At 54.9% G+C, this 57,671-nt stretch carries 32 protein-coding genes; 11 read left to right on the top strand and 21 right to left on the bottom strand.

What is annotated here, in order from left to right:
* Window positions 1-50: 50 nt before the first annotated feature.
* Window positions 51-842: an alpha/beta fold hydrolase gene (locus CJP46_RS19200; protein WP_094597235.1), complete on the top strand. Its 792-nt coding sequence runs from the start codon at window positions 51-53 to the stop codon at window positions 840-842.
* 133 nt (window positions 843-975) lie between these two features.
* Here CJP46_RS19200 and CJP46_RS19195 read toward each other — a convergent pair whose 3' ends face one another.
* Window positions 976-1,350 carry a hypothetical protein gene (locus CJP46_RS19195; RefSeq protein WP_179281232.1) on the bottom strand — a complete coding sequence of 125 codons (375 nt, stop codon included), beginning with the start codon at window positions 1,348-1,350 and terminating at the stop codon, window positions 976-978.
* 466 nt (window positions 1,351-1,816) lie between these two features.
* Here CJP46_RS19195 and CJP46_RS19190 point away from each other — a divergent pair, with 466 nt between their 5' ends.
* Complete coding sequence (locus CJP46_RS19190; protein ID WP_179281231.1) at window positions 1,817-2,263, top strand: DUF6843 domain-containing protein; 447 nt, start codon at window positions 1,817-1,819, stop codon at window positions 2,261-2,263.
* Window positions 2,264-2,372: 109 nt separating this feature from the next.
* Here CJP46_RS19190 and CJP46_RS19185 read toward each other — a convergent pair whose 3' ends face one another.
* The 4 genes from CJP46_RS19185 to CJP46_RS19170 form a co-directional block, all read right to left on the bottom strand.
* The gene (locus CJP46_RS19185; RefSeq protein ID WP_094597232.1) at window positions 2,373-3,893 is read right to left on the bottom strand and encodes a DEAD/DEAH box helicase; all 1,521 of its coding nucleotides are present in this window, start codon (window positions 3,891-3,893) and stop codon (window positions 2,373-2,375) included.
* Between the two features lie 180 nt (window positions 3,894-4,073).
* A complete protein-coding gene (locus CJP46_RS19180; protein WP_094597231.1) occupies window positions 4,074-8,936 on the bottom strand; it encodes a glycoside hydrolase domain-containing protein in 4,863 nt (1,620 codons plus the stop codon).
* A gap of 31 nt (window positions 8,937-8,967) precedes the next feature.
* Window positions 8,968-10,623, bottom strand: a complete 1,656-nt coding sequence (locus CJP46_RS19175; RefSeq protein WP_179281230.1) for an S-layer homology domain-containing protein — start codon at window positions 10,621-10,623, stop codon at window positions 8,968-8,970.
* A gap of 23 nt (window positions 10,624-10,646) precedes the next feature.
* Window positions 10,647-14,963 (bottom strand): PA14 domain-containing protein, encoded by a 4,317-nt coding sequence (locus CJP46_RS19170; protein ID WP_256992421.1) that lies wholly within the window; start codon window positions 14,961-14,963, stop codon window positions 10,647-10,649.
* Window positions 14,964-15,568: 605 nt separating this feature from the next.
* On the opposite strand from CJP46_RS19170, the gene CJP46_RS19165 reads away from it, so the two are divergent.
* The gene (locus CJP46_RS19165) at window positions 15,569-16,396 is read left to right on the top strand and encodes an alpha/beta fold hydrolase (protein WP_094597228.1); all 828 of its coding nucleotides are present in this window, start codon (window positions 15,569-15,571) and stop codon (window positions 16,394-16,396) included.
* Window positions 16,397-16,482: 86 nt separating this feature from the next.
* On the opposite strand, the gene CJP46_RS19160 is transcribed toward CJP46_RS19165, so the two are convergent.
* Window positions 16,483-22,713 (bottom strand): phosphodiester glycosidase family protein, encoded by a 6,231-nt coding sequence (locus CJP46_RS19160; RefSeq protein ID WP_094597227.1) that lies wholly within the window; start codon window positions 22,711-22,713, stop codon window positions 16,483-16,485.
* 968 nt (window positions 22,714-23,681) lie between these two features.
* On the opposite strand from CJP46_RS19160, the gene CJP46_RS19155 reads away from it, so the two are divergent.
* The 5 genes from CJP46_RS19155 to CJP46_RS19135 all read left to right on the top strand — a co-directional run bounded on the left by CJP46_RS19155 (window position 23,682) and on the right by CJP46_RS19135 (window position 31,912).
* On the top strand, window positions 23,682-24,581 hold the full coding sequence (locus tag CJP46_RS19155; protein WP_094597226.1) for a carbohydrate ABC transporter permease: 900 nt from the start codon (window positions 23,682-23,684) through the stop codon (window positions 24,579-24,581).
* A 15-nt stretch (window positions 24,582-24,596) separates the two neighbouring features.
* Window positions 24,597-25,469: a carbohydrate ABC transporter permease gene (locus tag CJP46_RS19150; RefSeq protein ID WP_094597225.1), complete on the top strand. Its 873-nt coding sequence runs from the start codon at window positions 24,597-24,599 to the stop codon at window positions 25,467-25,469.
* Window positions 25,470-25,584: 115 nt separating this feature from the next.
* On the top strand, window positions 25,585-26,937 hold the full coding sequence (locus CJP46_RS19145; protein WP_094597224.1) for an ABC transporter substrate-binding protein: 1,353 nt from the start codon (window positions 25,585-25,587) through the stop codon (window positions 26,935-26,937).
* A 154-nt stretch (window positions 26,938-27,091) separates the two neighbouring features.
* Window positions 27,092-30,349: a carbohydrate-binding protein gene (locus CJP46_RS19140; RefSeq protein ID WP_094597223.1), complete on the top strand. Its 3,258-nt coding sequence runs from the start codon at window positions 27,092-27,094 to the stop codon at window positions 30,347-30,349.
* Between the two features lie 405 nt (window positions 30,350-30,754).
* Complete coding sequence (locus CJP46_RS19135) at window positions 30,755-31,912, top strand: epoxide hydrolase family protein (protein ID WP_094597222.1); 1,158 nt, start codon at window positions 30,755-30,757, stop codon at window positions 31,910-31,912.
* 96 nt (window positions 31,913-32,008) lie between these two features.
* Here the strand turns inward: CJP46_RS19135 and msrA are convergent, their stop codons facing one another.
* Window positions 32,009-32,992: a peptide-methionine (S)-S-oxide reductase MsrA gene (msrA, locus tag CJP46_RS19130; RefSeq protein ID WP_094597221.1), complete on the bottom strand. Its 984-nt coding sequence runs from the start codon at window positions 32,990-32,992 to the stop codon at window positions 32,009-32,011.
* Between the two features lie 315 nt (window positions 32,993-33,307).
* On the opposite strand from msrA, the gene CJP46_RS19125 reads away from it, so the two are divergent.
* Entirely contained in the window at window positions 33,308-33,970 is a 663-nt protein-coding gene (locus CJP46_RS19125; protein WP_256992420.1) for a YitT family protein, read from the top strand.
* A 64-nt stretch (window positions 33,971-34,034) separates the two neighbouring features.
* On the opposite strand, the gene CJP46_RS19120 is transcribed toward CJP46_RS19125, so the two are convergent.
* A complete protein-coding gene (locus CJP46_RS19120) occupies window positions 34,035-35,333 on the bottom strand; it encodes an MFS transporter (protein WP_094597220.1) in 1,299 nt (432 codons plus the stop codon).
* A 196-nt stretch (window positions 35,334-35,529) separates the two neighbouring features.
* On the opposite strand from CJP46_RS19120, the gene CJP46_RS19115 reads away from it, so the two are divergent.
* Entirely contained in the window at window positions 35,530-35,781 is a 252-nt protein-coding gene (locus tag CJP46_RS19115; protein WP_094597219.1) for a hypothetical protein, read from the top strand.
* Window positions 35,782-35,871: 90 nt separating this feature from the next.
* Window positions 35,872-36,297, top strand: a complete 426-nt coding sequence (locus CJP46_RS19110; protein WP_094597218.1) for a LytR/AlgR family response regulator transcription factor — start codon at window positions 35,872-35,874, stop codon at window positions 36,295-36,297.
* A gap of 79 nt (window positions 36,298-36,376) precedes the next feature.
* On the opposite strand, the gene CJP46_RS19105 is transcribed toward CJP46_RS19110, so the two are convergent.
* The 13 genes from CJP46_RS19105 to CJP46_RS19045 all read right to left on the bottom strand — a co-directional run bounded on the left by CJP46_RS19105 (window position 36,377) and on the right by CJP46_RS19045 (window position 57,349).
* Window positions 36,377-39,541, bottom strand: a complete 3,165-nt coding sequence (locus tag CJP46_RS19105; RefSeq protein WP_306431057.1) for a hybrid sensor histidine kinase/response regulator — start codon at window positions 39,539-39,541, stop codon at window positions 36,377-36,379.
* 210 nt (window positions 39,542-39,751) lie between these two features.
* Window positions 39,752-40,939 (bottom strand): ABC transporter substrate-binding protein, encoded by a 1,188-nt coding sequence (locus tag CJP46_RS19100; protein WP_179281229.1) that lies wholly within the window; start codon window positions 40,937-40,939, stop codon window positions 39,752-39,754.
* Between the two features lie 195 nt (window positions 40,940-41,134).
* Window positions 41,135-42,760, bottom strand: a complete 1,626-nt coding sequence (locus CJP46_RS19095; RefSeq protein WP_094597215.1) for a response regulator transcription factor — start codon at window positions 42,758-42,760, stop codon at window positions 41,135-41,137.
* A gap of 33 nt (window positions 42,761-42,793) precedes the next feature.
* Window positions 42,794-44,596, bottom strand: a complete 1,803-nt coding sequence (locus tag CJP46_RS19090; protein WP_094597214.1) for a cache domain-containing sensor histidine kinase — start codon at window positions 44,594-44,596, stop codon at window positions 42,794-42,796.
* A gap of 34 nt (window positions 44,597-44,630) precedes the next feature.
* Window positions 44,631-45,632, bottom strand: coding sequence for a carbohydrate ABC transporter permease (locus CJP46_RS19085; RefSeq protein WP_094597213.1), 1,002 nt, complete (start codon window positions 45,630-45,632; stop codon window positions 44,631-44,633).
* Between the two features lie 2 nt (window positions 45,633-45,634).
* Window positions 45,635-46,513, bottom strand: coding sequence for a carbohydrate ABC transporter permease (locus CJP46_RS19080; protein ID WP_094597212.1), 879 nt, complete (start codon window positions 46,511-46,513; stop codon window positions 45,635-45,637).
* Entirely contained in the window at window positions 46,510-48,858 is a 2,349-nt protein-coding gene (locus CJP46_RS19075; protein WP_094597211.1) for a DUF5696 domain-containing protein, read from the bottom strand. Before CJP46_RS19075 ends, CJP46_RS19080 begins: the two co-directional genes overlap by 4 nt.
* An 11-nt stretch (window positions 48,859-48,869) precedes the next feature.
* On the bottom strand, window positions 48,870-49,484 hold the full coding sequence (locus tag CJP46_RS19070; RefSeq protein WP_094597210.1) for a YIP1 family protein: 615 nt from the start codon (window positions 49,482-49,484) through the stop codon (window positions 48,870-48,872).
* Window positions 49,481-50,980 (bottom strand): SMP-30/gluconolactonase/LRE family protein, encoded by a 1,500-nt coding sequence (locus CJP46_RS19065; RefSeq protein ID WP_094597209.1) that lies wholly within the window; start codon window positions 50,978-50,980, stop codon window positions 49,481-49,483. Before CJP46_RS19065 ends, CJP46_RS19070 begins: the two co-directional genes overlap by 4 nt.
* A 12-nt stretch (window positions 50,981-50,992) precedes the next feature.
* Window positions 50,993-51,856 (bottom strand): carbohydrate ABC transporter permease, encoded by an 864-nt coding sequence (locus tag CJP46_RS19060; protein ID WP_094597208.1) that lies wholly within the window; start codon window positions 51,854-51,856, stop codon window positions 50,993-50,995.
* 3 nt (window positions 51,857-51,859) lie between these two features.
* Complete coding sequence (locus CJP46_RS19055) at window positions 51,860-52,819, bottom strand: carbohydrate ABC transporter permease (protein WP_094597207.1); 960 nt, start codon at window positions 52,817-52,819, stop codon at window positions 51,860-51,862.
* A complete protein-coding gene (locus CJP46_RS19050; RefSeq protein WP_094597206.1) occupies window positions 52,816-55,806 on the bottom strand; it encodes an extracellular solute-binding protein in 2,991 nt (996 codons plus the stop codon). The genes CJP46_RS19055 and CJP46_RS19050 overlap by 4 nt, the downstream gene beginning before the upstream one ends.
* 103 nt (window positions 55,807-55,909) lie before the next feature.
* Window positions 55,910-57,349: an ABC transporter substrate-binding protein gene (locus CJP46_RS19045; RefSeq protein WP_179281228.1), complete on the bottom strand. Its 1,440-nt coding sequence runs from the start codon at window positions 57,347-57,349 to the stop codon at window positions 55,910-55,912.
* Window positions 57,350-57,671: the final 322 nt, after the last annotated feature.

Here is a 57,671-nt window from a genome sequence, read left to right as displayed (position 1 = left end):
AATATATGTAACAGTAACTGTTACTGATACTATTAATTGGAGTGGATGATATGAACTATCATGTAAACGGCGTCGAACTTCATGTTGAAGAGCAGGGACAAGGAGACATGGCTCTTGTGTTTTTGCACTTTTACGGCGGGTCGGCACGTACCTGGGATAAAATAATTGACGTTCTAAAAAAAGACTACCATTGCATAGCTTATGACCACCGCGGATGGGGAGATTCAGATAAGTCGGCTGCATCTTATACAATTCAGGATCTTGCCGATGATGCACATGCGCTCATTCAAGAGCTTGGTTTGAAGAGATATATGCTGGTCGGTCATTCCATGGGCGCTAAAGCAGCGCAGTTACTGGCTTCCCGTAATCCGGCTGGTCTGGAAGCCTTGATCTTGGTTGCACCATCTCCCCCGACACCTCAAGATATGCCACAAGAAATAAGAAACGCAATGGTTCATTTTTATGATTCTCGTGAGGGAGCAGAAATGGCTTTGAGCAATATCGCCCTGCTTCCTCTTGAGGAAAACATTCGCGAAAAGGTGCTTGAGGATATGCAAAAAAGTGCACCTTTAGCTCGCGTGGCATGGCCTGAAACCGCAATGCTTGAGGATATATCCGCAGAAGTGAAAAACATCCATGTTCCCACCCTTGTGCTAGCCGGAGAATCTGACCCGGTAGATCGGTTGGACACACTGAAAAGTGAGCTGCTGCCACGCATACCTCATGCAGAGCTGCTCGTCATTCCCCAAACCGGCCACCTTTCTCCCTTAGAAGCACCCAGTGAAATCACTAAGGGAATCTCAAATTTCTTGTCCAAGCAGAGATTGGAGAATGGCGAATGATGAGAAAAACGGCAGGTCAGCTGTAAGCTGATCCATGCCGTTTTTTGTGCTGCCGCTCCTTATTGACGGAAAAGGAAGCAGCGCATTCATCATGCTGTTGTATGGTATGAGGTGCCTCTGCCGAGGCCTGCGTTTACTTTTTCTCGAACAGACCCAGACGGTTGATGGGCCCTTTGTAGCGGATCCCGTTGCCATTCTTGCTGTTCTTGCTCTCGAAGCCGTTCAGGTGGTCTGTCAATTCGTTAAACCAGGCCTCGTCGAAGGTGGCCAGTGCGATGTCGATCAAGCTTTCAACGTTGTTCTTATCTGCAAGCGGGTTGACCGGCAACGATCTCAGCCAGGATTCGCGCACGCCGATCACGCGGCCGACCGCTTCCTCGTTGTCGGATTGAACGACGCGTACTCTCGCGATGCCCTTCTGAGCGTCCACCGTCTCAATGTATCCGTGAATAAATTCTCCGTCTACCGTCTTCCCTTGGACCCAATCGCTAACTTCGATTCTCATCATTCCACCGCCTATCTTTAAGTATATACAAACTGTAATCGTAAAAATCACAAAATGAATATACTGTAATGATACTAAACACAGTTGGGAATGTCAAATCTGCAAACGACGATTTCGCAGACGACTGATTTCATGTATAGAGAGGCTACCTGCCGCCATCTTCCCCTTCTATAGTGTATGCAGTAAGCGGTCGATGGGTGTCTTTCCAATAACCGCCTTCATCATTCTATATGCATACAACCTGCCCTGCGGGAAGATTGAAGGGTTTGCTAATGGCTCACACATCTGGGCTTATTCTTAAGTGTAGCCTTCCATTTTCTGTAGTATACTTGATGTAAGCTTTCAATCAGATGAAAAACCACCGGATAGCTAGGCTCAAAACCTATTCCCGGTGGTTTTCTTGTTTGGCCGCGATTGCTTCAAGGCGTTAACCAAAGTGTTCAAAATACCGACCAAAGGCGGTGAAAATTTGAAAGGTTTGATTAGAGCATATAAGGTGTTCATTGCGGTGTTTGCCGTCATTGTTGTCGCTGCCGTCGTGATAGGGACAAAGGGGCTAAATGAGCAGGAGAACCACATCTACGTGCTGCCAGTCGGCTATACAGGGTGGGTTACTGTTATATACAATCAAAAGGATTACCCCGAACTCCCGAAAGAGGGAGATGCCATTGTAAACAACATCCCGAAAGATGGAGTGCTGAAGACGTCAAGTGCTCCAACGGGCGGCGGGATGACATTTTATTATGCAGATGATCAAGGTAACCGCACTGAAGTGGGGATCGGTATGGTTCAAGGCCAGCACATGGGCACAGATACGATCCAGCGTCCGGACGGTACGAATGAGGAAAAATCGATCAATGCGTTTTACGTCGGCACGGAGCAGCAGTATAACGATCATTTAAAGGATCAGCCTTAAGCGACTTGGCGAAAACACAAATGACCCACTGGAGGGTCACAAGTAAAGTGTCCTTCCTGCGGGTCACAGATCATCTGCGGTAAACGCGTAAAGCGCCTAAAATTCTATTTTAATGAGACGAACTCACCTTGTTTCTATTGTCCGATCCGCTCTGCTTTGTTCTGCGGTTCGTGCGGCCATTGGGATTTCCGTTCACATTCCCCTGATACTTGCCGTTCGCATTTCCCTTAGGATTGCCGTTCGCATTTCCCTTAGAATTGCCGCCCACACTACGCTTCGTGCTGCCGTTCGCATTTTGTACGGGTTTGCGGGCAGCACTCGCCGCAGCCTTAGGGGCACGGTCTGTCTTCGGTTTGCTCCGTTTATGCCCTCCATCCGTCTGCCGCTTACCGGCATCTCCAGCCTGCGGTTTACGCGAATGTCCTGCTTGAGCCTTCGCCGGCCGATTTGCGGGAGAATTCTCCACACGACGATTTGCCATTGCCGCCTGCGGCTCCATCGGATAGTCATGACCCTTCACTTCGGGAATGGCCTTGCCGATCAGCTTCTCGATGTCCTTCAGGTACGGCAGCTCGTCCGCTTCGCAGAAGGATATCGCGGTCCCGCTCATCCCCGCCCGGCCCGTGCGGCCGATCCGGTGAACGTACGTCTCCGGAATATTCGGCAGATTAAAGTTAATGACATAGGGAAGCTCATCGATATCGATACCTCTGGCGGCAATGTCGGTCGCCACCAGGATGCGCGTCACCCCGCTTTTGAAATGGCTCAGGGCGTTCTGCCGGCTGTTTTGCGATTTGTCGCCATGGATCGCCTCCGCCGTAATATTCACCTTCTTCAGCGCGCGCGCCACCCGGTCAGCTCCCCGTTTGGTGCGGGTAAACACCAGGGCCGACTCAATCGACGGGTCCTGCAGCAGCTGATCGAGCATCTTCTGTTTGCTCCCCTGTGCCAGCAAATAAACCGACTGCTCAATCCGCTCGGCCGTTGAGGAGACCGGCGTAACTTCTACTTTTACCGGATTGACGAGCAGCGTTTGGATCAAGCCGTTGACTTCCGGAGGCATCGTCGCCGAAAAGAACAGCGTCTGCTTCCGCTTCGGCATGGTGGCGATAATCCGCTTCACATCATGAATGAAGCCCATATCCAGCATCCGGTCGGCTTCATCCAGCACTAACATTTGCACATGCTGCAAATCGATATGCTTCTGATGGATCAGGTCGATGAGCCGGCCCGGCGTGGCGATCACGATATCCGCGCCTTGCTGCAGCGCCCGCTCCTGAGGTTTTTGCGAGACGCCGCCGACAATGACCGCCGTGCGCAAATCGGTGTACTGGCTGTACGCCTTCACGTTATCCATAATCTGTATGGCCAGCTCTCTCGTCGGCGTCAAAATGAGCGCACGGACCCTGCGGCCCGCCCCCGGTTTGCGGGGCTCCCGGCTCAACAGCTGAATCATAGGCAGGGAAAATGCGGCGGTCTTGCCGGTTCCCGTCTGGGCGCAGCCCAGCAAATCCCGGCCGGCCAGTACAGCGGGGATGGACTGTGCCTGAATCGGCGTCGGCTCGGTATAGTTCTGCTTCGCCAACGCTTTTAAAATCATCGGGTCAAGATTCAAATCTTTAAATGTCATATATGCTCCTTCTACTAAAAACCTGTATTCTTCAATCACGGAACTTGTGTATTTTGTCCAAGTCTTCACAAGCCGTTCTTTGATGTCGTAAAACATAAAGATACCACACTTGGATACAAAAAAAGAAGCGGAATCTTTCTCCGCTTCCTTAAAAATGATCCATAAGGACTAAATCGGCAATTATTCGAAGCTGGCATGATCAAAGTTGCCGATATATTTATACGTTGCATTGGTGGAACCGGTCAAGACAAGGTAAACGTCCTGAACGCCGGTGATCTTCTGACTCAGCGTACCCGTGACCGTGCGGTAGGTTCCCCATCCGCTTCCGGTTGGGGGTACGGCGATTTTGCCGACCAGTGTGCCGTTGACGCCGCCTAGGCGAACCTCCACAGCCGAGTCGGGCGGGCAGCTGTCGCTATTGCCGGAATACTCGATGGACAGCCGGCTGACGCCGGTGCTGCCGAAATTCATCCGCTTGTAGGCGAGCCATGCTCCACTATACGTATTGGCGACCTGCTGGCCGCTTTTTCCCTTTTCCGTTTTGAGCGGCCCTTTATTCACCGGATTCAGGTCGGTCGACCACTCATCGTAGCTTTCGAGCTCAAGCTGTGCATAATCATTCCGGATCTGCTGACGGTCCCAGGTCAGCCGGTCGAAATTGCCGATATACGGATGGCCGCTGTCCGTGCTTCCTTTCATGACGATATACAGGTTTTGCTTACCTGTGACGTTTCGATCCAAAATGGCTTCGGCGGTACCGAACGTCCCCCAGCCGCTGCCTGTATGCGGCAGCTGAACCGTGCCCACAAGCTCACCGTCCACGCTGCCGAGCCGGAGCTCCAGCGCCGCACCGGACGGTACCTTTTGGGACGGCGCATCGTATTCAACCGTGAAGTGGTTCGCACCCTCCGTTCCAAAATCGATATTGGAATAAGCAAGCCACGCCCCGTTAAAGGTGTTGGCGACCACCGTTCGGCCGTTGCTCGTTTCCGTTTTGAGCGGTCCGTTGTTGAACGTGTTCACCGCGGAAGACCACTCGCTGCGGTTTTCCAGCTCAATCATGTGCACTTCTTCGCCTGGCTGCCCGTCTCCCGGAATGCCCGGATCCGTCGGCTCGACCGGAGGCTCGGGCTCAGGCTGAGGCTCTGGTTTCGGTACGGGCAGCGGATCCGGTTCGGGTTCCGCCGGCGTCTCCGGTTCCGGCTCTGGCACGGGCTCAGGCTGCGTCACAACCGGCTCGGCCAGCCACAGCGAATCGTAAATGTTCCCATTAAATTGGTCAACAAGGTATACATTCACCTGGTATTGTCTGGAGCTCACATTAAAGGTCTGTGAGAGCTGGAAGCTGCCGGACTGCACCGGTACGGCACTGGACACCAGCGCTCCGCTGTCGCCCTTCATTAACTGAATGACGGCGACGGCAGAGTCGGCATAGTTACCTTTTAACGTGCCGGTAACCTGGACCGTCATATGACGCTCCCGTTTCACATCGGCCTTCAAATCATATACATCCCATTGAATGTCGGAGGTGTAGGCCCTATCTGAAGACAGCGCCAGCCCGGCCGCATGGTCCGCATCCGCCTTGACCCGGACCTGAACCTGGCCGATCTTATATGCCAACGGACCGACCACCTGCGGGTTCGCTGTGACAGGTTTCCAGGTCTTGCCCCCATCCGTGCTGAATTGGTAGTCGGCAGGCTGATCGAATCCCGGCACATTCGTCCATCCGAACGTGTTGGCTGTGTCGTCCACCTTCGGCTGCGTTGGAGCTGCCGGTTTCGCCATCTGTTTCACCGCATCCAGGCTGAATTCGAAAGCGATATCCGAGCTGGTTGCATTCACCTGATGCACCTCGGCGGCGATGACGTTCGTGCCCTTCACCAAATAGGACGGGTCGATCCGGTAAGCGTTCCGGTCCCGCTCATCGTTAACGGTTGCATTCGCGTAAGTGTTATAAGTCACCTCACCCGCAGGCATATTTGTCCGGATCACTTCATGTCCGTTCAAATAGACAACCGCGCCGTCGTCACGGATCAGGCTCGCATCCAGTTCAAGGATGCCGGACGGATCCGTCACCTCAAAGGTTTTCCGGAAATACGTCGTCGGGTACTTGTTATTCGCGTCCGGACCATAGCCGACTTTGGTCTTGACAAGGTTTTTGCTGTCGTAGCCCAGCATCGCCTTACCCGAAGCCCATGCACTGTCGTCTAATCCGGTATCGTTCCATGCGCTGCCAGGATTCTGACCTTGATCGTAGTATTTCCAGTCGGATCCTTCCGCAATGAGCTTCTGACGAGACAGCGATTGATCAATGTCTGCCGAGTAGTCCGTCATTGGCGGTGCCGCATCCGCGGACGCGCCCCACTTCGTATTCGGCTCCGGACCCATTTCGAATTCCAGCGTACCGCCCTTCATTACATCCTCGTAGCTGATCCAGGCTTGGTCGAACGAGCTCCCGTTCAGCTTCGCGGACTGAATAAAGCGATTCGTGCTGGAAACGCCGTTAGCCTTGATGGTAAACGTCTTCCCTCCGTCCAGATGCAGGGTCAGCTCAGAGAAGATTGGCGAGCCGATCAGGAAGTTCGCGTCCCCCGGGTTCCCCGGGAAAAGCCCCATGGCGCTGTAGACAAACCAGGAAGACATGCCGCCGGCGTCATCGTCCATGGATGGAAGATAACCTTCCGGGTCATCCCGGTATACCCGCGATTGGATCGGATAGGCATACAGCCCGTGGTTATGGTATTTCTGCGTTACCACTTCCGTGGTGTACTGCCGGACGTAGTATTGGGTCAAATACGGCATGCCCAAATAGTTAAACAGGTACGGGGCATCCAAATCCGGCTCGTTGATCGCCATATATTCGTTGATGCTGAAGAAATGCTGCAATTGCTCGGCCATGGCTCTTTTTCCGCCCATCAGCTCAGCCAGGCCGTTCATATCCTGGGAAGCGGACCAGCGGTACGTCCACAAATTCCCTTGATACGCATACTTGTCCACCGCCGTCACATCGTTCTTGCTCACCGTGCTTCCGTTCGGCGTGAAGAAGCCCGTCTTGCTGCCGTTTTCGTCCACCTGATCCTTGTTCCACAATTTTTTGTAGGAAAGCGCGATCGTCTTGTATTTCTCATACGTATCGCCGTCGCCGAGCATTTCGGCCAGTTTCATCGGGAAGTAGGCGCTCTTCGCCTTCTCCAGCTTGCCGGAAATTTCACCGTCGCTGATCGAGAAGTTGTCCGCATCCACCGCCATGCCCTTGAGTGCAGTATACGCATCAAAATCGTCAAATCCTTTGGCATATGCATCTAAAATGACCGCACCGTTGAATTCATTCCTTACGGTCGGACTCGGCCAATACCCGTCACCCCACTGGGTGTAGGAGCCCCGGGTTTTATACACATCCACCAGGGATTTGACCATGTTGTTGTACTCCTTGGGCACAAGCACGGAGAACAGGGAATATTTCCGGAAATCGTCCCATGTTGTCCAGCCGTTATAGTACGCAAAGTCATCCCCAAGCTCAGAGGCCTTCCGCACCGTGGTTTCATCCCGCGCCGCCTTGAAGGTGCCGCTGGAGCTGGTCACATTTTTCGGGCTGAGGAAGGAATGGTACAGCTGTGTGTAAAAAACTTTCTTGTTCTCCTCATCCGCGTCCTTGATCTCCACCTTGTTCAGCAGTTCACTCCAGGTGTTTCTCGTCTTCGTGCGCTGGGCGTCAAAATCCCACCCGGCGATATCATGATCCCTTTCATACTTAGCTTGGTCGACGCTGATCGTCGACAAGCCTACCTTAGCCTGGACCACCTTGTTGTCCGCCGTGTTGAAATTGACCCATACCCCGCTGTTCGAGCCGGTGCGAACCGCTTCGCTTCCCGTAGCATCGCCCTGCCAGGACGTATAAGAGTCAAAATCATGGTCGAATTGGATCGAATAATAAATCGTGTAATAACCGTGTCCGCACACGTTTTGCGACTTGATCATGCCGCTGATTTCATGGTTGTTCTCCACGTTCAGATAGGCATCGACCATGCCGGCATAAGAATTGGACAGGTCGACCAGCACGGAGCCGGCATTCGCCGCGGCTGGAAACGTGTAGCGGTGAAAACCGACGTTATCCGAAGCCGTCAACTCGACGCCGATGCCGGATGCAAGCTTCACCGCGTAATATCCCGCAGAAGCCTGCTCGCTGCTTTTATCGTACTTCTGCTTGTAATCGCTGCTGTTCTTCGTAAACGTCCGCGTCTCCGGCATCATCAGAACGTTGCCGCCCGCCCCGCTGCAGCCGACGCCGCTGAAGCGCAGATGCGAAAAACCTTTCAAATTCTGGTCCTGATAGTAGTATCCGCTGAACGCGCCGCCGTCACTGTCGGGTCCCAGCGAGACCAGACCGAACGGGGACGACGGCCCGGGATTCGTCTGACCGTTGTCTCCCATCGTATTGATGAACGGATCGACGTAATCGACCGCGTCCATGTTGATGGCCGGGTAGGCCGGGGTTTGTCCGGCGTCCACCCCATACAGCTCAAGCTCATACAAGCGCACCGTATTGCTGTCATAAGCCCCCTTGCTTACATAGAAGCGGACGTACTGCGCAGTAAAGGCCGGAACATACCGGTCCACGATCGACTGGGCATTGTTCGTCACCACGTCAACATCTTCCCACTTCACTCCGTCAGCGCTCTTCTGCAGCCGAAAATCCTTCGTATTCCAGAACGGGCTGTTGCTGTTCTCCCCCATGGCGGCGTTCTTCACGACCCATTCGTTGATGGTATAAGCCTTCCCAAGATCCAGCTTAAGCCATTTCACCGCAGCGCTTCCGTTGTCGCACCACTTCGTGTCGTTTTTACCGTCAACGGCTTTGCTTCCACTCTCGTTATTGTTGCATTGTCCAGACACCGTTACTTTCGCATTCAGAGCCACGTTTCTGGTCTGTTCTCCTCCCGCGGAGGAGACGGCGGCCGCCGAAACGGTCACCGTCTGCGCGGGGAAGAGCATGGCACACATCAGCAGCACCAGCATGGCGATGGATATAATCCGTTTTCCCATTGGGGATGGTTCCCTCCCTATTTCGGTCTACTCACTGCCGGTCCTCCAGCATCCGCTGGATCATAACCGCCACTTCGGCACGGCTCACCGGTTTTGCTGGGTTAAACTGCTTGCCGTCCCCTTGAATCAGTCCCAGCGACCAAGCTTGGTTCACTGCGCTGGCCGCCCAGGCCGAAATGCGGTCATTGTCGGCAAAATCCGGCTGCCCGCTGCCCGTTTCGTTCAGGCCGAAATAGGCTGCGGCATGAACCAGTGCCACCACCGCCTCTTCCCGGGTAATCCGGTCTTTAGGCCGGAATGCTCCGTCATATCCGGAAACGATGCCTAGCGCTGCCGCGTCAGTAACCGGCTGGGCGTAATACGCACCTGCGGCGATATCCGAGAAGGCCGGCCCGTTAGCCGGAGCCTTCGCCGGCATGTTCCCTGTATAGTCGATGGCCCGCATGACGAGCGTGACGAATTCTCCGCGGGTCATGCTGCGGTTCGGCTCGAAATGCGCTGCGTCCACGCCGGTCACGAGATGCTTCGCGGCAAGGAAATTCACGGCACCTGCCGCCCAGTGGCCGACCATATCCGTAAAGGACGACTTGTACTCCAGAATCGCGTAGTATGAAAAATGTGCGGCCGTGAAAATAAAGGCTCCGTTACTCCACCGCCCCGGGACAGCTTCTACGGAGCTGCCGTCTACCGCATATACGCCGGCCAGATCCGCGGATGCGGAGGCCTTTTGCTCCTCGTTCAGTTTCAGCGTCACTTCCGCAGGTTTGTCCAGCTTATGGATTTCAGTGACACTGCCGCTTGCGGATATGATCTCCATGACGACCGAGAGGACGATGCCGGACGAAGTAAGCTCCGGATGATCTTTCAGCGACTGCTGAATCTCGTTCTTCGCGTCCGCGGTCAGTTCGGTATTCAGCACGATCCGAACCTTGGATTGCCGGTCATCCGCTGCCCCGGCGACGCCCGCAGGAAGCCGCAGGCTGACATTGCCGGAGACGATCACCAGATCGACGTTCCGGTTCTGGATCGACTTCAGCGCTGCCGCTGGAAACTCCAGCGCCGAGCCGCCGGCTGCCGCCGAGGCGGGCAGGGAAACGGTGAGCGAATCCCCGGCTTTTCCAAGCGCCGTCTCGAAAGTGCCGCTGCCAAATATATACCGCCCGTCGGCAGTCTTCTCCGGCGTAATGCTCGTGCCGGAAACCTGGCCTGCGGCGGATGGGATGCCGGAAGGGTCGGAAGGAGCGGGGACGGCACCGCTTCCGCTGTCCCCTGTGCTTCCACCGCCGCCCGAGCCGTTCCCGTTACCATTGCCGTTGCCTGGATTCTCAGGTACGCTGTTTCCATCTGTGACCGAGAAGGTCCGGGTCACCTCTTCACTACCGACGCCGGCAATCACCGTGTAGGTTCCCGATGGTGCCAAATCCGCGTCTTGCGGAACGGCCACTACGGCGGAATAGGCTCCCTGTACTGGCGTTATCGCATCAATATAAAATACTGCTTGTTTAGGGCTCACAATTTTGACGACCACGTCGTTACGATCGCTGCTGGCCGTTCCGGACAGCTTGATATCGCCGCCGCGCCGAACCTCTTCCACGCTTAAGGAAAGCGTGAGGGAAGACGCCGCGAAGGCTGAGACCGGTGACAGCAGGAACAGCACCACCAGAACGGCCGCTAAATATTTCTTCACCGTATTCATTCCTTTCGATCCGTTTACTTGAGCAGGGCGGGCTTCGCCAGCTGCAGCGGAACATTCAGGTCGCTGTCGAACCGGTCAAATACGAACACCTTGACCCGGTAATCGGCTCCACTGACGTTGAAGTATTGGGAATAGTTCATCTGATCCCGGCCCAGCGGAATCGAGTTAATCAGGATCGGCGTGTTCCCGTTCAGAAGTTCAAACACTACGCAAGCCTTGCCGTCGTAATCTGCCAATGCGTCGATGGTCACGTCGACCTGAAGCTGATCATCCCTTTTCACGGTCCCTGTGATCGAATAGGTGTTATGAACGCTGTTGACGGTAAATGCCTGGTCCGATCGGAGAGGCAGTCCGGCAGGTCTTCCACCATCCTCATCGGCCTTCACCCGCACCATCACCGAACCGGCGGCGTAGTCTTGATCCCCGACCAGCTGCGGATTTGCCGTTACCGGCGACCACGTCTTGCCCCCGTCAACGCTGTATTCGTAATCGGACCATTCCGCGTATCCGGGAACGTTGGTCCAGCCGAAAGTGTTGTGCCCATCGTCGACCACCGGAGCCGTCGGTGCTGCAGGAACGCTGTCCCCCGTGCTTACGGCGCTTGCCTCCGAGTTATCCCGTTTGTCGACCGCCCGGACGGCAAATTCGTAAGTTTCGCCGGATTTGCTTCCTTCGACCGCATACTGATAGCTGCTCTTTCCTTCGGCAGCCGGTACATAAGCGCTCCAGTTCTTACCGAGCTTGCCGTTCACTTCGTAAATGCGGAAGCCTCTGACCGCATCCTCCGGGCTTTTATCCTTCGGTTTGGTCCAGGACAGTACGGTCTTTCCTTCCCCGGTACGACCTGCAGTCAAGTCTTGTACAGGATCCGGCCGACTGTCGTCTTTACGGAGAATCGTATAGGTGTCGAAGGGCGATTGTTCACCGGATTTATAGGACTGGATCGTAAAGCTGTCTTCCGTCATCTGGATTCCCGAATAGATCGGCTCGTATGGCTGTTGGTACGTGGCCGCGTAATACCGGTCGACCCCGTTTTTCAGATCGTAGTATTTGGTGCCCGACGAGTTGTTGATCATATAGAGCGTCCCGTCCGGATTCACTGCGCTGCCGTTCTCATCCGTTTTCACGTTTGCCACCGGCTTGTCGTTATACATCTGGTAAGATCTCATAAAAGTATGGTCATGCCCCTGCAGCACTACGTCGATTCCGAGTTCGTCAAAAACCGGATAGAGCGTCTGGCGCAGCTGTAAAATATCGCTGTCCAGCGCATGGTTGCCCAGGGAATAAATCGCCTTGTGGAAAGCGACGATCTTCCATTTCCTGTCCGTTTCAGCCACTTCGCGCTTCAGCCAGTCGATCTGCTGGTTGAAGGACTCCTTCTGACGGTCGTCCCAGCCGATGTCCATCGTATTCAGAACCATGATATGGGCATCTCCATAGTCAAAGGAGTATACGCTTCCCGGAGGCAGCGGATCGTCAATCGAATCGTTCGGATAGTTAAAATGATAATAATAGTTATCGTTATAAGGCCCTTCATGATTACCGACCGCCGCCATAATCGGCAGATGCAGCAGCATATCCTGTGGTTTGCCAAAGTAATCCAGCCACTGGGATTCCAGTGAGCCGGCATCTACCTCGTCACCGGTCATGACCATAAATTTGGCGTTCGGGTAATCCGCCAGGCCGTTCTTCAGCGTATCGGCCCATACCTCATAATCATGCGAGTTGCCGCCTTGCGAATCCGTCAAATAGAGAAAATCGAAACTGTTTTCGTCTTCCTTTTCAGTTGTGAAGCTGCCTGTGGCGCTCCAATTGCCGTCGCTTCCTACCCGGTACTGGTAAGCCGTTCCCGGTGCCAGCCCTTCAGCATTAACCTTGTGACTGATAAAAGAGCCTGTCGTCGAGTTGGTGATTTTGAGATTCAGTACCCGGGTGTCCTCCGGTTCGCCGACATAACGCTTAACCTCTTTCGAATCAAAGTTTTGGCCGGCAGGCACGATCTCCGCGACACTGTCTTTAATATTCGACGGCGCGTGGTCCGGCTTCTCATAGCTCGTATACCAGGCGAACGACCGGTTCGTTTTCGCTTCATCGTGAAACGACATCGCAATGGCCATCGGAGAATAGTCGACAACCTCGGATAAATTAGCCGGAGTGAACATGAAGCTGGCCGCATCCGTTCCATCCGCAAGCTTCAGCCCACCTTTTCCGTCATAAGACAGTTGAAGGCTTTGATTTGGCAAAACGGTATCCGCGAAGCGCAGGATCAGGTCGGAAGAGTCGCTGCCCTGCTCCGCTCCGGTCACCGATACCGGCTGGCCTCCCGCTTGCAGCGTAAAGTGATCTTGGAGGCCGGTCGGCAAGTCTGCCAGGTCTGCGTTCATCGTCAGCTTCAGGCGGAGCCCGTCTGCCGCTACGCTCCCAGACAACGGTCCGGTATAATTTTCCGGCAGATAAAAGGCGCTGCTCGGAACGATATCCTTGTTCATCGCTGATGTAGACCAGCGCAGATATAGGTTTGAGCCGCCGAAGTCCTCAAAATACTCGACCTTGAAGCGGTACTTCGTACCGCCCTCGAGAGTCACGGGAAGGCTGGTCTGCTCCTTGTCCCAGTCGTTGACCCAGTGGTCGATCACCAGCTGATCGTCGATCCAGAGCCGAAAGCCGTTATCGCCGATCATATAGAAGGTGTAATCCCCCGACTGCGGCGGGACGATTTGCCCGGTCCAGCGAACGTTGGCATGGTCCTGGCTGCCGGTCAGGCTCTGCAGGATATTGTCCAAGTTGCTGAAGTTGATTTGGGAATCCACCACGGTCGCTGTATGCTGCCCAAATCCAAAGTCGCTCGTTCCGGTGTAATATTCACCCAGCAGCCCCTGGTCTTTGCCGATGACCGGAGGAACCGCATCCGAACCAGTTAGCTCCAGCGAGTAGAACAGGTCCGAGCTGGTTGCGGCGTTCTGATGGACTTCAGCCGCCAGCACATTCGTGCCGTTCACCAAGAGGGACGGGTCAATCGTGAAAGCGAAGTCCTCTCGCTCATCGGCCACGGCGGAAGATGCCGGCGTGCTCGAAGTGACGGATCCTTGCGGCATATTCGTTCGATAGACTTCCTGACCGTTCAAATAAATAATTGCGCCGTCGTCGCGGACGAGGGTCGCCGCCAGCTGCTTCACCGCATCCGCGTCTTCGATTTGAAATTTCTTACGGAAGTAAGCCGTAATGTATTTGTTGTTTCCGTCCGGACCATACCCGATCCGGGTTTGCAGATCGAGCCCTTTCCCGCTGCTGGCATAGCCGAGCGGGGCTGCTCCGCGCTTCCATCCGCTGTCGTCATATCCGGAGGTCTGCCAGCCTGCTCCCGGACCTGTGCCGTCATCCAGGTAGGACCATTCGCTGCCCCGGTCAATCAGCTTTCCGCCTGCAGCGGCGGCAGCTCCCTGTACAGCGCCTTCTTGTACGGTGATCAGCGAGGAAGCCTTGAAGCCTCCATCTTTCGTGGTCGCCGAGATTCCGGTGGTTCCTGCGCTGACCGCTGTAACCAGACCCTCCTCGCTCACCGTCGCGATATCGGGACGGTCAGACGACCATGTGATACTAGTTTGTGCAGCGTCCTTAGGCTCAAGGGCAGCCGTCAGCTGCGACGTCTCGCCTGCCGTCAGCACCAAGGTGGGCGGATTAAGGCTGATTCCGGTTACCGGAATGTCCGCCGCTGGTGTCTCAACCGATGGGGTTTCGGCCACCGGTGTTGCAGCCAGGCTTCCGAATGCCTGAAACTCGTAGATGTTCGCGGCAGCCTTGCCGGTCTCCGGATCTTGGCCGCCTGGATTCGTAATATTCAATTTGAAATACCGGGCCTGCACCGGCTGTTCCAAATCATGCGTAGTCGTGCCGTATGTATTGTTCGTCACGGTCACCACCGGCGTCCAATTCTTGTCGTCGCTGCTTGTTTCTATCGTGAAATCCCGGGTGTTCAAGTCGTCCGGTTCTCCCGCCGCGCTTGCATGGGAGATGACAAACCGATCAACCGTCGCTTCGGCGCCGACGTCAATTTTCAACCAATAGGGGTGACCTTCATCAGGCAGGCTTCCTTCATCGCTTGCATCACTCCATTTGCCGCTGTCGCTGTGACCATCGATGGCTCCGGACGGCGCATATTCTGACGACAGATAACCGCTAGCCGTCGCTTTAACGCCTTCCGCCGCAAAAACATTTACCTCCGAAGGTTCCGCGCTTGCCGGAGAATCCGGAAGATACCCTGTGGAAAACAGCGACGTCCACAGCAGAAGCGCAGCAAGCAGACGGCTTGTCAGAGCAAAACTCCGTTTCAAATCTTTCCCTCCTATCAATGCAATAATCATTAGGAAATGATACGTATAAGCCCTGGGAGATTCAATTCATGCTTCGTAAAGCTAGAATTAAGTTTTTGTAAAGCTTTAAGGCTGATTTTGTGACTTGTATATAGCAACTTTTGCCGAAGCATGTGATCTAATGGCGAGTTTCTCCTTTGATATGTAAAATAAGGATAATATATCAATGATGTGTGAATGTAAGGTTCATAGAGATAGATCAAGAATTGCGAGCGTATTCATATTTTCAAAAGCAGGTTGCCTTTGATAGATGGCAGGGCTTACATCAATTGATTAAATCTATGTAAAAACCGTCCGGAAATTCCCTGTTTCTGGATATTTAATTTTGCGAAAATATCGACATCAACACGGGTCGACAAGAAGCCATGCCGGGGGTAAAGCGATATTGGGCAGCCAAATCGAAGGCATATCTCGGAAGCAGAGCAGCTCAAAGAGGAAAAAGCTGAGGAAAACAACATAACAACTCCGTTTTATTGTTGACTAAGGAAACAAAGATGTTGTAATATTGTTTCCATATTCAACAATAATGAAAAATCACCAATATTCATAGACCAGGAGGTAACGTCATGGAACTGAGAGCGGATCAAGGGAGTATGGGCACCGTCCGCGCCAATGACGGAACGGTTATCGGTTACAGGGTGATGGGTGCAGGGCCCGGACTTCTGATTATTCACGGCGCTTTCCGGGCCTCCCAGCACTACCTTCAGCTCGCCCGGGAGCTGTCGGACACCTTCACGGTATACGTCATGGACCGGCGGGGACGGAACGGAAGCGGCGCCAAGGGAGACGCCTATTCCCTGGCCACCGAGTGCGCGGATGCGGCCGCCATCATGGACCAACACGGAATCTCCCTGCTCTTCGGCCACAGCTACGGAGCTGTCGTGGCGCTTCAGCTCGCAAAACATCGCCCGCTCACCAAGGTAGCCTTGTATGAACCGCCGATGATGCGCTACTTTCCGTCCGAATGGCTGCCCACATTCGAGCGGGAGATGCAGCGGGAGGATTACGCCGCGGCGAGCGTCACCTTCCTGAAAGGCATGCGCATGGGCGGATGGCTCGGCCGGCTGCCGAAGCCGCTGCTGAACCTGATGTTCCGCAAAATGGCCAAAGGGGAGGAATGGGAAGAGAACGTGCAACTGCTGCGGACCGTTCCCAAGGAAATCCGGGCTGTGCTCCGGGAGGACTTCGGCATCGACCAGTATCGGGAAGTGAAGGTACCCGTGCTGCTCATGACCGGAACCAAGTCGCCGGGTTATTTGCACGAAGCGGCGGCAGCACTGGAAAGCTGCCTGCCCGACAGGCAGGTCGTATCTCTGGAAGGTCTTCACCACAACGCTCCCGACGATCAGGCGCCCGGGCAAATTGCCGGCTTGATCAAAGGATTCATGGAGTAACAAAAAAAGACCGGCAGGGTCAGCTTAATGAAGCTGTTCCCTGCCGGTCTTCTTGATTTGAGACCGAAACTTTTTGAATCCGAAACTTATTTTCCCGCCTGCTCCAATTGGGTCAGGACGTTGTACAAGATCTGGGCCGTTTCGGCCCGGGTGGCCTGGCCGTCCGGATTAAACCGGCTTGGCCCCTGCCCTTGAATCAGTCCGGCGGCATACGCGGACCGGACGGCTTCCTGCGCCCAGGCCGGCGAACCGGTGACGTCCGTGAACGGCGCCAATGCCCCGCCGGCTGCGGCTGTCCCGCCCGCGGCCCGATAGGCGCGGACGATCATGGCCGCCGCTTCCTGGCGCTTGATCAAGGCGTCCGGCGCGAAGCTTGCGCCGCTGACGCCTTGGACGATGCCCGCCTTCGCGGCGGCGGAGACGGCTTCCGCGTACCATGCCGCGGAAGGCACGTCGCTGAAGGGCGCGCTGCCGTCGCCCTCCAGGTGCAGCAGGCGGACCAGCATCGCCGCCATTTCGGCGCGGGTCACCGGCTGATCCGGCGCGAAGCTGCCGCCGCCGACGCCGTCGATGAGATGCTTCGCCGCCAGCTCCCGGATGACGCCGGAAGCCCAATGCCCGTTCGTATCGGCGAAGCTTTTTCCGTATTCCAGAACGGCGTAAGCGGCATCCAGCGAGCTTACTTCCGCTTTCAGCTTGCCGGCTGCGGCCGTTCCCCCGATATAGACCAGCGCACCTTGGCTGCTCAGGCCATACAGCCCGGACAGCTTGGCATCAAGCCCCGAACCTACGGGGAGCTCAAGCGTTACCGGCTGCTCCAGCGCCGTCACCGGGTGAACCTGGCCGTCCTTCGTGATGAAGCTCAGGCTGAGGGTGAAGAGGCTGCTTCCGGCGCGAAGCACCGCGCCTTCCGCCTGCCCGGCCTTCGCCACCCGCTCAGAGGCTTCCGTCTCCGGCGCGCGGGATGCCGCCAGCCGAATCGTGCTGCCTTCGAGCTGATCGGCGGGCAGCTGGCCGCTTACCGTCTGCAGGATACCGGCAGGCAGCGTGATCTTCAGGTCAGCCGCGTTCACCGTCACCGGCTGTCCCTGGAGCAGCGAGGCGGCGCTGCCCGGCAGAATCAGCTCTTCGAACGGCTGATCGGTGTCTAATACGGCTCCGCCTGTCTTCAGAAGCGCCGTCAGCTGCTCGGCGTTAAGTTTCCACTTGCCGTTTTGGCCCGGCTCCGGATCCGGCTGGGCGGGCGGAGTCACCGGTGGCTGCACGGGTGCAGGAGAGCCTCCCCCACCGCTGCCTGAATTCCCACCGTTATCTCCTCCACTGTTGCCTGGGTCACCTCCGCCGGGGTTATCTCCACCGCCGTTGCCCGGGTCACCTCCGTCGGGGTTGTCTCCACCGCCGTTGCCCGGGTCGCCTCCGCCCGGCTGTTCCGGAGCTTGAACGGTGAGTTCATATTCGGCCGACAACGAGCCGTAGGCAGCCGATATCACCGTCTTCCCTTCGGCTATCGCCGTCACTACGCCCTGCTCACTCACCGAAGCCACGTCCTCGCGGCTGCTGCTGAAGGTTACGCCTTCCAGCACCTGAATGCGCGTGCCATCTGCATAGACTGCCTCCGTCACGGTCTGGTCGGTCTCGCCTTCCTTCAGCACCTCTTTGCCCGTCAGCGACAGCGATTCGGGCTCGCCTTCCGGCGCTGGATTCACGGTGACAATCGTCTCCGCGAACAGATCCGGGTTCACCGTGCTTGCCGCCCGAATGACGGCCGTTCCCGTGCCCGTCGCCGTCAACCGACCTTCCGGCGATACGGTCACCACTTCGCCGCCCTCCCCGGTCGGCTCGGCGCTGTAGACGGACCACGTAACGCTCGGGTCCGCTCCATCCGGCTTCACCTTAGCGGTAAGCTGCCGGGTTTCGCCGACCGAAAGCTTCACGTCCTGCTGCTCGATTTCGACCGATTCCGGAGCCGGAGCAGCCGTCTGCTTGGACAGCGTAAACTCGTCGACGGTTCGTCCGCCGACCGTCTTCGTCACAAAGTGCAAGCTGTCGCCGTCCACCTCGACCGAAGCGTACATTTGCGTCGCTTCGTCGTCGGTGATCCGCTGCCAGTCCCGCTTGGTCAGCGAGTAGAACTTCGGTCCGGTCGAGCCGGCCACGACATAGGTCGTTCCCTGCCCGTCCGGGACGATCTCGTTGTTCATCATCGGGAAGGTCCGCAAGTAAATATGATCATGCCCGTTCAGGACAAGATCAACCCGATGCTGCTCGAGCACCGGCGCCCACAGCCGCCGGATGTCGGCCGTATCGTAAATGCTGCCGTACGGGCCGCGGTGGAAGATGGCGATCTTCCATTTTTTATCCGTCTGGGACAAGTCCTGATCGAGCCAGTCCTTCTGCTCCTCGTACTGGTATTCGCTGTTCAGGACGACAAAATGAATATTCTTGTAATCAAAAGAGAAGTTGCTTCCCGCCAGGCTCGGCAGACCGTTGCCCGGCTGGTTGAAATGGGCCAGGAAATCGTTGTTTTCCTTCGTTCCCATAACTTCATGGTTACCGATCGCGCCGACCAGCGTCGTGTTCAAGAACGCGTCCTGCGCTTCGCTGAACCACCACTTCCATTCCTGCTCGTTAAAGCCTTTGTCGACCATGTCGCCGACATGGACCATAAACTCGGCGTCCGGCGAATCTTCCACCGCCTTCTTCACCGTGTTGCCCCACAGCTTGAACCCTGCCAGATCTCCCGCCTGGGAGTCGGCGAAATACAGGAACTTGGTATGATCCCCGTCAGTTTCAGCCGTCTTGAATGTGCCCTGCTGGCTGTAATGACCGCTGCCGTCGCCGACGCGGTACACGTATTCGGTGCCCGGCACAAGACCGCTTACGGTTGCCTTATGCACCCGGATCGCCCCCAGATCCAGCGTTTGGTACAGATAGCTTGCTCCCTCCGTTTTCATCACATTCGGCTGGTCAAACCCGGTAAAGTCCGCCTTTTTCGCCAATTCCACCACGGTCTGCTCCGTGGCCGGGCTCGTATGCCAAGTGAATCCGCGGGATGCGGCCGGATCCTCGCCCATGCTGACGCTGATGTTGTACGGCGTTTCCGTACCGGACAGCGGCGACACCTTAAACTCCGCCACCGGGCTGTACAGGTCTCCCTTCATCGCCTGCACCTGATACGTCTTGACCTCAGCCGTCAGCTGTTTGGTGCTCAGCTCGCCCTGCGGATCGGTCGTTCCGACCGGGCTGCCGTCCGCGGTGATCTGCGCGCCTTCGACCGGCTCCCCCGACTCGTCTTTGACCGAAAAGACCGTTTCGTAGCCCTGAATGTTGCCGTTCTCGTTCCAAGACAGCGACAGGGCGCTCTTGATATCGGATTTCAGCGGCAGCCCAAAGAAGGGATACACCACGCTGCCTGTGCCCGCAAATGTAACGTTTCCGGACTCGAACCGGATTTCATTCGTTCCGGCGGCGTCCTTTTTCACGTCATAGCTGATTTGTCCGATCAAATCGCTGTCGGTCAGCCCTGCTTTGTTCAATTGGCTGAAAGTCAACGCTGCCGTGCCGTCTTCGCCGATGGCTGCGCTTGCCTGGGTCGCGTCCAGCTTGCCGCCCGGAGTAAATGTGAGATTCTCTACCTTGCTCAGGTCAAAAGCAAGCCGAAGCTGTCCTCCCTGCAAGCCGGAAGCCTTCACACCCTTGATGTCGACCGTGTACGCGCGGCCCCCGTACAGCTCCTTCGGCGTATCGTACGTCAGCTTTGAGGAACCAGTGTCCACGTTAAACGTCCACGCCTCGGTCGTCCGGTTGCCGGACAAATCCGTCACCGACACCTTAACCAGGTGCAGTCCGTCCGCCAGCGGCGTCGCCGGGGTGTAATAAATCCGGCCTTCCGGCGGATACAGCGTGTGCTGCACGCGCTGCCCGTCCAGGTCAAACCGGATCGAGTCCGGATCGATCAGCGTCGTCCCCGGATGCTGCGCCGGATCATATCCCGCGTCTTCTCCGTACACCTTGATCACCGGCTGGTTGCTGCGGATCGTCTCCCCGTCCGCCGGTGAAAAGTCCTTCAGAATCGGCGGCTCCATGTCGTCCTGATTCGGACCGTACAGAGCCCGGATCTGATCGACGTAGATCACCCCGGCATCCTTCTTGGGGGACGAAGTTTCCATGTAACGGACCGGCATGTCCATGGTCAGCGGGAGCGTCCGGCCTTTGGGCACTTCCGCCTCAAGGTACTTCCACCCGGTCCAATCAATGCCGATATTCTGGTCGGTAAAATCGAGCGGAATCGCTCCCTTGCTGTCGCGCAGCTGTGAGCGCAGCCAGTGGGTTTTGCCGTCCCCGTATACCCACATGCTGATCTTCTCCGGATATCCCGGAATTTGAATGGCCTCCGCCGGCGTCTTGCTCTGCAGGTAAGCGCCCGAAGTTCCCGGCATCCCGGTAAAATCGTACTCCAGCTTCAGCGAACCGCTGCCGAAACGGACGAGGTCCTCACTTGTCTCGATGCTCACCTTGGATGTTTTAAACTGCGCGCCGGCTGACGGCAAGTACTTGTCCAGGCCGTTTTCGAAATCCTCCAGCACGACCGGAGGCTGGCCGATGGTCACGTCCATCTGAGCTTCCACCCCCTTGTAGCTGACCACAATTTTGCCGCTCAGCTCGTTGCCTTCCGCCGCGGTAAATACGCCGGCGTCGTCGATCGTGCCGATCGGCCCCTCGACGCGCCATGTCAGCAGGCGGTTGTCCGCCTGCACCACCTGGCCGTCGCGGAGTGCGGTCACTTTCAGCGTCTCCGACTGGCCCGGCGGGAAGCTGCGCAGCTGATCGCCAAATTTCAGCCCGGTCAGCGTATCGACCACCTCGACTTTCCCGGCACCGCTTTTGCCGCCCGATGCGACGGCGATATCCGCCTGTCCGGGCGTGGAACCCGCCGTAAAGGCGCCGCTGCCGTCGATCGTTCCGATCTCCGGGCTGACGCTCCACTCGGGCGTGCCGTCCATGGCGGCCGGATGCAGGTTAACATCCACGCCGGCCGCCTTAAAGGCTGCCGTGGAGCCGGCCAGCACCCTTGCCAGCTGCGGCTGGACGACCAGCTTGTCCAGCGGCCCTTCCGCCGCCTTGTTCACAAGCAGCAGTCCGTTGGCCGTCTTGCGCTCCCCGCCGTCCGAAGGGGAGTTCAGCAGCGTGCGCCCGGTTTCGCCCGGCATGCGGGCGATAAACGTGGACGAGCCGCCGCCGTCCAGGTTGATGGCGTTCACGACGCCCATCTCCTCCATGATCCGCCCCAGCTCAGCCAGCGTCACGCCTTCGCTGAAGCCCGGCTGGCGCCCGTCGATTTCCAGCATGACGACGGAGCCGTCCGCTTTCGTACCGATCGCCGTGCGCGGATGAGCCGCCGGGTCGCTGTTCGGCTGCGCCGCCCCGTCCTTGACGAGCAGCGCGGAGCCGCCGATGGCCATCGTCACGCCGCTCCAGGCCGGATCGAGGCTGAAGGAGACCGCTACCGTATCGCCTGTCTTCAGGCCGGACAGCACCGAACGCTGGCTGCCGGAAGCCGACAGGATGACCTGCCCGGCGGCCGTCGGCGTGCTGCCTTTGTCCTTATGGATGCCGGCTACCTTCAGCTCCAGCGCATCTCCGCTTTTAACCTCACCCTTCACGACGTCGAGCACGACTTCGTCTCCCAAATCGTTGGTCATGGTCGAGCCGTAGAAGTCGGACGTGTACAAAACGAGATCGTTATTGCCCCGCGTCCGGTTGATGGACGTCAGCTCGCTCTCCTGCCCGCCGATATCCAGCGTCCGCGTAAGCTTCGGGCTCGGTCCGTACATCGTCGTGCCGTCCCCTTTGATGCCAAAGGCATACCAGTCATTGGGCGGACTTGTCAGTATTTTTTCGCTGCCCATGAAGTAGCCGAGCGGGACGCCGGAAGACATATCATAAAAGTCCCCGTTGATCCCGGCGATGACCCGATTCCCCGTTTTGTCGATATCCGCCGCCATTTTGCTGACCGGCTGCATGCCGTATACTTTGCCGTCCGTCATGCCGGGCTCAAGCGCCAGCGCCGGATTGGACGGATCGAACTGCACCATGTGCAGCTTCTCCAGTCCACGGTCCAGCTTCATGTCCCTCCAAGTATAGACCGCGTCCGGCCCGATCTGGACCTGCCGCTCGTCGACGATGCTTCCGGCTGCCGCAGCCTGTCCGCCGGCTTCCGCCGCCAGTACGGGCCGCCCGCCGGGCAGAGCCAGGGTCAGAACCAGCGTGCCGGCCAGCAGCGATGCCCACAGGCTCCTCGTCCGTTTTCTTATCATTCGATCTTTGCCTCCTATTCCATCTGACAGAATTCGGGTCCTTCATAGAACGCCTCGACAGCAAAGTATAGCGGTAGCGTGTTAAGCCATCTCCCCTCTCTTCGTAAAATTTTGTCAATCCAATGTAAAATAAAATTAAATATTCACTAACAATATAAAATTTTATTTCATAATTGGATAGGAACTTTGTAACTAAGAAAGGGACAAAACCAGAGGTTCCAAGCACCGTTTTGGCAACAATATTCGACACTGGGTACGTGAAAGCAGCCGGCCAGACTGTTACTTCTGCCTCCACTCGCGATTCCACTTCCACCTTTACCTTTACCTTTACCTTCACCGTCATCTCCGCTCCACCGGTACAGCTGCCAGAACAAAAAACCCCCTGCGCATTAGCGCAAAGGCAGTTTCGTTTTATGCATAACATGATATATCATATTATCCTCTTTTTCTTCTTCCTCTTCGGACAAGTCTGTGAACAACCAAGCCTGGCTTCCACGCTTGTCTTCCATACATGAACAAGTGAAGTAAACTCGCCCCTTCGGCCTGGATTAGGTTGGCTATGTCCCATTTCAAGACGATTCTGCTCCGATTCGCCTTGCTGCCATGACTGACGCGCAAAACCGCTATTCGCCTCCCCCCTCCGTCTCATATGATATGCGCGGTCAATCGTTAAATAATATAACAGCAACCACAAAAAAACTTAATTTAATATATTGACACTATACTGTTATGTCATTATATTGAGAAATGTAAGCGGTTTATTTATGGGATACCTGCTTGAAAGATCTTGCAGACGAAATTGAAGAAAGGAGAATACACAGGGGGCCGGAGCACAGCCATAGCGGACCCATCCGCGGATCGCCTGCGATCCGAAGCAGTTTACATCGTACTTTACGCATGGGGCCGGGAAATAACGGCGGGCACACGCACCGTTCCTGTCCGGATGTTGATGAGGAGGTATATGAAAAATGACGGTAAGCAAAAAGAAGCTTCGCGGCTGGGCCAAAGGCTATCTGTTTATTCTGCCTTCCATTATTGGCTTCAGCGTGTTTGTCGCCTATCCGCTGTTGTCGTCCATTTATTACGCCTTAACGGAATGGAGCGGCTACGATAAGCCCCGTTTTGTCGGTTTCGACAACTTTAAATACATGTTCACGGAGGACCCGGCCTTCTGGCCTTCGGTCCGGGCGACGCTGTATTTTGTCATCATGAGCGTTCCTTTATCGCTGATTCTCGGGCTTTTGCTGGCTATGCTGCTGAACAAAAGCATGCCCGGCATCAAATGGTTCCGCACGATTTATTACCTGCCGACCGTGGTGCCGTCCATCGCGACGCTCACGCTCTGGCTGTTTATCTATCAGCCCCAGTACGGACTCGCCAACTCGCTGCTCAGGCTGCTTGGACTTCCCGAAGGCACCTGGCTGACGAGCGAAACGACCGCGCTCCCCTCCATCGTACTGATCGGCCTGTGGCAGGTCGGTTCCGGCGTCATTATTTTCTTAAGCGGTTTGCAGTCTGTTCCCCAGGAGCTGTACGAAGCGGCCGAAGTCGACGGCGCCGTCCGCTGGCGGATGGCGCTGCACATTACGATTCCGATGATTACCCCCATCCTGTTCCTTCAGCTCATACTCGGCATCATCGGCGCCTTTCAGGCCTTCAACCAGGTACAGGTTCTGACGGGAGGCGGCCCGAACTTCTCCACATCCCTGCTCAACTTCAAAATTTACAACGACGCCTTTAACGGCCGGATGTTCGGCTATTCGATCGCGGAGGTCTGGGTGCTGTTCGTCATCATCATGATCTTCACCGCGCTGACTTACCGGTATTCGAACCGGTTCGTGTATTACGAAAGCGACAATTCGAAATAAGGAGGCTCCCTGCTGATGGTGATGCAAACGGAACTACGGACTACGCGCAAGCCCAGACGAAAATTCAGCATCCTGGACACCATCCGGTTTATCATCCTGACCATCGGTGCCATCGCCATGCTGTTTCCGCTGCTGTGGATGGTGACCATTGCCCTCAAGGGCAACAACGACGTGTTTAAAATCCCGCCCGAGTGGTTTCCCCGGGAGCTCCACTGGTCCAACTTCGTAACCGGAACGCGGGAAATCAACTTCTGGCAGACGTTCGGCAACTCGATGTTCATCGCAGTAGTGTGCACGATCGGTCAAATCGTCAGTTCCGTGCTGGTGGGCTACGGGCTTGCCCGATTGAGCTTTCCCGGCCGGAAGCTGTGGTTCTCGCTGTTCGTGGGCAGCCTGATGCTGCCGGGCTTCGTCGGCATGATCCCGCTCTTTAACCTCTACACCAGCCTGGGCTGGTACGACTCTTGGCTGCCGATCATCGTGCCCGCTTTTTTCGGGAATGCTACATTCTCGTTCCTGTATGTCCAGTATTTGAAAACGATCTCCGTTTCCTTTGACGAGGCGGCCAAAATCGACGGCGCTTCCGACTTCTACATTCTGATGAAGGTGCTCGTGCCCATGACGACGCCGGTCATCATGACGATGGTCATCTTCTCCTTCCAGGGAGCATGGAACCAGTACCTCGAGCCGCTGATCTATATTATCGATCCGAGCAAATGGACGCTGTCCCTGGCGATGGCTTCCTACAAAGGCACCTATGCGACCGCCTGGAACCTGTTCATGGCCGCGGATCTCATCTATATTCTGCCGATGCTGCTGATCTTTTTCTTCGGCCAGAAGTTTTTTATGCAGGGGCTTGGCTCCGTTAACTCCGCTTCATTAAAATAACTCGGCCGCCATGGGCGGATGGGAGGTGGTGCCTGCCCGACGGATAGGTAAGCAGGAAATGATATGTCAGGTTCAGGCGTCATCATTTTAAGAATGAGATCAGGGAGGTCTTTCTATGAAAAAGGGTGCAAAAAAATGGGCCGGCAGCATGATCGCGTTAATGCTGTTTTCCAGCCTGCTCGCCGCATGCGGCGGAGGCGGACCATCCGATTCCGCAGGTTCGGCCGGCACGTCCGATTCGGGTGGTACGTCAGGTTCGGAATCGTCCGGCAAGAAGGTCGAAGTGACGATGATTACCTGGGAATCGAAGGAAATGAACGATAAAATCATGGCGGCCATGAAGCAGTTCGAGCAGGAAAACCCCGACATCACGGTGAAATTGATCCCTACCCCGCTTGATAATTACGGCGTCAAAGTCAACGGGATGCTAACCGCCAAGAAGGCCCCGGACATTTTTATGACAGGTAACGATATGCTGCTCGACAATGCGTCCAAGGGACTGCTGTACGACTGGACGTCCCAGGCGGATCAAGACAAGGAATTCATGGACGGCTTCTACAAAGGCGTCGCGGACAGCTGGCATTATGACGGCAAGCTCGTCGGCCTGCCCGGCCTGCTGAATACGTATGGCATTTTCTATAATAAAAAAGCGTTCCAGGACGCCGGTCTGACCGAGCCGAAAATCGGCTGGACCTATAACGACCTGTTCACGGCCATGGAGAAGCTGACCAGCAAGCAGGGCGGCGTGCAGCAGTTCGGCTACTATGCTCCGCTCGATCCGTTCTATCTTTCGCTCTATTCGGTATCATCGGGTGCTGCTCCGTTCGCCGACTCCATCCTTAATCCGACCAAAGTGGAGATCAGCGACAAGTTCGTGGAAGGCGTAGAGAAATACAAGACCGCTATTGCAAACGGTTACATGAATCCGCCGACCTTTGATTTGACCAATGTCATGAGCTCCTTTAAACAGGGCAAGGTGCCGATGACGCTTCAAGGCCAGTGGGTTGCGGACGATTTGATCCGTACGGCGCCGAAAGATCTGCAGTGGGGCTTCGTGCCGATGCCGGTCGTGACCACCCAATCCGAAATTTACGACGCGGTGGGCTGGTGCAGCCCGACAACGGTCAAAAACCCGGAAGCCGTCTGGAAAGTGCTGAAATTCCTGGATTCCAAAATGTACGAGGAAGTGCTCCCGCAAACGCCGGTCGCTCCGGCAGCGTACCAAGCGTCCTCTTCCGCTTACTTTGAGGCGCTGAAAACCGCAGGCCATGCCGACGTCGGCGAAGGCATCGACCATATTTTGAAATCGCCCGATACGCAGCCGGTCCGCTTCCTCTCGTCCTGGGCAGGCAAAGCGAATCCATTCATCGAAGCTTCCTGGAAGAACGTCCTGATGGGCAAAGCGCCGATCAGTGAACTGAACACGATGGTGGACAAAATCAATAAAGTCATTTCGGAAGCCAAATAACACAAGGGATTAACGGTCCCCTCTGTTCCCGACCCATTGCTGCTCCTGAATACTCCTGCCCTTCTTCTAGTTCCGAACACCGGGCGCAAGCGGGGACCGTTCATATAATCCATAGTTCATGCGTTTCACAACCACCATAAAGGAGGAGAATGTAATGACTTTAAGCAAACGCCGCATCTCCCGGTTGATAAGCGTGCCTCTGGCGGCAGTCCTCACCCTCGGCTCCGTCACCGTTTGGGGACCGGGCACGACTTATGCGTTCAGCGCCGAGGACGGCGACACGGCCATCAAGGCGTTTAACGCCAAATTCTGGGATCCGGCGGCCAACATGTTCTGGAGCAACACCGATCACAAGGATCACCAAGGTTTCTGGGTGGAAGCCGAGCTGTGGGAAATGGTGATGGATTCGTATCTCCATACGTCGGATCCCGAGCTGAAGGCGCAGCTGCGTAAGCAGATCGACGACGTGTATAACGGCACGGTAGCCAAATACGGCAGCGACTGGACGAACAACCCCTTCAACGACGACATTATGTGGTGGGCGATGGGCAGCGCGCGGGCGTACCAAATCACCGGCGATCAGAAGTATTTGGACGCGGCGAAGTACCATTTTGACTGGGTATTCAATACGCAGTGGGACGAAAACTTCGCCGGCGGCGGCATCTGGTGGCTGAACAGCGAGCATGACACCAAAAATGCCTGCATCAATTTCCCGGCAGCCGAGGCGGCAGTCTATCTGTACAACGTCACCAAGGATCAGCATTATCTGGACGCCGCGAAGCAGATTTTCAAATGGGGCAAAACGATGCTGACCGACGGGAACGGCAAAGTGTTCGACCGGATCGAAAAGGAAAAAGGGCCGATTCCGGACGCCACGCACTACAATCAAGGTACATACATCGGGGCGGCGGTAGGCTTGTACCGCATTACCGGAGACACTTCCTATCTGGACGAAGCGGTCAAGGCGGCGGCGTTCACCAAAGACCGTTTGGTCGATGCAGGCGGTGTACTGAACTTCGAAGGACCGAACGGCGATCTGAAGGGCGGCAAAACGATCCTGCTCCGCAATCTGTCCTTCCTGCAGAAGGCGCTGGATGAGCGGACCGAAAGCAAATACAAGGACTTCGGCGCGCAGTTTGACGCATGGGTCTCCTTCAATGCCGAGCTCGCCTGGACGCACCGCAGCACTGAAAATATCGTCGACGGCAACTGGGCGGGACAGCTGCTCTCCGGCAAGTACGAGTCCTGGTCGTCCGCCGCAGCTGTGGAAGCGTTGAATGTGCTGAAACCTCAGGATGCCGAGATTCATTATCCGGAAAAGGACCCGTACGGCAAAATCGAAGCCGAGCGTTACAACATCGGCCAAGGCTTCATCCTGGAGGGTGCGCTGGAAGGAACGCTGCAGCTCGGCGGCATTGAAGCGGGTAACTTTGCGGCCTATAAAAACGTAAACTTCGGCACAACCGGCGCCAAAGGACTGATTGCAAGAGCGGCCAGCGGAACCGGCGGCGGGAACATCGAAGTCCACCTGGATTCGATCGACGGACCGAAAGCCGGTACGCTGAACGTCGAAGGCACCGGCGGGTGGAACAACTACATCGACGCCGTCACCGTGCTCAAGGATGACCAGGGCAATCCGGTTACGATTACCGGCACGCACGACGTCTACCTCGTTTTCACCAAAACGAACGACCAATACCTGTTCAACCTGAACTGGTTTAAATTCACCACCGGCGATCCGACCCGCACCGACGCCTACGCCAAGCTCAAGGGCGTTAACTATGACAGCAGCGAGGGCCTGAGCAAAGCGCAGGGCGGTTTCCTCGACGCGATCCACAACAACGCTTATGCCTCCTATAAAGGCATCGACTTCGGCTCCGGCGCCGCCGGCATGACGGTCCATGTCGCCAGCGGCAATCAGGGCGGATCGATCGAGGTGAAGCTGGACTCCCTGAACGGTCCTACCGCAGGCGTGGTGGACATTCCGGCTCTCGGCGGCTGGGATAAATGGGTGGACATCATGGCCAACCTTGACGATAAGCTCGCGGTGGGCGTGCATGACGTATATCTCATTTTCCACGGAAAAGACGGCAGCGACTTCCCATGCAACCTGGATTGGTTCACCTTTACGACGATGAAGGGCACGGCGAGAGATGCTTACGCAAAGCTGGAAGCTGAAAACCGGACGAACGGCGTCGGCTTCGGCACCGAAAGCGGCGGCGGTCAGACCTATCTGGCCGGCATCTTTGGCCCGAACAACGGGTACGCCATGTACAACTACGTTGACTTTGGCGACACGAGCCCGACGAAGTTCCACGTCAACGCGGCCAGCGACACGAGCGGCGGCACGGTTGAAGTCCGCATCGACAGCCTGAACGGTCCGGTCATCGCCAGCAACAAGGTCACCGGAACGGGCGGATGGCAGAAATTCAAAGTGTTCTCGACCGATGTGACGACGCCGGTGACCGGGAAACATATCGTGTTCCTGCTCTTTAAAGGCTCGGACTATCTGTACAACCTCGACAAATTCACCTTCGGCGACCCGTCCGTCTTTACGGCACCGAACCCGCCGACGGAACCGGTGGAAGACCATGTACCGCCGGGTGACGTGGAGAACGTGCTCGTCAGCCGTGATAACGGCCAGCTGACCCTGACCTGGGACGGCCCGTACGATTTGGACGCGGACAAAATCCGGGTCACCGTCACGAGCGGCGGCCAGCAGATCGGTGACGTCATGGTAGTGAATCGCGGCATCCAAAAGGCCGTCATCCCGGGCATCGAGGACGGCAAGGACTACAGTATCCTGCTTCAGGCCGTGGACAAATCGGGCAACGTGTCCAAGGGCATCACGGTCGACAGCAAAGTCCAGCCGGCCTTCGCCTTGACCCTCGACGGCGCTGCCGTGAAGAACGGCGATACGCTGGATGACAGCTCAGTGCTGTCCTTCCAGGCCGGTGACGGTCTCGCCGCAGACGGATCGGCGGTGCTGACGCTGGCCGGCAAGGAATACAAGGTCGATGCGCAGCAGACCCGTGCCGACGTTCCGCTGGCCGGCCAGCTGGGCGACCAGACGGTCAGCATCGCCGTTTACGGCGGCTCGGGTGAGCCTACCGTGACGACGCTGCAGCTGCATGTGACGACCAGCCCGGCTTCGATCCAGCAGCTGATCGACCGCTACAGCGCCGCCGGCGACCTGAGCGGCGGGCTCGTGCCGCAGCTGACCAATGCGCTGAAGCAGGCGCAGCACCAATGGGACGGCGCCAAGCCGGACCAGGCCGTGAAGCACCTGCAGGACTTCCTGAAGCATCTGGACAACAAGGGCCAGAGCGGCAACGTCAAGGATGACGCCAAAGCCGTGCTGACCGCGGATGTAAACGCGGTGATCGCACAGTGGCAGGGCGCTGAGCAGTAAGTGCGCATTGCGGCGTGCTGGGCGCGGCAGTGAGCTTTGAGCAGCAGTGAGTTGAATCCAGTGGAAAGTGATCTGTGTGTGGCGGTAAGTTGCCGCGTAGCAGTGAGTAGTAGACGACAGTGAGAATACGCGGCAGTAAACGAGGGGCTGCTCCATTCACGGAAATATCCGTGAGGAGCAGCCCTTTTGTAGTCTCGGCGGAAGAAGGAGTTTCACGCAAACAGATGCAAAAGTGCATCTATTTTCACCCAAGTTACTCTCTAACGAGCAAATCTGGCGAATTTAAGTGTTCCCTTTTTGTGATCCAGTCTGCATTATTTTATGTTGACAACTCAACAATAAGGATGTTACATTCCTCATATAACGTTGATAATTCAACTATATTGTAGGAGGGAGCACGTTTTCATGAATCGTATGGACAGCACAAATATACTGCCGTTTCACATCAAAATTGCGCAAAGTGCGCTCGACGACCTGCGGGACCGTCTCGCCCGTATCCGTTGGCCTGACGAACTGCCGGATGCCGGTTGGGATTACGGCGTGCCGCTCGGCTATCTCAAGGAACTGGCGGAGTACTGGCTCAATTCATACGATTGGCGCAAGCACGAAAAGCGGTTAAACGGGTTGCCACAGTTTACTACAACCATCGACGGGGCAAACGTTCATTTCCTGCATATCCGTTCCCCGGAAAAAGGTGCGCTGCCGCTGATCCTTACTCATGGTTGGCCGGGCTCGATCGTCGAGTTCCTCGATCTCATCGGACCTCTCTCTGATCCGCGGTCTCACGGCGGCGATCCGGCTGACGCTTTCCATCTGGTCATTCCCTCGATCCCAGGTTTCGGGTTCTCGGGGCCTACCCTGGATAAGGGATGGAATATGCACCGGGTTGCCCGGGCTTGGGCGGAGCTGATGTGTCGTCTCGGGTACGGCTGTTATGGCGCCCAAGGCGGCGATTGGGGCGCAGGCATTTCCCGATTGTTGGCCGAGTCGGACAGTGAGCATGTGTGCGGCGTCCATGTGAATTATTTGCATACAGTTCCAGCGGAGGACTTCGATCCGAGCGAACTGTCTAAAGAAGACCGTGAAAGGCTTGAACGCGCACAACGTTACCGGTCTGCGCCGGCAGGGTATGCGAGGCTCCAATCCACCAGGCCCCAAACTTTGTCCTATGCGCTCACGGACTCGCCGGTCGGGCAGCTGGCATGGATCGCCGAGAAGTTTTACGAATGGACCGATCCTGCCTGCAGGGTGGACGCCGATCGGCTGCTAACGAATGTGATGCTCTATTGGCTTACCGGAACCGCCGGATCATCAGCCCGATTGTATTACGAAAGTGCGAAATCGAAAGGGGCCCTTCGGTGTCCCGTACCATTGGGTGTGTCAGTGCTGCCTTACGACTTGGCATTACCTGTATATTCTCTCGCGCAGCGCCAACATCCCATCGTCCATTGGACCGAGTTTGAACACGGCGGGCATTTCGCCGCCATGGAGGTTCCGGATCGGCTGGTTGAGGACATAAGCATCTTCTTTAGAAGATTCCGCCAAGAACTTCATCCGTCTTGACCCAGCCACAGGCTTTACACTTTAACGAACCATGCCCTTAGGCCATCCTTCAAGGACGGCCTAAGGTTGTTCACCAACTTACCCTTACCTCCCCCCCTACTCCCTCTCAAACAGCCCCTTATACCTCCCGTACCCTTCCCGTTCCAGCTCCTCCCGCGGCACAAAGCGCAGCGCCGCCGAGTTTACCTGGTAGTGCAGCCCGGCAGGCGGTGGGCCATCGTGAGACAGGTGGCCCAGGTACGCACCGGACAGGCGGGCGTACAGAGCGGTGCGCGCTTTACCGCTGCGCAGGTCGGCCTTCCGGCGGAGGAAGCCCTCGTGGATCGGCCGCGTGAACGCCGGCCTGCCGGTCCCCGCATCGAACTGGTTGCGCGAGCAGAACAAGGGGTCCCCGTTCACCACATCCACGTAGATCCCTTCCCGCTCATTGTTCCAATACGCGTTTTCGTACGGCGGCTCATCCGTGCCGTTTTGCGTGACCTCGTACTGAAGGCGGGTCAGCCGTCTTTGCAGCGTAGCATCATCCTGCTTTCTGCGCCAATGTTTATCGGTAAACGCACCCCGCCCAGAACCTTCATGGTAGAGGTTGTAGTCGTAGCGGTGCGTTTTATAGTAGTCCTGATGCTCGTCCTCCGCCGGATAGAACGGACCCGCGGGTAAAATCTCGGTGACGATTTTACCCTTAAAACGCCCGCTCGCGGCGAGGTCCCGCTTGGAGGCTTCCGCCTTGGCCCGCTGCTCCGCGTTATGTACAAAAATGGCCGTCCGGTAAGAGTTCCCCCGGTCCATAAACTGCCCGCCCGCATCGGTCGGATCGATCAGCTGCCAATAGATGTCCAACAGACGCTCATACGGAAACACCTCCGGGTCAAAAACAATCTGAACCACTTCATAGTGCCCGGTCGTTTCCGTTCCTACCTGTTCGTAGGTGGGATGCTCCGTACGGCCCCCGGTATAACCGGACACGATCGAGCGGATACCCGGCAGCTCGTCAAACGGCTGCACCATGCACCAGAAGCATCCGCCCGCAAATGTGGCCCATTCCAGCCCCGTATGGTTGTCCTGCCCTAAATTCTCCATCCCTTCTCCATCCTTTCTCCGACCCTTCTCTATCCCTTCTACATCCTTTTAAGATTTTTATTTCCTTACGAAGGATACGCATATATGTCAACCATACCATAAGCCGGCAACTGGTGGAGTACCGAGCGGGGTAACGCTGTCCCTGGTGTTCTAACATGCCGCGAGAGGCACACCTGGTAAAGTGCATACCCAGTAAGGATTCAAAATGGATGGGAATCAAAGGAACTGGCATCCTTGTCCGGAGACAAGCATACATTTTTAAAGAATGCTTGACCAGCTTTGACCAACAAACTAATCTCCAAAGGATGATTGCGGTTGAAAATACAGATGATTCCCGGCCGTTACCGGCATCGGTTTTATCGTCGTCTCAGCAGGAAAATCTCCCTCATTACCGCAGGGGCGGTGCTTCAAGGTTTTGCGATGGCGCTCTTTTTGTTCCCTCACAACATCCCTTCCGGAGGAGGGGCCGGCATTGCCGTGCTGCTGAACCACGAGTTCGGCCTGCCGATGAGCCTTGGCTTCTGGTTTGCGAATTTTATCTTTCTGATTTTTACCGCCCATCATTTGGGCATGTTCAGTGCCATCGGCACCATTTACGTGATCACCGCCACGAGCGTATCGGTCAATTTTTTTGAGGTATATATTCGGCCGCCGCTGCTGAATGTGTGGCTTGATCTGTTGATCGGCTCCCTCATTCTCGGTACCGGCGTCTCGATGCTGATGAGGCAGCGGGTATCCAATGGTGGTATCGGCTATACCGCTCTGGTGATATACAAGTACAAAAAAATAAAACCCGGCACATCCCTTTTCTGGATGAACGGGGTTATCTTTGTCATGACGGCATATGTCGTCAACTGGAAAATCATCCTTTTCGCCATCGGATGCCAAATGATCTCCACCCGGGTCATCAATTTCATGCTCGGCCGCAAGCCGCAGCGAAGATGGACAACAGGGCTCGCCTGGCGCAGCAAAAAATAGCAGGCCAGGCCCTAGCCCATTGACGTGCCAACAGCATCTTTCAACCCAAAGACCCGGACCCGGATCAGGATCCGGCTTTTTGGCGTCCGCCGAACGGCCGGATCAGGCTCGCCGGCTTTTTGCGGTAAGCTTCGGCGCGTTTGCCGCTGGACGGCTTTCCCCCGGTGTCGACCCGGATCAGGAAAAGGGCGAGCAGTCCGATCACAAACGTCAGTCCGGCAATGGACAGAAACATGCCCGGACGCGACCATCCCATCATCCATCCGAACAACGGCGGTCCGACCGCCACCCCGAAAAACCGCACCGACCCGTACAGCGAGGTCACAGCGCCCCGTCTTTCCTTGCCGACCGCCCCCGTAATAAAGCTGTTGATGCATGGCAGGATCAGGCCCGTTCCCAGACTGCTGATGGCCAGAATCGCGATGAACAGAGTCAAATGCCCGATAAACGCCAGCAGAACGTAGGCAAGCGTCATGAAAATAAAGCCGATCACGATCAGCCGTTTCATCAGCTTCTGGTTTTCCCCGATTTGGCTGCCGGTCACATAGGACGTGGTGCACATGACCAGGAGAGGAATGGCCAATACCAGCCCTTTGACGGCTCCTACGATGTTGTGTTCTTTTTCCAGCATGTCGGATAGGTAAAAAAGGATTCCGAACAGCGCAAACAGACAGGTTGCGCCGGCTAAATACGCAGGGATCAGCCATCGGCCCTCTTGCTTGAACACGCTGCCGAGGCCATGGATATATTTCTTGAAAGGCATCGGCTCCTTCGTCTTCTTCTTCTCCTTGATCAGGAGCCAGGTGAGCGCGATGGAAATAATCACGACCGCCGGAAAGGTAAAAAATACGCTGTACCATACGATCAAGGCCACCAGTGATCCGAGAATCGGCGAGATGACTTTGCCAAAGCCGTTGGATGCCTCGACCAGCCCAAGCACTTTGCTTTCCTCGGACCCTTTGAACAAATCGCCCGTGAGGGCCATCGCGATCGGGGCTGTCCCTGCCGCTCCCATGCCCTGTAGCGTCCGGCCTACCATAATCCAGAGGAACGGTTTTGGAAACATCGCCGCCGCGAACCCAGCCAGCAGGCCTCCGATTCCGTACAGGATCAGCGAAGGCACGATGACGACTTTTCGGCTAAACCGGTCGGACAAATACCCCATAATCGGTATGAAAAAGGCGGCAACCAAAGAGAACACGGTGATCGTAAGGCTTGTTTGGAACGATGAAACATGGAGCTTCGACTCCATCTGGGGCAGGATCGGAATGAGCATGGAATTGCCGAACGTCATGATGAAGGGAACCGAGGCAATGGCCCCGATCGTTTTCCCGGACGGACGTTTCTGCTGTTCTTCAGCCATCGCAGGATTGACTCCTTTCTTAGGAAGGTACAACCATTTCTGATTAGATTGTCCCATGGGACGTCAAGTTATCCTTCTCCCGATGGCTTGCCGTTATTCAGAACGTATTCAGAGCAGTGTGCTTAAATGGCTTATATAGGTCTATATCGGATAGGAATATTTTATCGGTCAAAAAGGAGTCATTGGTGGTGAAGGAATGTTATCAATAATACAGCAGGAAGCGCTGGAACAAGCCCGAAATCACGGAGGAAAGCTCGTTCGCTGGAATCACGGAGGATTTTGGACGTATGCGGGCGTTCTGCCGAAGACGAGGAACGGCTCACCAAGATTGCCTGATGTCGAATGGTGCTGTACGACAAATACCATTTTTGCGCTGGTCCGCCGCGGGTATATGGCCATGGATGATTGGCATACGTGTTCGGTCGTACAAGAAGAAACGCATGAGTAACCGGGTAAAACGGAGTGTTTGAAAAGTTCCAGAGTACATAAGTATAACCGCTTCCGAGAAAACACTGCACCTGTTGGGAGAGAAAGCCGCTTGAAGGTAATTATCGTCGATGATGAGAATCTGGCATTATTAAAAATGGAAAAACTGCTTCGGACACAGACCGCTGTTCATGTTCCGTGGAAGGTGCTCGGATCCTATATGAATCCGCACGATGCACTGGCGGCATCCCGGCGGGAGGTACCCGATGTGGCCTTTTTGGATATCGAACTGCCGGAGATGTCCGGCATGGAGCTGGCTGAGCAGCTGCTCGCGATCCATCCGCAGATGCACATCGTTTTTGTGACCGCCTTTCAACAATTTGCAGTTCACGCCTTTCAGGTGAATGCCCTCGATTATTTATTGAAGCCCGTTCAACCCGCGAGACTGGCCGTAACACTGAAGCGAATCGCACAGTGCTTGAGCCTGAAGGCTGCGGGTTCCGGAACCGTCCTGGCCCCATTGGAACAAGACTTGTAGGCAGGTCATCGTTTTATACGGACGTCATACATCAGGTTCATCCGAACAAAAGCAGCCTGTTCAGCAGGGTGCTTTTGTCTCATTCTATACTTTGTGGTGGTACGAATCCCTGATCCGGCTCGGGACGGCTTGGTATGAAAAAGTACATCACGGTCCCCTGCCCCAACCGGCTCTCGATCTGGAGTCCTTGACCATACCGCTGCAGCAGCCGTCGGTTCGTGTTCAACAGTCCAATGCCCTTGGACGAAGGTACACTGCGCGAATGCGGTTGAAGCAGTTTCTGTACTTCCGCTGGAGTCATACCCTTTCCGTTATCCCTGACTTCAAATCGTGTGCCCTCCTTTTCCCGGCGGATCGTAATCTGCACGGTCCCGCCTTGAATCCGGCTCAGCAGCCCATGCTTAACCGCGTTCTCGACCAGCGGCTGTATCGTGAGCGGCGGTATAAACAGCGATAACTGCGGATCGATATCCCATATGACCGCCAGACGCGGTCCGAAACGCGCCTTCTCAATGTACAAATACGCCCGGACAAGCTCCAGTTCATGGGAGAGCGGAACGGCCTGCTCGGAATTAATAAAATCGATGCTGATCCGCAAATATGAAGTAAACGCATCGGCCAGCTCCCGCATTTGGTCCAAATCGATGTCGCTCAAGGACATAATCGAATTGATCGTATTAAACAGAAAATGGGGCTGAATCTGTGCCTGCAAATACGCCGCCTCGAGCCGCAGGCGCTCTTCTGCAGATTTTTTCAGCGTCGCTAAGGAGCGTACCCGGTATTTCAGCTCCAGTGCATCCACCGGCTTCGCCACGTAATCGTTGGCGCCGGCCATAAATCCGGCATAGATATCCTCCGGCCGGCTCCTTGCGGTCAGCAGCAGAATCGGCAGCTCGAAGCTGTTGAACCGTTCACGGACGATTCGCGTCAGTTCATAACCTGACATCTGCGGCATCATGACATCAGAAATGAGCAGGTCCCAGGTCGAGGACAAGAGCAGCTGCAGTGCTTCCTTCCCTGATAAAGCGGTTTGAATTTCATACGGCTCCTCCGCAAAAATGCTTGCAAGCACCCTCAGATTTACCGGATCGTCCTCAACGACTAAAATTTTGATTCCACCGGATATAGATTCGTTCAGTGATCCAGCGGCTTGGCCAGCATAAGACGTCTCCATGGATACAGCCGTTTCCGTGATGTGCATGCGTTCCAATGGGAAGAGGGGGACATCCTCCCTCATTGGCTCCGTATGGCCTTCCTCGGGATTCTTTGGCTCCCCCTGCAGCCGGCCTTCGGCCTTGGGAATCGAAAAGCTGAACACCGCTCCTTCTCCAGAGGCTGATTCAGCGGTCAATCTCCCCCCGTGCAGCTCCACCAGCTGTTTGCAGATGCTGAGACCAAGCCCGATTCCCCCATGATCGCCATCGTTCTGAGTTTGCTCGTAAGGAAGAAAAATCCGTTCCAGCGCGCCCTGCTCCAACCCTCGACCCGAATCGCCCACATGAATCACAACCGCCTCTCCCTTGGCCTCAGCCGAAATTTCAATGACGCCTTCATCGGTAAATTTGATCGCGTTATGCAGTAAGTTGAACACAATTTGGGTCAGTCTCTGCTCATCGGCATCAACCGCAGGAAGCTGATTCGGAATCGTTATGACCACTTGAACAGGCTTCCCTTCCGTCATATGAGCCAGCATGCCGACCACGCCGGACACGACCGACTCCACCTGCAGCGCTTCCCGGCGCAGCACGATCCGCTGATCCTTCAGCATGACGGCGTCAAGGAGGTCATTCAGCAGTTGCGACATCCGGCGGCTGACGGTGACGAGCAGCTCCATATTTTGATGGCTCGCTTCCGACATGGATCGTCCCTCACGGGAAAGCACAGATTGCGCAATGTTGATGATCCCGTGCAGAGGCGTCCGCAGCTCATGGGAAGTGTTCGCCAAAAATTGATCCTTCCGTTCGTCCGCTTTGCGAAGTTCGTCGTTTAACCGGGCATTTTCCGCCGCATTCCGGAAATATCGCTTAAACCAGTACACCGCAAAACCGACGACCCCAGACACGATATCGACCGGATAATAAATCGGGGTGATATTCCAATCGTAATTGGCAATTCCCCACACGATATTGGACATGACGCTCGTTGCCGCCAGCAGGATAATAAAGGCATCCTTCCGCTTTTGATACACCATCTTGCCGATGAGTGCAAAAAACCAGAAGCTCGGAAGCAGGTACAACAAGCCAAAGACATGATGGGTCCTTGTAATATGCACGAGATTAGCGGGAGCGGCAAGTACAAAGATCCAGTACAGCCCAGAGGCGCCTAAATAGGCAAGGAATACCGGCCCGCGCCGGACTTGCCCGGTAAAGCCCCTGCCCATCAGCAGCATGCAGAACGGAACGCCTAAATAAGACAAGAGGCGAATTTTCAGCATCCAGGTATAATTCAGGGGGAACCAGTTCAATAGCACATACTCGTGATCCGAAACCACCGTCAATCCCGCAAAGACGAGCAGAAAGACAAAGGCCAGCAGCCGTTTTTCCCTCGGGTTAATGACCAGCATTATGACGGCGTACAGGGCATGAAGAAGCAGAATCGTAAACACGATCACCTGAAAAACAATCGAATACCACCATTCAAAATCAATGGCCGCCTGCGTGCCGAACCGCATGGACTCGATGATGCCCCCGCTCGTGGGATCATGGTAATTTGCCGATTGTACGAAAATATCAATCATATGCTGCTCATTCGGGGCAGCGGTTTTCGCAAAAGACTGGATGACTGGAATATACTCCTTAGAACTCGCTGCCGGTTTGCCGGCCTGACCGACGATATTCCCGTTGACGATGACAACGGATGAAGCTTTAATTTCTTTAATCCATAATTTATAACGCTCGTCCGGCTGCTTATCGACTAGGATCCGGAGCCTGTAGGTCCCGTACCCGAACGACGAACCGCCTTTGTCCTGCCATGCCGCGCTCCAATCTCCGGGAACCTGGATCAATGGCCTCTCCAGATCATTTCCGCCAGCCTGGCGGCTGTCCGAGACCAACCGATCCGGGTAAAACTCCCAGTCCCCGTCCAGTAAAATGGAATGCCTGTCATCCATGGGGTGCCCGCGCAGGTCAAGAATGCCCTGTACAACCTTCGGCTCCTCCCCCGTACTGAACGTATCCGACCAGAACCATCTTACCCCCAGAATGAGAGCTAAATATGTAATGAATATGATGATTTTCTTTATCAAACTCTTCTGAGCCTCGCTTCTCTTGAAGTCATCCATATTTATAGTAGCGGAAACAGTCACATCCCGCTATTGCAATCTTAGAGCGCCCGGAGATTAGATCGTGGAAGTGCAAATAGATTCTCTGAACATCGTGAGAAATTGACGAAAAATAGCCGATCCCGAAGAACCGGCTGCATTCACAAACATCAATAAACCATGCTGATATTTGATTTAGTTCGTATTCTCAAATAGCGCACCCCGGTCCATCACCTGCTGCATTTGCAGCGCAGCCTCTTCAGGAGTTATGCCTTTCGCCGCAAGCGCCTGAAGTACTTCAAACAGCTTCTGCTGAACATCGGAATTCGTCAGCTCGCGCGTTCCAGCCATGCCGGGTTCCGTATAATAATCAAGGACCGTGGCGAGCGCCTTTTCTTCCATCTGACCTGCCATGGCCTTCCGATCGACTTGGATCCCTGTTGCGCTTGGCAGCACCTGCAGTGAATTGGACCAAACTCGCTGCCCTTCCCCTGTCGTCATGAACTCTATAAATTTCCATACCGCCTCTTTGTGTTTCGAATCCCGGTTCATCGCCCAGGCAACATCCACTGTCGCCGTAGCCGCCCGGCGGGTTCCTTCAGTCAATTGAGGCAGCGGAAATAAACCAAAGCGGTTCGGATGATATAAGCCGCTAACCGCCTGGCGGGTCATCACGCTGAGCTGCCATGACCCCATGCTGAGCATCGCCAGCGTCCCGCGATTAAAATCGTTATAAGCATAGGGATAAAGAGCACGTTCCAAAGCTTGGCTGTCAAATACCCCGTCCTCAAACATTTTTCTCCACCAGCGATAGCTTTCGACCAGGTCCGGGTCTGTCCAGGGAACCAGGCCCTGCTCCGCACGGTACACTTTACCGGGGGCGATTTGACCTGCGATCGCCATAAAGATGTCCCGGCAGGCCCATCCCTCTTTCCCTCCGATTCCAATCCCGTTTTGCAATGCAGGATCGGATTTTCGAAGGACGGATATGACATGGAGCAGCTCATCATATGTACGCGGTTCCTCCAGATTCGAACTCTCGAATATGGACCGATTGTAAAATATGAGAGGTGTAATGGTAATTCCACCCGGCAGAACCCGATAATCCTCACCCGAAGATGCGGATTGTTCCAAGGCCAGCTTATGGAACCGCGATTTCCAATCGGGGCCCCAGCTTTTCTCCGCGTAGGGACGGAGCGGTTCAAGAAATGACTTGTATTTGTTTGCATTCGCGCCAACCTGCATCGCAATAATGTCCGGCCCGTTACCGCTGGCAAGTCCGACGGATAACTTTTGAAAATACGCCTCCGATTCGCCGATATGCTGAACGACCAGATCGATGTCCGGATTTTGCTGTTCAAAGGATATCTCCAAATCCCGCATCTGATCACCACTTGGAATCCACTTCCAGAGCACGATTGTTTCTTTGCTTAAATCGGCTCCATCCTGTTCCGGTATATGATTGAGATGGATGTTAGCAGAATCGCAGGCAGAAGACAGTATTAGAAGACTCGCCAAGCATACGGACCCGAGCCAGCTTCTCCTCATCATGCACTCCCTTTCATCTTCTGATTCCCTTCAATTCGCCTTATTGTGCAGAACGATTCGCTCATAATTGGCAGGAGTGAACCCGGTCACCGATTTGAATACTTTAAAGAAGTAATTGTAATTCTGGAATCCGACTTCACTGTAAATGTCCTTAATTTTTATTTTATTTTCAATCATTTTCTTGGCAGCTTCCACCCGTGCACGATTAACATGTTCAACGAAGGGGATTCCCGTTTCTTGTCGGAACAATCTGCTTAAGTATACGGGATGTATCCCGACAATTGCTGCTGCATGTCCAAGTGAAATTTCACCGCGAAAATGCGTCCGGATATAATTCATTGCTTTCCGTACATAAAGGGATTCTCCCTCCGGGACGGCTTCCGGCTCAATGAGCTCCAACATGCGAAGCATGCAATCAACTACAGCAGTTTCGCATTCCCCCCACTTCTCTTCCGATCCGGAGAGCATGGCGGCTCGAAGCTGCTTTGCCAGCTCCTCGGCGCGGGGGCCGAATTGTCGGCCCAATCTTGCCGCTAGCTCACACAATTGATCATTAAGACGGGATATCCGGACGGATACAGCCCCGCTGCCATCCCTGGCGATTCGGTACAGCTCATTGATTTGTCTCTCTAAAGACGGGATGTCCCTGGACTCTACCGAAGCCAGGATGGCCATCTCCTGCCGGATGCCCAATAGGTATTCCCCTGTCTCCGTGCCGGAGATGTCTCCCCATTCCGGCGACTTCTCCGGGGATCTTCTGCCTTCAACCAAGGAGGCTACGGCGGCGGCATAGGCATGAGGGAGCTGATCCAGCCTTAAGCAGGGAGCGCTGAACGAATACCGAATCCGGGCATTGAGAAACTTGGAGAACAGTTTGGATATCCGGCCCAGATAATGCTCTATTTCTTCATTCAGCTTAAGTTCGCTCCGCGATGATGCCGTATCATACAGGACCGCAAACTGATGCTGGCGGATATAAAGCATCTCTCCGGTGAAATGCTGTTCGAACAGCATGGACACGGATTTCGCCCATTGGTGATACTCCTCCTCCGAGAGACCCTGCTCCCCGATGGTGCCATGATCGACCTGCAGGGCAATGACGACAAGCGCTTTGCCTCCGTACTGCGCTTTCAGGCTTGATTGCAGTTGAACCCAGGCTTCGCTGTGCAGACGGGCTCCACGAAACCAGGAACGAATCTCCTTCTTCACCGCTTCGCGGTCCATATCCGTGGACAACGCAGCTTCCGGTGAGGCATGATCCGTCGAATGAATGCGGTTCTGTGCTGCGGCCAGCCTGGCTTTATTCAGGGCGGACAGCAGCATTTCCGCGTTCATCCGGTCTTTGAGCAAATAATCCACGGCCCCGCCCTTAAAAGAGTCCCGCACGTAATCATATCGGTCATAACTGCTCAGCATAATGAATTGGGCCCCCGGGTATTCCGCTTGCGCCTGCCTTGAGAATTGAATTCCATCCATGATCGGCATGTACACGTCGGAAATAATAATGTCCGGGTGCAGCCGGCCCATTTCATCCATTGCCGATATCCCGCTATCAAAAATGCCGCATATCCGAAACCCTTGCTGCTCCCAATCAATCAGCTCCAGCAAATGGTTTCTGGCCAATATCTCATCGTCCACAACCATAACCTTGTTCATTCCGTCGCCCCCTACGAATCGCTTGACCCCCGCTTAAGCGGATGGCCGGGATGAGTCAAAAGGCAATCGCAAAGTAACCCTGGTATATTCTCCTGGCCTGCTGTCCAAGTCGAGGCCATAGGCGCTGCCATAGGTCAGCTGAATGCGCTCATGAACGTTATGAAGACCGATACCGAACATTTTGCGCTGGTCCTCCTGATTCTTTCCCTGTCTGAATAAATCCAGCATCTCTGCCGGCATCCCCGGACCGTTATCCATCACGGCAATGACCAGGCAGTCATCCTGCTCTGTACGGATGCTCACCCGGATGACGCCGCCTTCGATATCTTTCCTCGCTTCGATCCCGTGAAGCAGGGCGTTCTCGACCAAGGGCTGAAGCAGCAGGGGAAGAACCCGGTAATCCTCGAGTCCTTGCTGCATGTCATAATGGATAACGATATCATCCACATACTTGTAGTTCTGAATATCCATGTAGCTTTGCACGCTTTGCAGCTCTTCGCTGAGCGTAACCAGACCCGAATTTTTGCCTGCTGCGCTTCGGAGCAGATGAATCAGGGATCCCGTCACCTGTTCGATGTTTGCTGCATGCTGCAATTTGGCCAAATACCGTATCGTATTCAGCGTATTATATAAAAAATGGGGATGAATCTGAAGCTGCAGCGCCTTTAAATCCGCTTCCCTCTTCTTCTTCTCGTTCCGTTTGATATCGTGAATCAGGGAGTTTATCGTATCCATCATATGCATAAAGCGGATCGACAGGAGGCCGATTTCATCTTTGGTCCGGGGCAGCTCCTTGGGGCTTAAATCTCCCGATTCTACGGCCTTCATGGCCTTGCTGAGCCGCTTAATATTTTTGGTCGTCTGCTGGGAAAGCGCAAATATAAGCAAGAAAATAATGATCATCACGATGGCGGATGCCCCATACATCCGATTCCGAAGTTCTTGGGAATCCTTGATCAATATTTCGATGGGAATTAAGCCGACCGTTGTCCAGCGGGTATGATCCGACCGATAGATCAAAACCAGCTTCCCATCCTCCTGATACTGGACGCTTCCTCCCCGGGCTTGTACCGCTTTCATCGCCTCGCTGAGCTTGGGGTGTCCGAGAATCAGTTGGGACCAATGCTCATCCTCTCCATAAAGAACGCCTCCGTTCTCATCAAGCAGGATCAATTCGGTTCCAGGTATCGATTGGGCGCTCATCAAACTGCTGATGGCGCTGTACCGGACATACATGTACACGGTGCCCACGACTTTACCGCCCCGCAGCACAGCCTGCCCGATCACTACGGTATAGCTCTCGTCGCTTTCCGGCTCAAGACCACCCGCCAAGTTAATCCGAAGCAGAAGCGCTTTGCCCGAAGCGCCGCTCACATCTTTATTCCAGATATCGCTGATCACATCGTAATACATCTTGGAGAAGCCGGCGGAGAAGACGGTCCCGTCTTCCCCGACGACTTGTATCGCCAATATGCTGCTGTTAAAGGAATAGATCGTTTCCAGAAAAGATTCGACCTTTCGCCTCCGGAGAAGTCGCTCGTAATCGCTTTGCTCCGGTTTTGGCGTAATCGGTTCCGCAATAAATTCCTGATTCATCGATATCAATGTAGAGAGCGAAATGAATTCATTCATCAGAAAATCCAAACTATGATTGGCGTTCTTGATGTTGTCCATCACGTACTCCGATGCGTTCCGTTTAAGAATGTTCGTGGTGTTGGAATACCAGATCCAGGTGATCAGGGACAACGTGACCATCATGATCACGGTGAAGGTCAACACCAGCTTCGCCTGAAAACTCCTTCTCAGCGCCAGTTTTCTTGTCCAATGAATCCGCAATTCCGATATACCTCCATAAGTAACAGTGCAATTGCTATTCGCCTGCGATACCGGAATTCTCTATGCTTTCCACGAAATAACGTTGTACGAACAAGTAAAGCAGCAGAATCGGAATGATCGTCAACATGACGGCTGCCATAATTTGATTCATCAGGGTTGGAGGCATGCCAATCGCCTGGCTTGAGGATACCGATTGTGCCATCTGCCCCATTTGGGCGTCAGCACTGCCATTGAATGTGGCCATATTTTGCGCTAAATTGAAAAAATCCGGGACGGTCAAATACGTTGTAGGCTCAAATACGTCGTTCCAGTGCCATACGACCGAGAACAGAAATACAACAAGCATCGCCGGCCGGGCGAGTGGGAACATGATTTTCCAATAGGTCCGCACCGGTCCTGCACCGTCAATCCTCGCTGCCTCTTCCAGCACATGCGGAAGCCTGCGGTAAAATTGAATGAAGATCAGCACAAAGAGCGCGCCTTTCAGGCCGTGGCCGAACAAAGACGGCACCACAAACGGCAAATGCGTGTTGATCCAGTTCATATGAAGGAAGGGAATATCGCTGAAAAACAAATATAGCGGGACGACAATCGTCTGGGGAGGCACAAGAAAGGTAAACACAAGCAGCGCCATCCATAGGCCCTTCCCCGGGAACTTGAACCTGGCAAAACCGTAACCGACCAGCGAGCAGCTGAGGATTTGCAGAAAAGCGCTTCCAAAGGAAATGATAGCACTATTAGCAAAACCTGGCCAGTAATGAATTTGCTCCATAGCAATGCGGTAATTGGCAAAGCTGAGATGGGTTGGAATCCACTGCACCGTGGCATTTGCCACATCGACCGAAGTCATGAAGGAACGCGAAATGATGTAGAGCAGCGGGTACAGAAACACGAAGGACAAGCTGAGCATCACCAGATAATAAATGGTCGTGCCCATCACCGAACGTGTTCTTTTCACAATCGTGATCTTCCATCTGTCCTGGGCGCTTGGCTTCGGCAGAAGATGGCGCCGGCCCACCGATTGGATTCTTTCCATATTCACGCCCTCCCTTCGGCCGTAGCCATGCTTTTACGGAAAATGAAAAAGATGATGCCAAGGACGATGAAGATAAACAGAAAGTAGAGCCAGCCGATGGCCGAACCGTACCCGTAATCATTGTTGCGAAACACGATGTTCATCAGATGATTCATGACGTGGTTATCCGTTTTGGTAAATGAGTTCACAATGCTGAAGAGGGTGTTCACCAGGATCATCGGCATGATCATCGGAAAGGTTATTTTCCAAAACACTTCCCACTTCGTCGCCCCGTCGCATTTAGCCGCCTCATACAGAATAGGCGATATGGTCTGCAGCCCGGCCAGAAATATTAAGATTTGCACACCGGAATCCCACATGACCAGCGTCAGCGAATCCGCATATTCCAGCACCGGCTCCAGAATCTGTTCCGGAATGAAGAAAGCGAGCTTGCGAAATAAATCGTACTGATAAAAGATGGGCAGCTTGGCGGCTCCCTGGTCAAGCAGCTCCCGGAGAATGGCGCCCGACGCGATAATGACGGGCAGGAAGAACACGCCGCGGAAAAACACCTTGCCTCTTGAAGCCTTGTTCAGCAGCAGGGCGCTAAACATGGCAAACACCAGAATTAGGGGTACCTGCGTAACCATCGCCGTCATGGTCTTCTGCAGAAGGGGCAGGAAATCGACATCCGTCGTAAACGCCTGCCGGAAATAGGTGAAGCCCACGAAAGTTGCCACCAGCCCGTGCTCGCTCGGCTCAAGCCGGTGAAACGCATAATAGAAGGAGCGGCCCAGGGGGATCGCCATGAACAACAGAAATCCGACAATCCACGGAAGAATGAAGATGTACCCCTCCAGCATGTGACGAACCCGCATGGAAAGTTTCATTTTTAAATTCATGACGCACTCCCCTCTACCACCGCATAATTTAAGGCATCAACCTTCGTGTTTTCCACTTCAACCGACTTGCTGCCGTAATTGACGATCACCTGGACGCCATTGGCGTAAGTGGTCCTGAACAGTTGGGCACCCAGCTTTTCATGGTTAACCATCTGCTCATTCATCGTTAGGGCAGCGATGCGGCTGTAGTCTTCATATTCCTGAACCGAAGCATCCATCCAGTCCTGATAGGCGGAACTCAGCAGCCGGTCCTCGGCAGTCCGTTGGAGCTTACTCGTCTCTTCCGCGGTCAGCTCATAGGTCGGAATGGCTCCGTATTCCAGGGCGCGCAGCCTGTCATAAACCGCATCGTCCCGGAGATTGGCCGGGCTGGAAGTATAGGGGATCAGTCCATGCATGACCAGCTGGTAGAAAGGTACCGTCTCATTTGCATAGATGAAATGGCTCGAGTCTACCGGCGCGCCGTCTATCCGGTCCACGGAACCGAAGGTATACGCGAAGCCGTAATCGACCGACACGGCGCCCGATTCCTTGAATCGCTCCATCGCCTGCCGCCAGCTGGCCGCCGCTTCCGCGCGGGTCGTTTCATGCGAGCGGTCCTCATCGGAATACAGCATGCTGCCCATGTAATCCAGACTGACTCCCGCAACCCCAAGTCCTGCGAATTTGGCCAGTTGAGGCTCGATGTAGCGATGCAACGTCCGCTCGGGCTTCAGCAAGTAGAACTTGCGGGCAGGGTTATTATACTGATTGGAAGTATAGTAGTCGTAGGTAGTGAGCACCTCGCGGTCCATTCCCCTGACGCTGTCTTTATTTGTGCTTATTCCATCGCTTCCCGAAAAGGCACGGACAAAGTTGGCGGACAGGAACAGGCGGATTCCCTTGCTCTTCGCGTACCCGGCCAGGTCTTCCAGGCCCTTGCTGCCTCCAAGCGGTTTGCTGACAGGAAAATGATCCGGCTGATCCCCATATTTGCCATGGCGATTCCAGCCGTCGAACGTGACGTCCATCGCTGTCACTCCCTTGGCGGCATAGCTGTCGATGATTTGCTTGGCCTGTTCGAAGGTAGTCATGGAAATAAAGGTTTTGCCGATAATCTCATCGCGTTCGATGCCTCCGAACAGCTTGAGGTGTAGGATCGGCTGATTCATTTTGACGGGCGTCAAGCCCTTTTCCTCCATCAGGTAGTTCCGGTAAACGGCGGCCATGCCGATATAATTCGCTTGTTTCCCTTCCGTAAGCACATATCTCACCTTGCGGTCGCCCGGGATCATTGTCCCTTGATAGAAAGGGACTTTGCCGCTGTCGCCAATGAACACAACGTCATCGTTCCGATAGATGAATTCCACCGAAGTTCGGTAGAACGGAATATTTCGGATTCCGGAAGGCGTGGCATTGATTTTGGCGCTGTACTCCCCTTCGGTAACGATGCCCAGCGCCCCGGTCCCGTTGCGGTATATACCGAACAGGGGCAAGGCAATATTTTCCTTCGGCGGCGTCTCATGAAGCCAGTTGGCCTCCACCTCATCATGGGACTGCGTCCGGAAGGCGGCATCCGGCCCGTAAATCGGCTCCGAATATCCCGCATAATACGGAGGATGATTCTTCTTGAACGGCATGAGCGCGCCGGATCCGTCCGGCAGCAGCACGGCTCCGTCATCCTCGTCCAAAGCCGCATTCAGGAACGGCAGCGGCTCCAGACTGACGATATGCGCGCTTCCGGATTCCTTGATCGAATCCTGGGGAATGGTCACCTCAAACCCATCTTCCCTCAAGCGGTATTCCATGGCAAAGGCAAGCTTGATCGATGGCATTTCATAGTGGACCCGGATCCCGTTCTCGATCTTTTGTTCTTTGACCTTGAGCTCCTTATCTTTCAGCGGATACGTGGATACGATTTCGGAGCCCTCCGTGTAGCTGATATGAACCGGTGAGTCGAGGTACAGCTTGTTGCTTGGAGTCGTTTTCCGGTCAGCCTGAGGCGCGCCAAGCCACTCCCGTTTCGACTGATTGTGAACGATTCGGATATTGCCGGTCTTCGGATCATCATACAGTGTGTACTTGGCATTCGAGACGGCCTTGCGGGTCGCGGTGACGGGGTACACCTTTTTGGCCGGCTGCTGAACCGCTGCCTTACCCGTCGCCGGAACATCTTCTTTCACCTGTTCTGCCGCAGGCGGTTCGGCATTGCCGGGGACATCGTCCACCTCTGCCTGGCCCCCGCTCATTTCTGCTTCCTCCTGCTTCGGTTCAACCGGCTCCGCCCTGCCCATATAAGGTACGCTGACCGCGATCACAGCGGCAATCAGGGCGGACAGGACGGCGTATTTGTGCTTTCTTGTCATCTGCATCCCTCCTAATACCGGAATCGCACTTCTTTAATCAAATCCAAGATAAAGCTGCAAAACTGATTGATCAGTCCATACATCAGAATAAGCACGAACAGCATAATCACCATGCCGATCACGGTCAGGAGCGCAATGCCGACCATCTTTCCCAGTTCAAAATCATGCAGCACCTTAATTTTGACGAGCAGCAGCCATCCACACCAAACCAGCAGCAAGTTGGACAGGAACAAAATAATGGATTGTTCGTCCAGGGATAGAATGTTGGTTAGCAGGGTGACAGGAACAATAAACAGGATGTATGGGGCAAGCGCGAACGCACTGCCGACGAAGATTTCCTTGAACTTCCCCTCACCTTCGAGGATAGTGCTCACTGCCCAGTTCGACACGCAGTACGCGCCCCACGGCACGATGATCCACATGAATTCGTACACCCATGAAATTTCATAGGGCTGCCTTGTCTCAAATGCATACCCCATCACGATGAGCGACAGCATCTTGGCCACAAACAGCAGCAGGATCAGCAGAACACCCTGCAGCCAAGAAATCCGCTTGGGGTTCTGAATGTCATAGAAGAAATCAATCGGATGGACGATGACCTGCCGGATTAACTGAAGCGTATTCATGGACTCTCACCTTTCCCCCATGTTGATTCCGCCCTAGACGCTCCTGCGGTCATCCTGGCTGTCACGACGCGCCGCAGGAAACGAAGAAGCAGCGGCACCGCATAACGGAGCACCAGGATCAGCAGGATCAAGCCCCCGGCGAACCAGGCAAAATGCTCCCTCATATACGCCTTGCGGTATTCCTTGAACGCCGTGGAATAGTCGCTCTTGGTCTCGGCCAGCTTGAAATAACGCATCGCTTCGCCGTATCGCTCCCCTTTGTAGAGCGACTTGCCGATGGCGTGATAAGCCATGTCGTAGTTGGCGTTATACTTCAGGACTTCCTTCCACATCGATTCGGCCTCCTCATAGCGGCCGTCAACGTACAAGGTCGAAGCTTTGTGCACCAGATCGGCAAAAGGCGTCGTCCGGAACACGTCGATCCGGTTGCGTCCTTTATCCAGAACGGCCATCGAGCCGTCCGGCAGCTCCGCGATGTCCGCCGGCGTTTTGAACAGGCCGCTCTGGTCGCCCAAACCGCCGTAGACAAACAGCAGATTGCCCAGCTTGTCGTATTCGAACACCTTGCTCGTATTCAGGTCCAGTGCCGAAATAAACCCTTCCGGACTGACGGAGATGGAGACGAAGGAGGACAATTCAAACGGTCCCGCTACGTCATACCGGTCCCCGTACCGTTTCTCCTTGCCCGGGTTCAGCGTATCGACGCCGACGGGGGACAGCCGTTTGATCTGATTCGTTTCCGTTCCCAGCGTCGTCGTATACAGCGAGCCTTCCTCATCCTGGGTAACGCTGGAGAATTCCAGCGGCCGCTGCACGGCAAGCTGCGCCTTCTGATCATCCGTCGCAATCGTGTTCACCAGCAGCCTCTTCCAGCTGAAGCCGATATGGTTGGCACCGAAAAAGCCTTTAAACTGCCCGTTCTTGTCAATCTGCAGCAGCCCCTGCGTGTTCCCTTCGCTGACCACCATCATGACTTCCCGCTTATCCACGGTCAGCTTGGAAGGCGAATAGGTGAAGTTTTTCCCGAGAAGCGGGCTCTGCGGCACCGTATATTCCTTCACGTATTTGCCGTTAGGACTGAACAGCACAATTCTTTGATTCTTCGTATCCGCCACGTAAATCGTCCCGTTCGGATGAACAAACACGCCTTTCGGCTCGCTGAGGGCTCCCTTGCCTTCCGCATCGCCTATGACGCCCAGCACCTTCATCTCCATGCTTAAGTGCACGATCCGGTTGTTGCCCGTATCAGCCACATATATCGTGCCGTCCGGCGCGACGAATAAATCCTGCGGCTCCTTAAAAGGTCCCGATTCGAGATCGTAACCGTCCATCGAGTATTGATAGATATAACCGTTAATGGAATGCACGTCCGAATCATGCCGGTTCCATTGATACCCTTCATACGGCACCGCGGCATGGGAAACGCCGGGAACGAACAGAACGGAGGCGAAGACGGCGGCCAGGATCAGGCCTGTCAGTCGATGTTTTATTCTCATCGGCTTTCCTCCCTACTCTTTCAGACCCGAGTGGGCCATCGTCTGCAAAACCAGCCGCTGCGTAATGACAAAGACCGCAATGGTCGGTATGATCATCAGAAAGCTGGCTGCCGCAAAGGTTCCCACTCTGGCAATGACGCCCGCTCCGCCGCTTATGGTCTGGATGGCCAGCGGGAGCGTCTTCATGTCTTCTTTCGTTGTATACACCATGGCCGGGTACGGATCGTTCCAAGCCTGAATGAAGCTGAACAACGCGAAGGTCGCAATAGCCGGCTTCAGCATGGGCATGATGACGCTCCACAGCACCTTCCATTCCGACGCTCCGTCGATCCGCGCTGCTTCAAGCAGCGCATCGGGAATCTGCCTTAGAAACTGCGTCATCAGAAACATGCCGACAGGCGCGGCAAGGTACGGAAGGATCAACGCCAAATAATGATTCATCAATCCGCTTCGGCTGATCAGCAAATACTGGGGAATTTGCAGCACCATCGGAGAGAACATCAGCGAGAGGATGACCAGGTTGAAGATGGCCCCCCGGAACGGCATGTTGTGCTTGGCCAGCGGAAATGCGGCCATGGCCGAAATGACGATTCCGCCTGCGACGATCAGACCGGAGACGACGATACTGTTGAAAATATAGCGTGAAAACGGGACGAACGACGTACCGGTGATCAGCAGCAGGTCCCTGAAATTCATCAGGGTCGGATTATCCACCAGAAATCTCGGAGGAAACAAAAACAGCTCGCTGACCGGCTTCAACGATGTCGATGCCATATACACCAAAGGCATCAGCATCAGCAGCCCGAATCCGGTTAAGAAAACATATAGGAAGATTCCGCTCCAATCGACTCTGCGTCCTTTAACGATGCCATGCATGGCTTAATCCCTCCCCAGCAGCTTGAAGATGATCCGGTTGAGTCCGATCATCATGATGAACAGCACCACGGCAATCGCAGACGCGTACCCCATCTCAAACTTGATGAATGCGTAATCGAATAAATGGGTCAGGATCGTATGACCCGCGTATAATGGACTGGGCAGCCCGACCAACTGGATGCTGACATCGAATACCGTAAGGGAGGATACGACCTGAAGCACGGCCCCGAAGAGAAGCTGCGGCTTCACCGACGGAACGGTAATGTACAGAAGCTCCTGCCACCGGTAGCGCACGCCGTCGATGGCGCCCGCCTCATACAAGTCTTTCGGAACGTTCTGGAGACCGGCAAGGAACGCCAGAAACCCTACCCCCATGCTCATCCATAAAGACACGATAATGATGACCGGCACGATCGAGTGAACGTTTTGCAAAAACAAATAAGGTTCGTCGAATAACCCCAGCTTCATCGCGTAATAGTTGATCAAGCCCTTGCGGTCCCCGGCGAATAAATACAGCCATACGACGGACATCGCCACCGCGCTCGTAATGGAAGGCGTGTAGAAGCAGAGGGTGTAGAAAAAACGGTACTTCACCGGAATTTGGCTGATGAGCCAGGCGAGCAGAAACGCCATGATATAGCCGACAGGGCCGGTAATGAAAGCAAATTTGAGCGTTGTGCCCACCGCTTTAAGAAAGATGTCGTCATCCACGAACAGCAGCCGGTAATTCGATAGCCCGATAAACCGCGGCTTCTCCAAAATGTTATAGTACGTAAAGCTAAGTCCGATGGACATGAAGATGGGAACGATCGTGAAGAAGAAGAACAGGATCAGGAAAGGAGCGAGCAAGAAGTACGATACTTTATGGCGTTTGATCTCTTTCCACAGCTGCAGCATTCTGCCCGGCGGCGCTGCCGCTTGGACGGGCGCGCTCGTGACTTGCGTACCCAGACTATCACTCATGGCTGGTCCTCCCCTTTCTTCCCGGCTTCATCCGTGATACGATCCAGGCCGAACTCCTCCCGCTTCTTCCGGAGCTCCTTGTCAATCTCCCGGACGCCCTCTTCGACGGCTTCGCGGATGTTCTTGCCGTTCAGCACGATTTCGTTCCACATGTTCGCGATGTAACGGGTCGTGTAGTAACCGCCCAGCACGATTTCCCTCTCCCGGAACCAGTCCCACTGCTCCAGGATGGCGTCGATATCTTCCTTCTGCCACGGCATTCGCTTCAAAGCCTCGACGTTCGCCGTGTTCCAGCGGGCTTCGACGCCGAGCAAGGATTCCAGCTCCGTGCCAAACCGCTCCTGCGAATCGGCACTCGTCCACCACTTCAGAAATTCCCAAGCTTCTTCCTTCTTCGTGCTCTCCTTAAAAATAATGCCGGTTTGCCCCAGACCGCCGGTGGAGCGGTTGATTTGTCCGTCTTCCTGGCGGATGCCCGGAATCGGCTTCATCCCCCACCAGCCGGTAAGCTCCGGAGCGGCCGTGGACAACAAAATATACGTCGAGTAATCCGCCACGCCAATCGGCATCTCGCCCGAGCGGAAACGGTTGTAGAAATCCGCCTGCTTCTGGATTTTGTAATTCGTGAACAGGTCCGTCCACAGCTTCATCGCTGACAGCGCCTGCGGTTCGTCCAGGCTCGATTCCTTGCCGTCTTCCTTGTAGAAGTCTCCCTTGGATTGGAAGAGAAAGGGAGCGAACTCATTGATCGCCAGGTTCGGATTGTTAGCCGCGTGCGGATAGAAAAAGTCCATCCCGTTCTGCTGAAGCTCGGGAATCAAAGCCTTCACTTCGTCCCAGGTCTCCGGTATCTGATCCTCTGTGATGCCCAGCTGCTCCATGATATCCTTGCGGTAAAAGAGCATGTAGAAGTTCTGATTCTCTGGAAGCGCGTAGTCGCCGCCGTTGTATTTGTACGGGATGAGCGCACCCGGCCGGAATCGCTTCGCCACTTCCTCATAGTCCGAAAAGTCCCTCAGGTTCACGAGACCGTCGCGCACGGCAAAGTCGATCGGCACCTCGCCTTCCACGCCCAGTGCAACATCCGGCGCGAGTCCGGCGGTATTGGCAAGAAGCAGCACCTGAGTCTGGTTCGCCGGGACGACATTCACGTTCACCTTGATGCCGGTCTGCGGAGTAAAGTCCTCATCGATCATTTGTTTAATGATTTGAACCCAGTCGCGTCCCCGCGCGACCCATATGTCCAGCGTCTCCTGGTTGTCGTACACATTGCCGACGCCGCCGTAATCCTTCGTAAAGGATTGGGAGAAATCGCGTACGGCCGTCCAAGCCCTCATATATACGGGCGCTTCGGCTTTGGGCCACTCATGCCCAGGGGTCTGAACGATCAAGTAGTCCAGAAGCAGGCTTTGCTTGGTCAGTCCGTTCACCCACAGCCCAAGGGAGGACTGCAAATCCGTGATCGCCTGCAGCCTGGCGGGAATGCTTGCTGTTTTGTCCGCCATGCTGATCATTTGGTCCCTGGCTTCGTACAGCGTGCTGATGTCGGAGCTGCCTTCTTTCACCCCGAGCTTATAAAGCTGCTGGATCGCATCATCGAAAGATTTGGCGAGCAGGTGCAGCCTCGGAATCAGGTTCGGAATATTCTCCTCCAGACGCCAATCTCCGTTGGGGTCCGGGTTCGTCCCCGTCACACGGATAACCTCGCGGGACAAGAGGGAAATGTTGTGGGTCGTGTCGGTTACTTTCTCCAGCACTTCGCCTAAAGCGCCGACTTGTACTTCCATGCGGACCTTGTGCTTGCCCTTCTCCAAATAGAATTGGTAGGGCTTGCCTTCATCTCCGAACTTTGCGATCTCCCATGTATGGCTGTACGGGAAATTGACGGCATTCATCTCTCGAAACGCCAGCTCGCCGTCAATCGTCACCTTCCGCTGCGTCGGGAACCCGTTCAAGAACCACTGGCCGTATCTTGCACCCATTTCATACAAGCCGCTTTCCGGCACTTCAAACTCCCATTCGGCCCACTGCCCCCCCGATTTCCAGGCGGCACCGCCAAATGTATTCAAGACGATGGCGTTTTTGTTAAAGGGCTCCGTGATCGGTTCCCGGTCTTCCACCCGCTGCAGGGTCGGATCCGAACGAAGAACCGCATTTTCCGCCTGGATCTTGATTTGTACGTCCTTCCCGGCAGCCAGATACCCCTTCTCTTCATACGTTTTGGCGACGTCTTCATAAGCGGGCGCCTGGGCCGGGGAATGAATCGTAATTTGTCCGACGGCCGCAGGCTCGCGGATCGCCTCGATTCGAATCGTATGCCGGCCCTTCGTCAGATGGAACCGGAAAGGCTCCTGCACGCGGGCTTCCGTATCCTGAAATTCGCGGTACTGCCAACCGGAAACCTCCTCCCGGCGGGGGTTGAACTCATTGCCCTGATTGTCGTACCACGGTTCGCCGACTTCTTTCCACATCCGCTTAAATTCGAGTTTTTTCGCCTGGAAAAACGGATACGCCCCATCCAGCTTCACCGCACGCACGACGGAAGCTCTCTTCCCTTTCATCGCGTAGTAGCTCATCCCCATTTGATAATTGCCGTCCTCCGGGACGTCAAACGTATATTCCACCCAGCTCGACTCCTCCGTCAGAGCCAGCACCTTCCCGCTTTGGCCGCCCAGATTTTCCTCCACCTTCGTTCCCGCATCGCTCACAGCAGAGAAATCCATGGAGTCGATCGTCCGGGAAAAACCCTCCGGATCCGCCGCTCCTTCCTGATCGTTCTTGGCAGCATATTTCAAGTAGGACGGCTCCAGCTTGGAGGAAATGTCCTCCTGTTCCAGGATCGAATTCTCGTCCAAATCGGAATATTCCGGTATGGATGCCATCGCCGTATCGTCGTAGCCGCGTCCCGCATTCCAGCAGTACAGAAGGAACGCCAGCACCAGAATGACGGATATCGTTACCTTGTATCTCATTACAATGGATATCATAAAAGCCGATCCTCCAATCAAGTCGCCTCCATCAGGCCCGTTTCGAAGCGGACAAGCCGCACCGAAAGGCGCGGCCGAACATATCCGTGATCAGCTTAAAGCGTCACTTCATGTTGAGTTCCTTTTTCAACTTGTCGATATCCGGCTTCAGCTTCCGGTTAATATCGTCCTCGATATTGTTCAGGGTCGTCTTGGCATCGATATTTTTGTCGATGGCTTTCAGAATATGCTCCAGCCATATCGGCCACGCCTTGCCGTCCAGCGCCGTCAATTTGCGCGGCTGAATCGATTCGGCAATTTTGTTGTACATTTCCAGGTCTTTTTGTCCGCCCAGATAGGCATTGGTATGTTCCTTGATATACTCCTTCGCGTTAATGCTGTTCCACCCAGGCTGAATGGAATGCTTAATGAACTGCTGCCATGCGTAATCCGTATGCATGAACTCTACCCATTTCCAGGCCAGGTCCTTGTTTTTCCCCTGCTTCGGAATGACGAATCCCGATCCGCCCGATCCCCAGCTGATGCCCAGCGGCGGAGCGGTTGCACGCCATTTTCCTTTCTGATCCGGGAAATTGCTTTCGATGTCCCGGGCTCCCCAGGATCCAAGCATCACCATCGCCTGCTTGCCGCTGGTCACAAGCGGTTTGCCGCCCTTGGCGTCAAACATGCCCATGTGGGGGGCAACCTTCATTTGGTTCTGGCGCTTGGTCACATCCAGCACTTTGGCAAGCTCATCCGTATTGCGGACCCAGTTCAGATCCGTATCGAAGTAGCCTACGGCATCTCCAGCCCAGTGAACCGGACCGTCCCGCCACTCCATGGCGTATTTGCCGTTGGCCGTCAACGTTTCGACGACCGTCATCCAGTTCTCCGGATCAGCCATATATTCGCCCAAAAGCTCCGGATCGCTCTCCAGGCCCAGCTCTTCAAAAATATCCGCCCGGTAATACGCAACCCCTGGCGTCACATCCCATGGGAAGGCGAGCAGTTTGCTATTGTCCATGTTCATCCAGCGAACCCAGTTGTATTCCGTCGTATCGTCTTTGAAAACGCTTGCGTTATAAGGCGCCTGCAGCAAATCTTCCAGCACGTCCCCAGCCAAATAACGAGGGAATTGCCCCTGCTCCACCTGGGATACATCGGGAGCCCCTTTGCCTGCCGCCAACGTGGTCTGGAGCTTATCATGAAGTCCGCCGAAGTCTATTTCCGTAATCTTGACCTTGATGTTCGGATAGAACTTGTTGAAGTCTTTCAACAGCGCGTCGTAAGGAGCTTTGGTCCAGGTCCAGAAGGTGATTTCTCCCTTCAGGCTTTCATCCACGACAGGTTCAGGAAACGCCGATGCTTGTTCGGCATCCTCTGCGGATGCTTCTCCCCCACTTGTTTCTTTATCTTCGTTGTTTGAAGCGGCTGCATCATCGCCCTTTTCCTGGGTGCTGCTCTGGGCTGCCGGCGGATTCGAACTCACACCGGAACTGCAGGCAGACAGAATAAAGACGGCGATGAACATCAATAGAACCCCTTTAAGCCACGCTTTCCTCATCGTAAACCTCCTCTTGGAATAACGATCCCATAGCCCTGCCAGCCCGTGTGCCATAGACGTTCACAGCGCATCGGATCATCATGTCATGACCGTTTAATCGGTCTTTCCATTATTGTAAAGGGATCATTTTTCCGAAAAAATGAACGATTTCAAAAAAAAGCTTTAATATTTTAAAACGCTTTCTTTTTTTTAAATGCGAATGGTTCCAGCAAGAGCTCAAAGGTACGGTCAGAGACAAAAAAGGACGGCTTCCAGTAACAGAAGCCGCCTTACGTTGCACGCCCGCTCAAGAATGCGGGATACGCTTTTCAGTTGATGTTCG

The sequence above is a fragment of the Paenibacillus sp. XY044 genome (assembly GCF_002257645.1).
Classification (GTDB): domain Bacteria; phylum Bacillota; class Bacilli; order Paenibacillales; family Paenibacillaceae; genus Paenibacillus_AQ.
The sequence above is the reverse complement of the archived record's forward strand: the minus strand, read 5'-3'. Positions and strand labels throughout refer to the sequence as shown.

Coding starts and splice junctions, on each gene's coding strand:
- CJP46_RS19200 (WP_094597235.1), top strand. CDS start 51: ATGAACTATCATGTAAACGGCGTCGAACTTCATGTTGAAGAGCAGGGA.
- CJP46_RS19195 (WP_179281232.1), bottom strand. CDS start 1,350: ATGATGAGAATCGAAGTTAGCGATTGGGTCCAAGGGAAGACGGTAGAC.
- CJP46_RS19185 (WP_094597232.1), bottom strand. CDS start 3,893: ATGACATTTAAAGATTTGAATCTTGACCCGATGATTTTAAAAGCGTTG.
- CJP46_RS19180 (WP_094597231.1), bottom strand. CDS start 8,936: ATGGGAAAACGGATTATATCCATCGCCATGCTGGTGCTGCTGATGTGT.
- CJP46_RS19165 (WP_094597228.1), top strand. CDS start 15,569: ATGGAACTGAGAGCGGATCAAGGGAGTATGGGCACCGTCCGCGCCAAT.
- CJP46_RS19160 (WP_094597227.1), bottom strand. CDS start 22,713: ATGATAAGAAAACGGACGAGGAGCCTGTGGGCATCGCTGCTGGCCGGC.
- CJP46_RS19155 (WP_094597226.1), top strand. CDS start 23,682: ATGACGGTAAGCAAAAAGAAGCTTCGCGGCTGGGCCAAAGGCTATCTG.
- CJP46_RS19150 (WP_094597225.1), top strand. CDS start 24,597: ATGGTGATGCAAACGGAACTACGGACTACGCGCAAGCCCAGACGAAAA.
- CJP46_RS19145 (WP_094597224.1), top strand. CDS start 25,585: ATGAAAAAGGGTGCAAAAAAATGGGCCGGCAGCATGATCGCGTTAATG.
- CJP46_RS19140 (WP_094597223.1), top strand. CDS start 27,092: ATGACTTTAAGCAAACGCCGCATCTCCCGGTTGATAAGCGTGCCTCTG.
- CJP46_RS19135 (WP_094597222.1), top strand. CDS start 30,755: ATGAATCGTATGGACAGCACAAATATACTGCCGTTTCACATCAAAATT.
- msrA (WP_094597221.1), bottom strand. CDS start 32,992: ATGGAGAATTTAGGGCAGGACAACCATACGGGGCTGGAATGGGCCACA.
- CJP46_RS19120 (WP_094597220.1), bottom strand. CDS start 35,333: ATGGCTGAAGAACAGCAGAAACGTCCGTCCGGGAAAACGATCGGGGCC.
- CJP46_RS19115 (WP_094597219.1), top strand. CDS start 35,530: ATGTTATCAATAATACAGCAGGAAGCGCTGGAACAAGCCCGAAATCAC.
- CJP46_RS19100 (WP_179281229.1), bottom strand. CDS start 40,939: ATGCGGGATTTGGAGATATCCTTTGAACAGCAAAATCCGGACATCGAT.
- CJP46_RS19095 (WP_094597215.1), bottom strand. CDS start 42,760: ATGAACAAGGTTATGGTTGTGGACGATGAGATATTGGCCAGAAACCAT.
- CJP46_RS19085 (WP_094597213.1), bottom strand. CDS start 45,632: ATGGAAAGAATCCAATCGGTGGGCCGGCGCCATCTTCTGCCGAAGCCA.
- CJP46_RS19080 (WP_094597212.1), bottom strand. CDS start 46,513: ATGAATTTAAAAATGAAACTTTCCATGCGGGTTCGTCACATGCTGGAG.
- CJP46_RS19075 (WP_094597211.1), bottom strand. CDS start 48,858: ATGACAAGAAAGCACAAATACGCCGTCCTGTCCGCCCTGATTGCCGCT.
- CJP46_RS19070 (WP_094597210.1), bottom strand. CDS start 49,484: ATGAATACGCTTCAGTTAATCCGGCAGGTCATCGTCCATCCGATTGAT.
- CJP46_RS19065 (WP_094597209.1), bottom strand. CDS start 50,980: ATGAGAATAAAACATCGACTGACAGGCCTGATCCTGGCCGCCGTCTTC.
- CJP46_RS19060 (WP_094597208.1), bottom strand. CDS start 51,856: ATGCATGGCATCGTTAAAGGACGCAGAGTCGATTGGAGCGGAATCTTC.
- CJP46_RS19055 (WP_094597207.1), bottom strand. CDS start 52,819: ATGAGTGATAGTCTGGGTACGCAAGTCACGAGCGCGCCCGTCCAAGCG.
- CJP46_RS19050 (WP_094597206.1), bottom strand. CDS start 55,806: ATGATATCCATTGTAATGAGATACAAGGTAACGATATCCGTCATTCTG.
- CJP46_RS19045 (WP_179281228.1), bottom strand. CDS start 57,349: ATGAGGAAAGCGTGGCTTAAAGGGGTTCTATTGATGTTCATCGCCGTC.